This window comes from Microbulbifer variabilis ATCC 700307 (genome assembly GCF_000380565.1).
In the GTDB taxonomy this organism is placed as follows: Bacteria; Pseudomonadota; Gammaproteobacteria; order Pseudomonadales; family Cellvibrionaceae; genus Microbulbifer; species Microbulbifer variabilis.
The window spans coordinates 57,672-115,342 of the sequence record NZ_AQYJ01000023.1; the positions used below are offsets into that span (position 1 = coordinate 57,672).

Below are 57,671 nucleotides of genomic sequence, written 5' to 3' on the forward strand. Positions count from 1 at the left end.
TTTACCAATTGCGCCTGTACGGCAAGGGTGCTGTTCTTGGGAATATAAAATTGGGCTTCGGAAGTTTTTGCGCTGCCGTGCTCATCGGAACCTTTCCAGCGAGCGACACCATTTTCCAGGGAAAATTCTTCGCTGACTGGAGCACCAAATGGGCTGATCCCTTCAATGGATAATTGCTCGGGCATTGCCGCCTCACCGATAGTGAAGCTCTCCTTGAGGTTTAGGCGGCGGTTATTCCAGCCGAGCTTTAATTCACCAGATACCTTTGTTCCATCCTGGTGAATAATTTCTGAGCCCGCAATGCCCTCTTTATCGTAAAAAATATACTCGATTGATTTTGCATAAGCGCTATTGGCTGCGGCTAGAACTGTGGCTGCGATAAGCGTTGTCAGTGTTTTTTTTCTCATGAACTGTCCCTTTTCTTGTTGTAATACCGGTGATGGACTTTGGCTTCTTTTCGGTGAGGGGGCAAGCAGCTTAGGGGCGCAAGCGGCGAGAGGAAAAGCGGGAGCGGTAGGGCGTTCTTTAATGTTTTAACTTTCGGAGTAAGGTAAAGGTATTGCGAGAGCGCTTACTTGTAAGCACTCTCACAGTATTGCTTTAGTCTATGAACTAAGGGGTGCGAGAAAGGTTCTCGTTACCGGATGCGTGTACAACAATATTGTCTTCAATACGCACGCCGCCGTAGGGGCGGAAGCTGTCGACCTTATCCCAGTTAACCTCGGCAGCGAGGTCTGAGTCTTTCAGCTCTCCCAATAAGCTGTCGATAAAGTAGAGTCCCGGCTCGATGGTAAATACCTGGTTCTCCTCGATAGTTCGGCTGGTACGCAGGAATGGGTATTCGGCCGGTGGGGGTGTCGTGCCTCCATCGGGGCCGGTCTGGTGACCGCCGACATCGTGTACCTGGAGGCCGAGGAAGTGACCCAGACCGTGTGGCAGGAATGGGCGAGTTAAGCCGGATTCCACAGCACTCTCGGCAGAGGTTTTGATAATGCCAAATTGGGCCAACAGCTCCCCCACGCTTAAGTGGCACTGGCGATGCAGTTCCGGGTAGGGCAGGCCAGGTTTGAGGCCGTCCACCAGCTGCAACTGTTTTTCATCCATAGCCGTTACCAGCTCTGCGAACTCGTTATCGGCATAAGCATAAGTGCGGGTGATATCGGAGCAGTAGCCATTGCAGTCGGCACCCGCATCGATCAGGAAGCTTTTCAATTGCGACTCAGGCAGGCGTTCAGTAGACAGGTGGGTGTAGTGCAGGATTGCAGCGTGTTCATTCAGGGCAACAATATTGCCGTAGGGCATACGGTTCTCGCCCTGGCCAGCAGCGCCCAGGTAGGCCTGGTTGATTTCAAATTCACTGGCGCCACTGCGGAAAGCCTGCTCGGCGGCGCGGTGCCCATTGACCGCAATACGGTTCGCCTCACGCAGGCAGGCGACCTCATAAGGCGTTTTATAAGCGCGGGCCCAGTGCAAGCGGTTGATCAGAAGCTCCGGATTTTCCTCCCCCAGTGACCAGCCTTGCAGCTTTTCGCTCTTACCGATAAAAGCAGCATTCTCTGGGCTCAGGAACGCCTGGGCATCGGCCGGCTTGCTCAGTAGCTCGATATCGTAGAAATCGCTCCAGAAGGTCTGGGGTGCCGGCGGTACATAGTGCCAAAAGTCTACTGGACGGTAGAACAAAAGCTTTGGCTTTTGTCCGCGCTGATAGATAACCCAGCTGTGGGGGTTGTCGGTAATGGGAACCAGTGCCTTAAAGTGGGGATTCACCTTAAACGGGTAATAGTTATCGTCCAGGAACTGTACCTTGGGAGCGCCACTGAATACGTTGAGGGTATCAAACCCGCTCTGCTCGAGGATTTCGTCGTAGCGGCGGCACAGGGTGGCCATATGATCGGCGTAAAGGTTTTTATCCATGTTCTCCCCAAAATGGATCGCTGAATCGTAAAGTCGGCATAGTGTATAGTCTGGACTCTGGATATTTGGCCTGAAATTTGACCATGGAAAAGAAGATACTGCTGACTGACTGCCCTGATGATAAGGGGCTGATCGCGAAGATTACCAACATTTGCTACAAGCACCAGCTCAATATCATCAAGAATGACGAGTTTGTAGACCGGGAACAGGGGCGCTTCTTTATGCGTACCGCCCTTGAAGGGATCTTCAATGATGCAACTTTCCTGGAAGATCTGGATATGGCCCTACCTCAAGGTGCTGAGCGGCGCCTGGTTTCGACAGAGCGTAAGAAACGCCTGGTGCTGATGGTTACCCGTGAGCCTCACTGCTTGGGGGATATACTGATGAAATGCTATTCAGGTGCTTTGGATGTGGAAATCACAGCAGTGATCGGTAACCACCCTGATCTGGCGAGCCTGGTACAAAAGTTTGATATTCCCTTCCATTGCGTGCCTGCGGAAGGGATGGATCGTGTGGCACATGAGCTACAGGTTGCTGCGTTGGTAGATGAGTACAACCCGGATTACCTGGTACTGGCCAAATATATGCGTGTACTCACTTCTGATTTTGTAGCCCGCTATAGCGGTCGCATCATCAATATTCACCACTCCTTCCTACCTGCCTTTATTGGAGCAAAGCCCTACCAGCAGGCCTATGAACGTGGTGTGAAGATCATTGGAGCCACAGCGCATTTTGTTACTGATGACCTGGATGAAGGGCCGATTATTGAGCAGGATGTCATTCATGTAGACCATGCTTACTCCGCAGAATCTATGGCAGATGCCGGTAGAGATGTTGAAAAGCTAGTACTTTCCCGGGCCCTGCAATTGGTGTTGCAGGAGCGGGTATTTATCCATGGGAATAAAACCGTAGTGTTTAAATAAGAGATGAAAAAGGGGGCTGAGAGGCCTTTTAGCTGAAATGGTGTATAAATTCAGAGGACAGAATGGGAATGAATAGTACCCGGATTGACAAATTTCCACTCAGACAGAGAACAATAACAGGTCTATTATTTTTTTTGTTGCTTTCAGCTTGTTCTAACCATGGGCCTATTCCCGGGATGGTGGAGTCTTTTCAAACTGAGATCGCCCCCAATGGCGCCAAGCGTTTTACATTCAGCATAAATCGAGAGCGACGTGATATACCTGCGCCTGTTGTGGCGAATACCAGCCCTCAGCGGCGAACGCAAAATGAGTCAGTGAGAAAAGTGGGTTCGACTCGTCGAGTTGAAAGTTACTTTGATTGGGCCCTTGAACAAAAGATGTTGGAAACAGGTTTTTGTACGCAAGGGTATTTTGAGATTGAACGTACTATTTCAGAGTATGGTGGTGAAGTGCGTGGGGAGTGTAGAGAAGGAGCGTTTTAGTGCTTTTTCTGACTTTCGTTCTCCAGATTAGGTTTATTGTTTAAAGAGGGCTTTTTAGTCAGTAGTAAAGCATGGGTTTCGGTTAGTACTAAAAATGTAGATAAGAATAATGAAGTACGAATCAATTTTAGAGCAAGTCTCTACTCAGCAGATCATTGCAGTATTTGATCTTATATCAGATATTATTTTTTGGGTAAAAGATGAATCCGGCTATGTGGTTCATTGTAACCGGGAGTTTATTGAGCATGTCGGATGCAGATCCTTGCATCAGGTAGTAGGCCGCTCAGATATGGACTTCTCCCCTTCTTATCTCGCTAAAAACTATATGCGTGATGATAAAAGGGTGATGGCAGGAGAGACGATTACAGATCGGCTGGAATTGAATATTGGTAAAACAGGCGAGTTAGTTTGGTTTACGACATCAAAACGCCCCTTAAAGAGTGCCAGTGGAGAAATCATAGGTACCTATGGCGTAGCTCGAGATCTTAAAGAGACAGTTAAGACTCTCTCTAGAATGGACAAACTTAAAAGGCCAGTTGAATACATAAAAAATAACTATAGCCAGCCAATTGCAGTGGAAGATTTGGCAGAGGCCGCGAGTTTATCGGTGAGTGCATTAGAGCGGCGTTTCAAAAAATATCTGGATAAAACACCTATGCAATTTGTTCGGGAAGTCAGATTAGAGAACTCTCGCCGTATGTTAGTGGAAACGCAAAGCCCAATATCTGAAATTGCTTATCGAGTGGGATTTACGTCGCATAGTTACTTCAGTAGACACTTCAAAGGCATGTTTGGACAGCTTCCAGCAAATTATCGTGATGAAGTTCAGTCCAATATATAAAGATCAATTAAGCTGAGTACCCTCAGCGACTCTGGAGAGAATACTGCGTTATCCTCTCCTGATGAGTTGATAGCCGCCCATTTCATTCATTTCCGGAAATTCTATACCTAAGTTTGACATAGGTTTTTACCTCTAAAAACAGGTAGTTAGCTGGTTGATATTTGGCTTTCTATGACTGCTTATTTTTCTCTTAAAATCCAAAACGCCGATTTCGTTTCATTAGTGTCCCAGTATTGATTACCTCTTCATCAGGGTTTTTTTTTAGGGTTTTAGAGCTCAACAAATGAACTGTCTTTTTGGGGTTTAGGGTCCCCTGACAGTTTTATGCCAGCCCTCCAGTGGGGCTGGCGATTTTGAACCAGTGAGAGAAAAAAAAGAAAGTTGGGATGCTATGAAAATATTGAAAAAGAATAGCCGAAAAATGGTTAATACTTGGAGCAGGGGCTTCACGCGGAAGTCTATGGTTGCTGCTATCTCGCTGGTCGTTAGTAGCATGGCGATCGCGGAAGATACTTCCGATTCTGATGAGAGATTAGAAGAAGTTGAAGTAATTGGAATCCTTGAGAGTGCTATCAGGAACCTTGAAATAAAAAGAGATTCCCTTGCTGTAGTAGATGCCATTACTGCAGAGGATATTGGTAAGTTCCCAGATAAGAATGTTGCAGATTCTCTTCAGCGTGTGCCAGGTATAACTATTGACCGCAGTGGTGGTGAAGGTAGTACGGTTAGTATTCGGGGAACCAGTCCTGAGTGGACGCTTACTCAGTTGAATGGAAACTATATTGCCACTTCCGGTAGCGAAGCTCCTTCCCGAAATTTTAACTATTTATTACTTCCTGCCAGCATGATTAGTCGGGCAGAGGTTTATAAAAGCCCCGAGGCTAGAATTGATGAAGGTGGAGTGGGTGGTACCGTTATCCTCCATAGCCACAAACCTCTTGATTTAGATGCTGGGCAAGGGGTAATCGGCACAGAGGCAACTTACTCAGATACCACTGAAGAGTGGGAACCACAATATAACGCTTTCTACTCCTGGAAAAATGAAAGCGAGACATTTGGTATTTTAGTGGGGTATACCAGCCAGGATCGCACTGTAACTGGAATTAATAACTATGCTGATTACTGGCGTTTGCACTCAGATACTAATGAAGATGCAGAAATGCCGCCCCTTGTTGACCAGACCACCGGTGAAGTTTACAACGATGTATGGGCGCCCCGAGCGCTACATATTACCAACTCGACTCAAGACCGAACCCGTGATGGATACCAACTTGCTATTCAGTGGCGACCGACTGAGCGTTTGGAGCTTGGTTTTAATTATTTTGGTTCCAAGTTTGGTTATGACAGCAATACCCAAAGACTAACATTTGCGGAGTGGAATCAGTTTGATGATGCTTACTATGGTATAGAGGTGGATGGGGATACGGTTGTCTCCTATGGGTTTAATGATAATGGTAATCTTAATGAAAATAACTGGGGGGATGGGGATGTAAATGGTGGTGTAGATGTATACCGTGGTTTGTTGTCTCCCCAGCTGACTGGTTATAAAACCAGGGGTGCATCAGAATCCAATACTTATGATTTTGAAGTCATCTATGAGGGTGACTTTTATACTGCAACTATAAATTTAGGGCATACAGAGGCAGAGGGAGGAACTTCTGAATCCACATACGCCAATATGGATGCTCGCTACGGCTCAGTAGATAGCTGGCTTTGGTCAATTGCAGACGGTAAGCCCAGTTATGAAGTTTCCACAGATCTCACTATAGATACTGAAGCTTATCCCTATTATGACTGGTTTGGTTCAGATGCTATAGAAAATAGCGACGAAGAGAGTTACTACCAGTTAGATTTAGCATTTGATACTAACTGGGGAATTGTTAATAAGTTTTATGTGGGCACAAAGTATAGGGATCATGAGGCTAGATCCTATAGAAATATTTTTGTATGGGATGACGGTATTGCAGATAATGGTGGTTATCGAGGCTGGCTATCCGGTTCTCAGTGGTTCCACAATCCTGATTTCCACCCAGATACTTCTACTCTACTTAGTAATAAAGTTGTAGATAATAGTGCAGGTAATACTGGTGCTATTGATTTCCTGGCATTTGATATTGATGCCTTGATGGACTATGTAAGTGGAAACTTCGATCTCGCTGTTGTACCTGTGCTATCTGGCACATATACGATCGATGAAGAAATATTCTCAACCTATGCGCAAGCAGATTTTGCATGGCGAGACTTCCGCGGTAATTTTGGGGTTCGCTATGTCAGCACAAAATTATCTACGGAAACGTATGACGATATTTCCGGAATGGAATCAGATGAAGTTATTGGTAATTCACGTAGTAATACCACAGATGAGTTTCTGCCAAGTTTGAATATTGCTTGGGATCTAACTGATAATCTGGTAGCACGATTTACAGCCTCTAGAGCCATGTCAAGGGTGAGTTACGCTTTTCTGGGGCAGGCAGAAACTTATGGTCCACCAGTTAATATTATTTCTAAGGATGAATGGACTGGTCGAGGAAGTGGAACAGCTGCAAATACCGACTTAGAACCCATGATATCCACGCAGTTTGATTCGGGACTGGAGTGGTATTATGCCGAAGGCTCTGCATTGGGTATAACTTTATTTGATAAAGATATCGTCAATCTTCCAATTGCAGTGAATGAAGTCGTTGAGCGTGAGCACGATTGTTGTAATGGCCCTATTGAAGTGGATATGAGCACTCAGATAGGGGGAGGACATTCAACGTCGAGAGGGGTGGAGTTGTTTGCACAACATGCTTTCGAAAGCGGCTTCGGTCTTATGGCCAACTACACATTCACTGATACCGGCACTTCCACAATTATTCGCAATGGTAAGTCAATGGACTCTGAGATACCTGGTACCGCAAGGCACCAATATAATGTATCTGCATTCTATGAAAACGAAAAGTTTGGTGTTCGTGCCTCTTATAATTGGGTGGATGACAGGGTTGTAAGTATACATAAGGATTACCCTATCTATGACAAAGATTATGGTCAATTAGACCTGAACGCAACCTATACCTTCACTGATAACTTTAATATTACTGCCTCTATTATTAACTTGACAGAGGAAGTTGTGGAGCAGTACTGGAAGCAGGAAAATCGGCTGGCTTACAATGGCTACTCTGGGCGTCGTTTATATGTTGGTGCTAATTATAAGTTTTAATCTCTCTTGATCGTAGTTTTGGGCGTGGAATATAAATTCCACGCTCCTTTTTTATTTATAAGTTTGTAAATTATAAAAGGCTATTATTTTAATAATTTTGTGCGTTTGGAATTTTGGTATTTAAATAAATGAATCATAGGTAAGGCCTGTACTATCAGGTAAGTATGATTCGATTGTGATCGCTATAACCTCCCTATTTAAATAGTTTATTTGTGTCAGGTTATTGGTTATATTTCAGTTTGGTGGCTGATGATTTTTGAGGTCGCCTATCTATAAAAATTGATAATAAAAATAGGTTTTTAAAATGAAGCAACAAAGTCTAAGGGCAATTCAAATTGCTTGCGCCATAGCACTCTTTCATGCCAGTGCACATGCGGATGTTGAAGTGGTTAACTCAGAGGTTTGTCCATCTGATATGATAGCGGTGAGTTACTCCGAGGCTCTTAATTATCCTGATGAGTTTTGCGCTTTGCTCGATAATGGTGATCTGGTGGGTTTATCAAATGGTGCTTCAATTGAAAATGTTGGAGCAAATTGTCAGCTCTCAGGGAGTGACGGTCGCCAACTAACTAAAGCTCTTTGTAAATCACAACCTTCAGCACCACATGTTGTGAGTGGAAGCAGTTGTTCATCCGATGCAGACCCGGTTACCTATCTTGAGGCGCAAATTTATAAAGATGAGCTGTGTTCGGTTCTGGGGGACTGGGAAATTGCAAACCTTGCCGATAATGCCTCCATGGATGGCAGTGGATATGGGTGTGGTTCACGCAAGAATGAAATACGTGAGCTGGGCTCAACACTGTGTAAATCTGATACTCCCCAGGAAAGTGGATCTGCTCCGAAAGTTGCCTACATAGAGGTTAACAGTAATAACCTGGGCAATGCGGGCTGCTTTACAGAGAGCGATGGTAGTCAGTTGTTCGATATAGCTGTTATCTTCGCGGCAAATATTAATTACGATGGACAGAAAGCTGTTTTGCATTTCAATGATCAAGTGTCAGACCTGCTCAATAACAATTTGAGTACAGTGCAAGATTTACAAAACAAGGGTACGAAGGTGGTACTCAGCGTTCTCGGAAATCACCAAAATGCAGGTTGGTCCTGTTTTGCCGATGAGCAGTCCGCTGATGACTTCGCGCAGCAGCTCAAAGATGCCGTGGATCAATATGGGTTGGATGGTATTGATATTGATGATGAGTACTCGCAGTGCAGCCAAACCTATTCTGACTCCTTGGTAAAAGTGACTAGTGCATTACGAGAGAAGATGCCTAACAAAATTATTTCTAAAGCACTTTGGAGTGATACCGATGCTTTTCAGGCTGAATGGAATGGGAAGAAACTGGGCGACCAATTAACTTATGGTTGGGAGATGAGCTATTGGTTGGGCTCAAGCTGTACTTCACGAATTCAGAATTACTTAAATTTGGGGGTCGATAGATCCAAGTTGGGTGTTGGCGCTTCTACTGTGTTGAATACTGCTTCTGCAGCGAGCGCTTTAGCATCGTGTAATGAGAATAATAATCTTGGTGGCGGCACTATGATTTTTAATGTGACTAAAGATTCTAGCAGCTATCTTTCTACAGTATGGCCAGGTACTTCAGAGATCCCTAATTGCCTTAAGTGATTATATAAACCCTGGCTGAGAGCCCCGTGGGAATTGGCATTAGTCGATGAAGCGGGGTAGGTCTTAAAAAAAATGGAGATTGAAAAGTAGTTCAAGGGAGTGAAAAAGGTGTACTCAATTATTGACTCTGGTATTTATTCTAAAATTACTATGTTGGGTCAATTTTCATTTCTTTGAGTCAAGCGGGGGTAGCCTGATATCTTTTTACGTTGGTAACAGCAGTGCTTCCCCTACTCAGTACTTAGAAACAACTTTACGAAGCCATTACTACCTTGCCTCCCTCACAGATGGCCCCATTGTTTGGCCGATCATACCAAAACTTAATTGGTATTCGAGCAGCATGAGCAGCTAGAACTACACTTTGAATTTGTTTAATGGACTCGTGAGTTACGCCTTGGGAGTTCCCTACTTCAATATAAATACGTTTGCCACTTCCATCTGTACATGCGGAATTAAAAGCTTGCGGAAAATTAATTTCCAGCCTCCCATCGGGTAGAACACCAACAGTTTCTGGAATCTGGTAGCTGGGCATAGCTACGCTTGCTAATGATGGACTTGATATAGCCAGGAAGGATAGACCGATCACAGTTTTCTTCACTTCGACTCCTTTTCGTGTAGCTTTATAGATTAGTAATTTTTGATTGTGCTTAATGATATAGAAAAGCGGGCATATAGCCCGCTTTTAAATCCACCTGTGAGAGTGTTGGATTTTACTCGGCGTAGCTCTCGATCGGAGGGCAGGAGCAGATCAGGTTGCGGTCGCCGTATACGTTGTCGATACGGTTAGCAGCCGGCCACACCTTGTGTTCTTTTAACCACGCTGCCGGCCGCGCAGCGATATCGCGGGAGTAGCTGTGGGTCCACTCTTCGCTCATCACGTCCTCAAGGGTGTGAGGGGCGTTGTGCAGCGGGTTGTCCTCAGAAGAATATTTACCGCTGGTTACATCTTCCACTTCCTGGCGAATTGTTGCCATCGCTTCGATAAAGCGATCCAGCTCACCCTTGGATTCGCTTTCGGTAGGCTCGATCATCAGGGTGCCGGCTACCGGGAAGGACATGGTGGGGGAGTGGAAGCCAAAGTCCATCAGGCGCTTGGCGATATCCTCTTCAGTGATACCGCTGGCCTCCTTGAGGGGGCGCAGGTCAACCAAGCACTCGTGGGCAACAAAGCCATTGGTGCCGGTGTAGAGCAGTGAGTAGTGCTCACCCAGCTTCTTGGCTACGTAGTTGGCGTTCAGGATTGCCATCTCGGTAGCCTGCTTCATACCCTGCTTACCCATCATGCGGATATACATCCAGCTGATCGGCAGGATACTGGCGGAGCCCCAGGGAGCAGCGGAGATGGTGCCGTTATCCAGGTTGGTTTCCGGTACTTCAGTCACCGGGTGGGCTGCCAGGTAGGGCTTCAGATGTTCGCCAACAGCGATCGGACCCATACCGGGGCCGCCACCACCGTGAGGGATACAGAAAGTTTTGTGCAAGTTCAGATGGGATACGTCACCACCGAACTGGCCCGGAGCCGCTACGCCGATCAAGGCGTTCATGTTGGCGCCGTCGATATAAACCTGGCCGCCAGCCTGGTGTACCAGGTCGCAAACTTCACGGATACCTTCCTCAAATACCCCGTGGGTAGATGGGTAGGTGACCATTAGTGCGGCAACGCGGTCGCCATGCTCTTCGATTTTGGCTTTCAGGTCTTCGATATCCACATTGCCTTTATCATCACAGGTAACCACAACCACTTTCATGCTCACCATCATGGCGGAAGCCGGGTTGGTGCCGTGGGCAGAGGCGGGAATCAGGCAGATGTCGCGCTGGGTTTCGCCCTTCGCTTCGAAGTACTTCTTGATAGCAACCAGGCCAGCGTATTCGCCCTGGGAACCGGCGTTGGGCTGCAGGCTCACCGCATCGTAACCGGTACAGGCGGACAGCATCTGCTGGAGCTGGCGGAACATTTCCGCGTAGCCTTCCGCTTGATCTACGGGTGCGAAGGGGTGCAGCTTGCCGAACTCGGGCCAGGTGACCGGGATCATCTCGGCTGTGGCATTCAATTTCATGGTGCAGGAGCCCAGGGGAATCATGGAGTGATTCAGGGCGATATCCTTGGCTTCCAGAGACTTGAGGTAGCGCAGCATCTCGGTCTCGGAGTGGTAGGTGTTGAACACTGGGTGAGTTAGGAATTCGGTATCGCGCGCCAGGGCGGCGGGTACACCCAGAGAGCCCTTGCTGGCAATTTCGCTGTCCAGAGTATGCAGATCGATGCTGTGTTCGGTGCCGATAAAGGCATTGATCAGGTCGGACACATCCTGCAGGGTGGCGGTCTCACTCAGGCTCACACCCAGGGCGTCTTCACCAATTTTACGCAGGTTGATCTCAGCGGCCAGGGCACGCTGGTAAATCTCTTCCTGCTTGGCGCCAACGGTGACATTCAGGGTATCGAACCAACTGTCGTGGGCCAGATTGAAGCCTTCCTGCTGTAGGGCGGAAGCGAGAATATCTGCCAGGCGCTGGATGCGGGCAGCGATGGTTTTCAGGCCTTCAGGGCCGTGGTAAATCGCATAGAAAGCGCTCATTACCGCCAACAGCACCTGGGAAGTACAGATGTTGGAGTTGGCTTTCTCGCGGCGAATATGCTGTTCGCGGGTTTGCATGGCCATGCGCAGGGCACGCTTGCCTTTGCTGTCGACGGAAACGCCGATAATACGACCCGGTGCGGAGCGCTTGTAAGCTTCGCGGAAGGCGAAGAAACCAGCGTGGGGACCACCGTAGCCCATGGGGATGCCGAAGCGTTGGTTACAGCCAACAACTACGTCTGCACCCATATCACCCGGCGCTCTCAGGGCTACCAGGCTCATCAGATCTGCGGCCACGGTTACCAGGGCGTTGGCTTCGTGCACCTTGGTGATGATATCGGTCAGGTCGCGCACGCGACCGGTGCTGCCGGGGTATTGCAGCAGGGCGCCGAACAGCTCGGCGGGGATATCTTTCTCCACATCGCCTACAACGACCTCGAAGCCGAAGTGCTCGGCGCGGGTTTTAACGACGGCGATGGTCTGCGGGTGGCAGTCCTGGTCCACAAAGTAGACGTTGGATTTGTTGCGTTTGACCTGGCGCTTACACATGGCCATGGCTTCAGCTGCTGCGGTACCTTCATCCAGCATGGAGGCGTTGGCCAGTTCCATACCGGTGAGGTCCATAATCATCTGCTGGAAGTTCAGCAGGCCTTCCAGGCGGCCCTGGGCAATTTCCGGCTGGTAAGGGGTATAGGCGGTGTACCAACCCGGGTTCTCCAGCACATTGCGCAGGATCACATTGGGGGTAATGGTATCGTGGTAACCCATACCTATAAAGGTACGGTAGATCTTGTTGCGCGCCGCAATATCTTTTAGCTCTGCGAGGGCCTCCACTTCATTGATCGCATCGGCCAGATCCAGCTCATCGGTCTTGCGAATGGCTTCGGGCACGGTTTTCTCGATCAGCTCTTCGAGGCTGGCAACTCCGAGGGTTTCCAGCATGGCCTCTACCTGTTTGGCATCGGGGCCAATATGGCGATGGATAAAGGCGTCGTGTTGTTCCAACTGCTGCAGCGATGGTTGGGTCATAAACTTCGTTCCTGTAGTCGCAGGGAGTCGTCGCGGTGCGCTCGCGGTTAAAAATAGCACCTGGCCTCGGTACCGCTTTTCCTGTGGAAAGCCTCGGGCCTCCGCATTGCGGATAGGCGAGGGTAACGCTTGGGAGAATCGGTTTGCTGGCAGCCCCAGTGTTGCAATACGGAACCAGAGGGGAAGCCGGGCCATAGCGGCAGGCGCGCATCTTAGCAATCGGCGCGAGTAGGGGCAATCTGCGGGTTTTGGGCGGGGAAACTGCTAAATTTTGGCACAAAAAGTGGGTTAAATCCTGTGAAATGGGGGCTGGGGAGATTTTGTTCTACATATGGCTGAGCAGATTTGAAGTCTGCCTATTTCACTATTAGGCCGCTCAATGCTAATGGAATGCTGAATGCCGTGCTTCTTCCCTACGTTTTTTCTTTTTTTCTCAATAAGCACACCATCTCAGCTCCTTCTACAGATTAGCCAACACCTTATTGAGAGCGACGTATCAGCCACCAAGAATTGCGATATGGGTGTAGTCAAAGCGACCATGGATGCCGCTTATGGAATGAGGCTTATATTAGATGTCGTTTAGCCCGGGTGCTGAATCTTTAAATCCACGAATGACCGGTTATCTGGGGTGAGATAGAGGAATGTTCAAAATAGAAAGAAGTTTTGACGATATAACCACCCTAAGGAATTCAATCGCTTTCCTGCAAGTAGGTAATCCCCCCGAAGGGGGATGAGACTGGACGCTAACCTTGCTCTATCATTCGCCTGTCTTTGGCTATTACTTTGGGGTTAAATTCCGGGCTCAAAAATATACAACTGCCACACAGCCCCATGGCTGCTAGCAATAACCAAGTATTGTTCAATCCCATTACGGCTGCGCCAAAACCACAAACCAGTGAACCAATAACACCGCCAAAGCGAGTTGTTAATGAAAAGATGGAATCAACAGTTGACCTGACTTCGTCCTCCACTGCTTCATGTTGTAACTGGGCAGAGGCAGAAAGCCCCAGACCGATACTAAAATTAAACAATAAGAATAAACTTACAAACAGTAACAAATCTCCAGACAGCGCCAGTAACATCACTAAAGATAATTTTATCAGGCTGGCTATCAAAAGTACTTTCCCCAATTGATGGTTCAAAAATTGAGTCATCCAGGTAGTAATTCTCGCTGACAGACTGCCTAATAGCATGATCATTGCCATTAATAATCCGTACAGCCAGCCCACGGACATATCGCCTGATAAGGCCTCTAAGCGTACCGGCCAATATTTTTCGATAGCACTGGCTATTGGAGTCAGTAATATAACAGTCAACAACAAGCGCCATAGTGATGGCGAGTAACAGGCTTTAATACCTAAACTGAGCTGGCTGGGTATTTGACTGATATTTGAAAGTCGAAAACGATCAAATACACGATTCTCTCTGATCTTTGTCTTGGTGAAGGCGAACAAGAGTAAACTACTTAGCAACGCCAAAAATATAAGTCCCCGATATAGATCCAGATCATGATGTCCGAAATATTCCCCACTTCCTACGACCAAGGCGCAGCATAGTGCACCTAGGGCTCCGATGAGTCCGGCACGAGTCGCGATACGCGCAAAACCCTCCTGTAGGCTCATTGTACCTTCAGCTTGGTTAAAGCATTCTACAAACCAGGCATTTAAAGATCCTGAAAATAATGCCTGGCTAGCTCCCCATAAAAACATCGCCACCAAGGCTCCATAGAAACTTTGCCAAACCAATAGCACCACGTAACAAGTCATAGCCATTGTCAAAGAGACTAAGTATACCTTTTTCCGACCGATCTGATCCGCCAAGCTACCAGTAGGTAATTCAAAAAGCATCACTGACAACCCCATGACTGCCAGTATCATCCCCAGCTGCGGCATAGACATACCCATAGCTAAAAACAAAGGCGTTAATATAGGCAATATTAAATAGGTGGAGAAAAAACCCCATCCCATTTGAAATCCGTATAAACGGATTAATTCTATTCGCTTCATAAACCCATCCTAAGGAGCCCCTGAAAAACTCTGTAATACCCCTGAAAGCCCCGGCGGATATCAGTTGTAGGGCAATCATACTTAATGAAACATATTCAAGTATTAGAGAGATGTTGGAAATAATTTAGAGATTGACTGAATTTAAACATAATTTTAAGGCTATACCAGAATCATAATTTCCTGTTTAGGGGAATTCGTACTCTGTAAAAGACGAATCCCTCCCCTGGAAAAATCAGGTTTACATTTCTGTAGTTTGAGCTTCTGGTGCTAGATACGTTTGTTGTCCAGCAGATAATTTACGGTTAATTGCCATGGCTATAGTATTCAGCGTCTCATCTTCGATCATGACCCGCTCGTGTTTGGCTTTAATAGAAATATAATCGCAATTTAATAACAGATCTTCGAACCCATTTTTTGGTGTTGAGAAGCCCTTTTTAAATACGCCTTGAATGTCAATATAGTCATTGATCAAAGCAAGGGTTTGTGTCGGGGTTGCTTCATCAGAGACACTGCTACCTTCAAAGAAAATCGCAGGTCCGCCATAGGGTTGGAGTGATTTAACATATTCGGCATAAAATAGAAATGTATCAACCATTTCCGCTTCAAAACGGCCACATTCGAGTAATCTGGAATCTTGTTTTATAGTATCAATCATAGTTTGTTCTATGGTGATTACTACAGGATCAATTAAAAACAACATTTCAACTTGCTCCCCTAAAGCTTCCAGCTTTTGAGCAATACCGAGAGAAACCATGGCTCCTTCGCAGTAGCCCCCCAGAAAATATGGTCCACCCGGCTGCTTTTTACGTATCACGGCTAAATAGTAATCAATCAAATGGTTCAATCTAATTTGTCGACCGCTGTACACCTGTATGTTTTCCAATAATTGGACCGGACGATCGATATCAAGCTTTTCCACCAGTGGGATAAAAGTTTCTGGCCCTGCTGCCGCAGGAATCAAAAATAAACCAGTTTTATTACTATCACCATTGAAAGTCATAAATTTTCTAAACTCATTATAATCTTTCAAAAAGTCAACAATTTCATTTTCTGTGCAGGATGAAAAGTTAGGTATAGATTGTGATTTTATCTTTTCTGCCAAGCCCCTAATGGTTGGTTGTTCATTAAGTAATTTAGGCGAAACTCGGATATTACTGCGACTACAGTGATGATAAACTTTAAGTAGCAATATTGAGTCTCCGCCTAAATCAAAGAAATTGTCAAGTACACCTATGGTCTCTACACCTAATAGCTTCTCCCAAATTAAGCACAACTCGCGCTCTAATTCATTTTCTGGTTCAACATATTCTGCTACGGTGGTAAAATTGGGAAGTGGCAGTGCGTTTCGATTTAGTTTTCCGCTAATTGTCAACGGCAAAACGTCAAGCAAAGTAAAGGTTGTTGGTATCATATAGGCAGGTAAGTGAACCGAAACAAAAGCTTTTAACTCATCAATAGTTGATTCTTGTTTTTCACTTAGAACCACATAAGCAGCAAGGTACTTATTCTCTTCTTGGCACCTGTCTATTACTGCCACCTGCTGCACCCTGGGATGTTGTGCAAGAACAGCTTCAATTTCACCTAATTCAATGCGATAACCCCGGATCTTCACTTGAGAATCATTTCGCCCTAAATACTCCAGCTCGCCATTAGGTAACCAACGGACTAAATCACCAGTTTTATAAAGTCGAGTATTAACCTCGTCCTCTGGTGAAATAAATGGATTTTTAATAAATTTTTCAGCTGTGAGCTCCGCCCTATTGAGGTACTCCCTGGCCAATCCTGCTCCCCCTATATGTAATTCACCCGGGGCACCGATAGGTAAAGGTTTTAATCTACTATTGAGAACATATGCCTTCATATGTTTTAAGGGCCGCCCAATGTTGGAACGGCTGGTATCTTCATCGACTGTCAGCTCTTTGTAAGTTGCAGTCACGGTTGTCTCTGTGAGGCCATACATATTTACCAGCCTAATTGACTTACTACCATTGGTATTCCACCACTCTTTAAGTTGTTCAATATTTAATTTCTCCCCACCCAAAATCACCAAGCGAAGTAATACAAGAGGTTCACCAGTGAACCTCAATGTATCAACCAGGGCATAAAATGCAGCCGGCGTTTGGTTTAACACCGTCACTTGCTCTTGCTGACACAGGCGGACGAATCCGGGAAGGTCCGTCTTGATTTCGGTTGTCGGTACTACCAGCTTTCCGCCTGTGGTCAGGGCTCCCCAAAGTTCCCAAACACTGAAGTCAAAGGTATAGGAGTGATATAAGACCCAGGTATCGTTATCATCGAAGCTCAAATCTGCCCGGGTGCTTTCTAACAGCCGCATCACATTTTCATGAGTTTGTAGCACTCCCTTAGGTTTGCCTGTCGTACCTGAGGTATAAATTACGTAAGCCAAATCTTGAGGCTCAATATCGCTGACAGGTATGAGGCTGACGTCATCAGCTAAGGGTACAGAAGCATCTGCAAATACTAATACGGGTGTTAGCTCAAGTTCGCCAGAGAGTGCCGTAAAGGTACCAGTGTATTTATTGTCGGTGATGACTATGGGTACTTCAGTATCCTGGAGGATATACAAGGTTCTGCTTGATGGGTAATTGGGAGAGATGGGTACGTATGCGCAACCCGTTTTAAGAATTGCAATAATACTAATCACCATTTCCATGCTATGATCGAGGAAAATACCGATCAGCGTGCCGGATTTAAGGTGCTCTCCATATGCTGATTGATAATCAGCCTGGAGCTTTAAAGCGAGTTGGTTAGCTCTATTATTTAATTGGTCATAACTTAACGTTTGCTGCTTAAAAGTTAACGCGGGTTTATCGGCAAATGACCTAGCCTGGATTTCAAACAATTGGTGAAGACATAAATTTTGTGGGGAGCATGGTGTGGTTTTGACCCAGTCAACCAACAAGGTTTTCCTCTCCTGTTCACAAATCAAGTCCATATCGGCAATAGGTTGCTGTACATCAGCAACTATCTCCGCCAGTATCCTTTGATATAAAGTGGAGAATCTAGTAATTGTCTGCAGGTCAAATAAACTAGTAGAAAAATTAATAAAACCGTCAAGTTCAACCTGCCCGTCATTAATATGTAAACTTAAATCAAATTTAGCAGGGGAATACTCTTGATTATACTGCATGCCCTCTTGTGATTCGTCATCTGAAAGTCCTTGGTTAAGCTCACTTAAGGACTGCTGAGTAAATGGAAGGTTTTTATCTTCTTCGCGGATCTTCGACGAGGTATTCTCTAGGCTGAATACGACCTGAAACAGAGGATGACGGGAAGGGTCCCGTTCCACATTAAGCAGTTTAACTAAGCGTTCAAAAGGTAGCTCCTGGTGAACTTTGGCCCCTAGAACAAGCTGATGAACTTTATATATCCATTGTGCAATTGTGAAGCTCTCATCTATTTCTCCCCTTAACGCTAATAGGTTAACAAAAAAACCTATCACGCCCTGAGTTTGTGCATGGTGACGATTTTCTGACGGTGTGCCGATAACTAAGTCTTTCTGGCCGCTTAAAGTCGAAAGTAACAGATAAAAACCGCTAAGCATTAGGCTATACAGTGTTGTCTTCTGTTCTCGGGCTAACAGTCTTAATTGGTGTGAAAGCTTTGTATCCAAAGAAAATTTCAAAATCTGCCCACGGTAATCGAGTTGGGGCGGACGTGGTCTATCTGTGAATAAATGAAGTGAGCTGTAACCATTCAGTTGCTCAAGCCAATAATTCTCTAGATTTCGTAATTCTTCTCCTTGTAAAAATGCTCTTTGCCATACGGCATAATCGCTGTACCGAATGTCTATCTGTGCGAGCTGTGGCTCCTGCCCAAGACAGTAAGAAGAATAGGCATGAGATAATTCGGTAAAAAAAATCTGTGCTGACCAGCCGTCAAATGCAATATGGTGCCAGACAAAAAGTACAAAAGCTCCTTGGGGAGAATCAAGTCGAATAACCCTAAACGGTCTTCCTTTGGCCAGGTCAAAGTCCTGCTCTATGGCTTCTTGCAGCCCATTTAACAGAGCAGCATTGTCCTTTTTTGATATACAGCGAATAGTTAAGGGGGTATCAAGGACCTGCTGGTAAGCATCACCATTTTCATGAAGGCGATAAATGGTGTTGAGTATGGGATGGCGCCTAACCATATACTGAATGGCGTCTACTAATGCCGGGTAGTTAATATCATCGGATAGTCGAATCAGGTGCGGGATATGATAGGCATTACTTCCTTGCTGCCACTGATGAATAAATAATAACCTTTCCTGGGCAAAACTAAGTTCAGACTTCTCTTCGGGTGTGGAAAATATTATCCTATTGATAAAGTCGCCTTTACTGTAAATATGATTAAATTTCAATAGGCGAGTTAATGACGATTTTTGCTCTTTGATTAACTCTAATAGATCGCTGTTCGATAAATCTTTTTTGCTGTTGAGGCGCAGTTGTTCTCCATCCAGCCAAATTGCGACTTGATTGGTTTTTATTTTGCTGATTAATTGATTCATTTTATTATCCCTATAAGACCATCTCAAATTCTTGAGTTTCGTCCTGGTTTGATGCTGCGTCTTGCTGTAACGAAGTACTTAATTTTTCAATTGTTTGATTTGCAAATAACATTGCTAGTGGGATGTCTATACCAATTATCTGGCGACTTTTGGCCCCAAGACTGATGGCTTTGATTGAATCTCCTCCGATACTAAAGTAGTTATCGCGGATACCAACCTGGTCCAATCCCAAGACTTGTTGCCAAACCTCGCATAACTGGCGTTCGAGTTGCGTACGTGGTGCCAGATAATCAGTCTGGGAAACAAGTTTGGGAGTTGGCAAGGATTTTTTATCCAGTTTACCGCTTAAATTGACAGGTACTTTATCAATCCAGTTAAAGCTTGTCGGAATCATATAGTCGGGCAATACCGATGTTAATGTAGCTTTTAATAGATCAAGATCTTTGGATTCCTCGGAATCTGGTACTAAATAGGCTGCCAAGTATTTTTGATTTTGATATTCATGATCCGTTACTACCGCTTGCTTAACTCCTTCCAGGTCATTTAAAGCCGCTTCGACTTCACCTAACTCAATACGGAAACCTCTAATTTTGACTTGTAAGTCATTGCGACCGATATAATCTAGCTCACCGCTGGGTAACCATCTGACCAGATCGCCAGTTTTGTAAAGTCTGGTATAACCTCTGGCTTTATCTTCCTCGCTGGCAAAGGGGTTTTTTATAAAACGCTCTGCTGTCAGTTGAGGTTGGTTCAAATAGCCCCGGGCAAGGCCGGCTCCGCCTATGTGCAACTCACCAACGGCCCCTATTCCTAATAACTGACCTGATTTATCGAGGACATAACTTTTGTTATTGGCGATGGCCCTGCCTATGGGGATCTGGTTGTCTTCTGATTGAGGTGGACAATGATATTGATGGCTGCTGATAGTCGCTTCTGTAGGTCCGTAGACATTAATGAGTTTATCCCCCAAATCACTGGCCAGCTTGGTTGAGGTCACTTCGCCACCCGAGATGACTCGCTTCAAGCCATGCTTTTCCCCAAGCTCCAATGCCAGTAGGAGACTGGATGGTGCATCCAGGTGAGTAATGGACTCTTGCTCAATCAACTGCTCAAGATGACTAAAAGACTGGATATCGGCTTGACTGGTAATTACTAGCCGCGAACTACTAAGCAATGCGATAAATATTTGCTCTATTGAGGCATCAAAAGTGTAGTTAGCCAGTAATAACAGAGACTCATCAGAAGAAATCTCATACGCTTGTATATTATGCTGCATCAAATTTACGCAACTACGATGCTCAATCATCACACCTTTAGGCATGCCAGTGGTACCGGATGTATAAATCACATAAGCCAGGTCGGATGGTGATGTCAGCGCAGGTAAATTTTCTCCACTTATTGCTTCATTCAGAAGTAACTCTTGGGTTACACAGAATATGAATTCTTGACGTTCAAGACCGATGATTTTTCGGAGTTTATCCTCAATACTCTCTCCTGTCAGGATCATCGGGCATTGACTGTCAGATATGATATAACGCAGGCGCTGCTCGGGGTAATCTGGAGAAAGCGGCAAATAAGCTCCACCGGCTTTTAGTACTGCTAAAATAGCAATGACCATATCGATACCGCGTTCGAAATATAGTGAAATAAGGGTATCTGGAATTATCGATTGCCCGTAGGCTGATTGATATTGTTTTGATAGGATGCGGGCCAGGCGGTTGGCCCTTTCATTAAGTTGACGATAAGTAATCCGCTGCTGTTCAAAGATCAGTGAAATGTTATTTGGCGTTTGCAGGGCTTGCTGTTCAAATAAACCATGTAAGGTTTGTCCCTCAGGGAAGTCAATTCTAGTATTATTCCACTGACCCAGGATTAGTTGACGTTCAGTTTCACTAACTCGGTCAATCTGATCTATACATAACTTCGGTGTTGCCAACAAGCTTGTGAGTAGGTGTTGATACAGGTTGGCAATGCGAATGATGGTATTTTCATCAAAAAGGCTGATCGCATAATTAAAAGTTGCAGTAATTTCCTCACTACCATCATTTAAAAATAGACTTAAATCGAAAATTGCCGGTGAATAAAGAGAAGTTTCTCCATCAAGTTCAGAGGGTAAAAAAGGAAAATTTTCATTAACATTTTCTTTCTGAACAAAGCTCTGTACGCCGAACATGACTTGGAAAAGTGGGTGGCGCGAGGCATCACGTTCAACATCAAGTGCCTCGAGCAGGCGTTCAAAAGGCAGTTCCTGATGCACTTTAGCCTGAGTAACGGTCTGATGCACCTGGGCTATCAAATCCTTTACAGTCATTTTAGTATCAAGAATAGCTCTCAATACTAGAGTGTTCACGAAAAATCCAATCAAGTCTTGAGTTTGGGCATGGTGACGATTATCTGAGGGTGTGCCTACAAGAATATCTTCCTGCCCGGATAAGGTTGCGAGGCAAAGATAAAACCCAGTTAGTAATAGAGTATATAAGGTAGTACCTTCAGCTCTTGCAAAAGCGCGTAACTGCGCTGACATATTTCTGTCTAGGATAAAGTGATAGTGCTTACCTCTTTGATCAGCCTTTGGCGGCCGTGGATGATCTAGTGGCAGTGCCAAGGGTTCATAACCGGACAACGTTTTTTGCCAGTAATTCAGCAGATTTTCCAGTGTCTCACCTTTGAGATGGGCTCGTTGCCAAACAGCATAATCATGATATTGAATTTCCAGCGACGGTAATGATGCTTGCTGCCCCTCACAAATAGCATGATAGATTTGTGAAAATTCTTTAATGAAAATGCCAGTAGACCAGCCATCAAAAGCAATATGATGCCAAAGAATCAACAAGTATCGTTGTTTTCCTAACTGGTACATATGTAAGCGGACGGCACCCTCATGGTTTAGATCAAAAGGGTGATTATTTTCCCTTAGCAGGGCAGTCTTCAATTGAGCTTCATCATTAAGCTGGTGCTTGTTTATTTTTATCTCCCTGGGCTGAACTTCTTGTAGGCTGACACCATGTTTGTCAGTGTAATAGATACTGTTGAGTACAGTATGACGTCGTACTACCTCACATATTGCCCGTTCAATATTATTCAGCGATGCCTGCGGCTTGAGCCTGACTAAGTAGGGAATATGATATGTACTTGCCCCGGAGTCGAATTTCTCGATAAAGAATAAACGTTCCTGTGAAAAAGACAGGGGATAAGGGCCGACTTTTACCGAAGGAATTCTTAGTAGAGGCTTCTCCTCAAGCCCTTTGGAGAGGGCAGCAATATTTTTTTTCTCAAACAGAGTTGCTAGGGGAAGTTCAATACCTAATTCCCTGCGAATGGTAGCTATGAGTTGTACCGCATTGATCGAATGTCCACCGATTCGAAAAAAGTCATCCGCAATACCTACACGATCAAGTCCCAATATCTGCTGCCAGATCAGGCAGAGATTTTGTTCAAGATTGGTGCGGGGAGGGAGATAGTTATCATTTATGATCAATTGTGGATTTGGTAACGCACGATAATCCAGTTTTCCATTAGGGGTTAATGGCAACTTTTCTAGAAAAATATAGCTTTCAGGGACCATGTATCCCGGTAAATTAGTGGATAGAGTTTGCTTTATGGTTTCCGGTGAAGTTTTCTCTCTTGACTTAAGTACTATATAAGCAACTAATATTGTATTTTCTTCATGGTGAAAAGTAGTCACTAGTGCCTGTTTTACTACGTCAATTTCATGTAGGGCTGACTCGATTTCTCCTAATTCGATCCGGTAGCCCCGTATCTTAACCTGCTTACCAATGCGCCCAAGGTACTCTAAATTTCCGTCTGGTAACCAGCGAACCAAATCCCCGGTTTTATATAGCCGGTCATGTCCCCTTTCTCTATCTTCATCACTGGCATAAGGATTATTAATAAAGCTCTTAGCTGTCAGCTCTTTCTGATTAAGGTAGCCGTGAGCAATACCTGCACCGCCAATATATAGTTCCCCGGAAGTCCCGACAGGCGACAGCTGGCCACTTTTATCTAAAACATACAATTTCTTATTATACAGTGGACTGCCAATAGGCAGTTTTCTCATCTTGGTATTCAAGTGACAAGCAGTAGCAAAAACAACCGTTTCAGTAGGGCCATAAACATGTGTGAACGAAATTTCAGGGTGGTCGTTAACTAGCTGGTGAAAAGTTCCTGCATTGGCCTTTTCTCCACCAAACAAAATATTTTTTACCTTCAACCCGTTTAACAGATTCTCTTTGGTCAAGACACTCAGTAATGCTGTTGTGATAAAAAATGAATCAATATGATGGCTATTTAGATAATTTATTAAGTGTATAGGAGATTGGATTACGTCCTGCGTAGCGAGATGCATACTACAGCCATTAAGAACACTGTAAAATAAGTCAAATATAAAACCATCAAAAGCATAGGAGGACAAACTGGCTATATTGGTCACCCTGGAGGCTTCCAAATAACGATTATTACAAGCAAAGGCTGCTACTGCATTATGTGGCACTAAAACGCCTTTAGGCTTACCTGTTGTCCCTGAGGTATAAATCACATAGGCAAGATGATTGCTACCTGATGTTTCTGGTAAATTATCGTAATGATATTCGGCGATTCCCTTATCATCATCAACTACCAGAGTTGATGGGGCCTGGTACTCGCCAGCGTCAGATGCGGGTAGTGCCGATAAGCTCTGCTTATCACTCATTACTAACGAGACTTGGGCATCTTCCAGCATAAATTTGATACGTGCTTGAGGGAGGTCTGGAGCAATTGGCACATAGGCAGCTCCAGCTTTCAGCACAGCCAAAATGGCAACCACCATATCTGCACTACGTTGAAAACATAATCCTACTAGAGTGTTGGGTTGTATTGCCCCTGCGGCGCTGGCCCTATATTTATCTAAAAGCGCACGTGCAAGACGGTTGGACTTTTGATTAAGCTCCCGATAGCTAAATCTGTATTGCTCAAAAACCAGGGCAATACGATCAGGTGTCTGCCTGACCTGTTGTTCAAATAATCCATGTATAGTGTCTCTGTCGGGATAATTAACCTGGGTATCATTCCACTGGTACAACGTTTTCTGCCGATCAGCTGCACTTAGCTTTTCTATTTGTGCTATCGGAAGGTCTGGCCGAGAAAGGAGACCGGAAAGCATTCTTTGGTAAAGGCTGGATATACGCACTATGGATTCTTTATCAAAAAGACTTACCGCATAGTTAAACCCCGCTGTAATTTCATCGCCACAATCATTTAGGGATAAACTTAGGTCAAATTTTGCCGGTACATATAAGTTGCTTTCATCAACTAATTTTTCAGGAATGAAAGGTAATTTTTCGGAATCACTGATTTCCTGCCCATTATTCTGTAGACCAAACATTACCTGGAATAAAGGGTGGCGAGAACTATCTCGCTCTATCTTCAGCTCTTCCACTAGACGCTCGAATGGGAACTCCTGGTGTACTTTGGCCGAAGTTACGATCTGGTGCACTGTAGCGAGTAGTTCTTTTACCGACATTTCGGGCTTGATTACAACACGCAGAGCCAGGGGGTTAACAAAAAAACCGATCAAATTTTGAGTCTGGGCATGATGACGATTATCTGACGGTGTGCCCACTAAAATATCTTCTTGCCCAGACAGGGTTGTCAGGCATAGGTAGAATCCACTAAGAAGTACCGTGTATAGGGAGGTTCCTTGATCTCTTGCTAATGTTCGTAACTGTGCTGAGATTTGACTACCTAGAGTGAACCGATAGTATTTACCTCGGTGATCAGCCACTGTGGGTCTGGGGTAATCAAGTGGTAAAGCCAAAGGTTCATATCCGGACAAACGTTGTTGCCAATACTGTAGCTGCTTCTTTTGCTGCTCTCCTTGCAGATAGTCGTGTTGCCAGGCAGCATAATCACGATATTGAATATCCAGTTCGGGTAGGTGAGCTTCTCGCTTTTGACATATGGCTTGGTAAATTTCTGAAAGCTCTTTAATGAAAATCCCGCTAGACCAGCCATCAAAGGCGATGTGGTGCCAGAGTATCAGTAGATAATCTACTTCCCCTAATTTATATATATGAAGTCGAATTGCCCCTTCCTTTTCAAGGTCAAAAGAACGCATACACTCTTTTCTAATTAAGAGCGTTAATTGTTTTTTATCCGCAGCCTTGTGCATTTGTAAAGTGACAGGAGTAGAGAGCACTTCTTGCCGACTAATCCCCGTGTTATCGGTATAATAGATACTGTTAAGCACAGTATGCCTACGAATCACAGCGTTTAGTGCTTGTTCAAGCTTGTCCAGCGATGTCTTTGGCTTTAGCCGGGTAAAATAAGGTATATGGTAAGCACTGCTTCCGGATTCAAATTGTTCAATAAATAGCAGTCTTTCCTGAGCGAAAGACAGTGGAAATGCGGTTGCGTTTGAGCGTGGGATTGTCAAGAGTTCCTGTCTTTTTAATTCTGAAATCAGAGTGGCTATATTTTTTTGTTCGAACAAATCTTCCAGTGAAACTTCTATAGCCAGTTCTTGGCGAATAGTAGCAATTAGTTTCACTGCATTGATTGAATGGCCACCTATACGGAAAAAATCATCCTTAACGCCTACTTGTTTCAGCCCCAGTACACGTTGCCAGATCTGACACATCTGACTTTCTAGTTCGGTTCGGGGTGCAAGGTAGTTATCCTTAGAAATTAGTTCCGGGGTGGGTAAAGCACGATAGTCTACCTTACCGTTGGTGGTTAGCGGGATCTGATCCAAGTAAGCATAGCTCTCCGGTAACATATACTCAGGTAAGCTAAGAGCCAATGTCTTCCGCAAGGCTTCTGATGAAATATCTTGTGCTAGAAGAGGTACTATATAGGCTATCAGTAAGGTACTACCCTGATGATGATAAGTTGTCACCAGTGCCTGCTTTACCGCTTCTATGTTGGTGAGCGCAGTTTCGATTTCTCCTAACTCAATTCGGTAACCCCGAATTTTAACCTGCTGTCCTATGCGTTCCAGATATTCCAAGTTTCCGCTGGGTAACCAGCGCACCAAATCGCCGGTTTTATATAGGCGATCATACCCCCTGCTTTTATCTTCATTATTGGCAAAAGGGTTATCGATAAAACTCTGTGCTGTCAGTGCTTCCTGGTTGAGATAGCCTCGGGCGACTCCTGCTCCACCGATATATAATTCCCCTGGAGCCCCGATGGGTACCGGATAACCTTTTTTATTAAGTACGTAAGCCTTAACATTATTGATAGGGCGCCCTATACATCGATTATTATTTTGCTGATAAAAGTTCAGGCTTTGAATGGCTGTTACCGTAGCTTCAGTTGGTCCGTATTCATTAATAAGCTTGTCTTTCCAAATATTTACCAACTCCGGTGAACAAGATTCACCGCCAAATACCACTCTTTTTATTTGCTGTTTGTTTTTGATATCACCTAAAGTCAACAAATGAGCAGGAGATGCTACCAAGTGTGTAACCTGATGTTTGGCTAATAAGCCGATGATTTTTTCCGGTTGTTTTAATATTCCTCTTTCGGGTAATATCAACCTCCCACCATTCAACAGAGCCAAATAAAAGGGCTCAACTGAAGCGTCAAAAACATAAGACAACAGCCAAAGTACACGTTCTTGATTGTTAAAATTAAATGCTTCGCTTTGTGCTTTAATTAGATTAACAACGGATTTATGCTCTACCATAACTCCTTTAGGAGTACCGCTTGTGCCTGAGGTATAGATTAGATACGCCAGGTTGTTTCCTTGCGGACCATGACTTAGGTTTTCGATAGAATACGGCGCAGTTTCTACTTGGTTATCTACTGCAAGCAATAAAGGTGGGGTAGGGATTTCCTCGAGTAAAGAGCGGAGTTTATCTAGCTTGAAACTTTGACTTAATACCAGAGCAGAATTACTGTCTTCTAATTGAAATTTCAGACGTTTTTGAGGTGCATCACAGGCAAGAGGCAGGTAAGCTGCGCCGGCTTTTAGCACAGCTAATATCCCTATTACCATTTCCAGGCTTTGCTCAAAATATAGGGCAACGATAGTATCAGGTCTTATCGTATCTCCGTGTTTATTTTGATAGTTATGCTGTATTGCTCTTGCTAACTGATTAGCTTTTTCATTCAACTCTTGGTAAGTTAGTTGTTTTTCTTCAAAACTAACCGCGATTGAATCATGATTTATTAGGGCTTGAGTTTCAAATAGATGTGATAAGCTTAGCTCATTACCACCAGGTGAGCTTGTCTGATTCCAATCAATTAAAACTTTTTGGCGATCCCTATCTGATAAACTATCAAAAGTATTGATAGATCGTGAGGGCTGCTCCAGCATCTGTACCAAAATTTTTTGATAGACTCTACCGATATGAATAATGCTGTCTTCATCAAATAGACTTACGGCATAACTAAATATACCTTTTATCTGGTTCCCACTGTCATCGAGAGTTAGGCGTAAATCCGCTTTTGCAGGCGAATATAATGGATTTTGAGGATCTGTTTCTACCTGGGTAAACGGCAATTCATATAGGTTTGTTAAACCAAAATTTTGTACCGTAAACATTACCTGAAACAATGGATGGCGGGACAAATCCCTTTCCACTTCCAGTGTATCAATGAGAGACTCAAATGGTAGATCTTGGTGAGTTTTAGCCGCAGAGACTACCTGATGTACTTGCCTGATTAATTCATCAGCTGTTATATCTGCATTTAACTTTACTCGTAGCGCCAGTGAGTTGACAAAAAAGCCAATTACGTCTTGGGTCTGGGCATGATGACGATTATCTGACGGAGTACCTATCAGGATATCTTCTTGCCCTGATAGGCTAGACAGTGTTGCAAAAAAAGCACTGAGGAGGACGGTATATAGAGTAGTTTCCCTTGTTTGGGCATAGTGCCGCAATTTCAGGGATAGTCCAGTCTCTAACGTAAAGTAGGTATTTTTTCCTCGGTAATCCATTTTTTTGGGGCGAGGGCGATCTGTTGGTAAAACTAAAAGTTCATAACCGCATAAGGTATTATGCCAGAAAGACTTTAGCTTGGAGAGATTCTCTCCATTTAGGTAATCCCTCTGCCATTGGGCATAATCGCTATATTGGATAGATAGGTCTGGTAAGCGTACTTCCTGACTGTTAAGTAGAGACTGGTAGATGCTAGATAATTCCCGTAAGAAAATATCCATTGACCAGCCATCAAACGCAATATGATGCCACATAATTAGCAAATACAGCTTTTTATTGACCTCATAATATTTCAGGCGCATTGGTGGATCTTGCGACAGATCGAAGGGACGCACTATCTCATCTTTTACCGCCGGTAGTAACTTTTCTTCTGTGCTTAATTGGTTTGTCGAAATTTTAACAGGGTCAGATAATATCTGGCTGATATTCCGGTTATCAGACTCAATATAGACTGAATTGAGCACGGGATGGCGTATTGCCAAATGTGTAAAAGCACTTTGTAGAATATCTAATCGGGCATCTTGGTTCAATTGCACTAAATATGGAATGTGATATGCACAGGTTTCAGGCTGTAAACGTTCAATAAATAATAGTCGCTCCTGAGCAAAAGACAGGCGGTATTGTATGAGTTCCTCAAGCTTGGAAAACTTTTTCTGTGAGTCAATTTTTCTTTTTTGTAAATACTTAACTAACGGAGACTTTTCTGCTTTCAATCGTGTTAGTAGTTCTTGCGGTATTTCATCACCGCTACTTGCCAATTTAAGAATATCTCCACTGACCCATACAGCCAGTTTATTTTTCTTGAGTTCTTTTAATAACGCCAACATCAACTAAATCTCCATTACAAACTGATTATTAGCCGTAGGCTTATCAGCCAGCTTGGGAATGACCATGCTTTGCTGGTTTTTTAATGCAAGTGCTAATCTGGCAATGGTGCTGTGCTCTAATAGTAGGCGTAAGGGAATATCTATCCCGCTTAACTTTCGGCTGACAGCTGTGAGCTTTACTGCATTGATGGAGTTGCCACCGATACGGAAGAAGTTATCCTCAATCCCGACCTTGTCCAGCTTCAAGACTTCTTGCCAAACTGCACACAAATGTCGTTCAAGCTCATTTCTTGGCGCTTCGTAATTATGCTGCGTGACCAGTTCTGGCTCAGGTAACAGATTGGGGTCAAATTTGCCATTGATATTAAGGGGGATGACATCTATTAAATTATATGAATCAGGCACCATATAATTGGGTAGGCTCGATTGTAGAAATGACTTTATTGCGTCGCAATCCAATACTACATCATGTGTTGAAACCAAATAGGCTGCCAAGACTTGATTGCCCTTTAACTCCCGTTTAATAACAACTGCCTGCTTTATTTCAGGGTGAGTGCACAAGGTGTTTTCGATTTCACTTGTTTCTATTCGATAACCACGGATTTTTATTTGGCTGTCGTTTCGGCCAAAATACTCTAGAGAACCGTCAGGTAACCAGCGGACTAAATCACCAGTTCTATATAATCTATCGTAACCTTTATCCAGATCTTCCTGTGTTGCAAAATAGTTGGGAATAAATCGCTGTTGCGTTAAGGTTTCTCTATTTAAATATCCGCGAGCCAGACAAGCTCCACCTATATATAATTCGCCAATAACACCAACAGGTGAATAATGTCCATATTCATTTAATACATAAAGCCTCACATTATCGATTGGTTTTCCTATGTTTATTTGGTCAGGTTTCTCTATTTTTTGCTGTGTCACACATACCGTGGCTTCTGTCGGGCCATATTCATTAAATGTGAACTCGGCAGGTAATACTGCTAATGGACTTAAATTGTCACCACCTGTGTGAACTAATGTTAATGTGGAATTCCTTAGTTCTTCCGCAATTTCATTGAGTATTGCAGTTGGAATAAATGCCTGGTTAATATTATTCTCATTGATATATGAAATTAGCCTTTCACTCTCAACTCTACATTCATCCGAGGCAATATGGAGTTCCGAGCCAGATAAAAGTGCTGGAAATATTTCAAAAACACTGGCATCAAAAACATAGTTGGAGAACTGCAAGATCCGTTTTTCAGTATTCAACTGATGACTTTTGATCATGTATTGAGCAAGATTTACTACACTTTGGTGCTCTATCATCACCCCCTTGGGTTTTCCTGTAGTGCCGGAGGTGTAAATCACATATGCAAGAGCTTTGGAATCTAGCTTAATAGCGGGAGATGCTGACGATTGAGTGAGTAGCAATTCAGGTATGTCAACAGAAATAAGTAATGGAATATTTTTAAATTCTGATAGTTTTTTATCAATCGCAGTAAAGTGGTGCCGTTGCGTTAGAATAATCGGAGCTTGACTGTCTTTAAAAATAAATTGAGTACGTTGCTCTGGGTATTCTGGAGAGATGGGTAAATAGGCTCCGCCAACTTTTAAAACGGCTAACATACTAATAATCATGTCCAGGCTGCGATCTAAATACAGCGCTACTATTGTATCTGGCATTAACTCATGGCCGGTTTGAGCTCGATACTGAGTGAGAATAACCTGGGCAAGTTGATTAGCCTTCTTATTAAGCTCCTGATAGCTGATAACACTATCCTGATACACCAGGGCTGTATTTTTGGGGGCTTTACTTACCTGGGATTCAAATAATTCAACCAAAGTTCTGCTCGCTGAATATTCGGTATCGGTATTATTCCATCTGGCAATCTGTTGATTCAGTTTAGCATCAGATATATCCAAATCTGATATTTTACTGGCATCCCCCTGCAGGATTTGGGTCATTACTGACTTAAATGAGGCCATCATATTCTGAATAAACCAAGGGGCATGTCGTTCCTGATTGAACTCCCATAGTACGGTAACAGGATCGCCACTACCTTCCTGCCCGATCCTGGGTATAACCACAATATTTAAATCGAACTTTGCAGATTTGCTGCCGATGGCTTCGACCAATTGCATCTCTGAGATGCCAGGCAATGTCATTTTGGGTAATGGAGAATCATGAAAACTAAAACAGACCTGAAATAACGGATTTAATTCTTTAATACGCTCAGGATTTACCAAATCAACTACAGTTTCAAATGGAAGTTCCTGATTTTTTTGTATTTCTTGTGTCGTATCAAAACATGTATGAATAAAATCATTGATTTCTTGTTTTGAGTTCTGTTTTATTCTCGCAACATTGGTTGCCACCATCATTCCGATAGTGTTCTCTACTCCTTGATAATTACGGTTCGCAGTGCCAGTGCCGACGCAAATATCGGTATCACCGGAGTACCGAGATAATACTAAGTTGACGGCCGCCAACATAAAGGAAAATGGCGTTACTCCCTGGTTCTGACAATAATTTTGTATCTTATGCCAGAAATTCCGAGGGATCTTCATTTTTTTAGTGTCTCCTCCCTTTAAATCTCCCGTGGCGGTCTGAGGTAAATTGATTTTAGTTGGGGCATCTTTGAGCTTTTCATACCAGAATAGCTTTTGTTTTTCAGCTGCTTCGCTCGTTAGCCAGTTGTTTTGAAAAACAGCAAAGTCGGCGTACTGCCCAACATGATTAAGAGTTATATTTTTTCTGCCCTCGAGTCTTTGCTGATAGCAGGAGAATAAATGCTCAAGAAATATATTCGAGGACCAGCCATCATGGACAAGGTGGTATTCAATATGAATAAGAATATGTTCTTTGTCTGTTAATTTTACTAATCCCCAGCGTACCAAAGGTAGTTGGGTAATGTCGAATACCTGGTTCAGACCTTCTGCTATTAAATAGTCAACCTGCTGTTGAGCCTGGTGATAATTCATGGAGCTAAAATCATATCTAGCTAACTCAACCTGGTAGTTTTCATGGATGTATTGGCAGGGTTCTTCCAAAGAATAGGAGCTTCGGTAAATCTCATGTGCATCGACTACATCCTGGATAGAGTGAGCAAGAATGTCTGGATCGATTTCACCTTTTAGAATCAACTTGCTCTTTGCATGATATGCTCTATTTCCTGGGTTGGATTTTGTCAAAAACCATATGGCTCGCTGCTGAGAGGATAAAGGTGAAATAGTCCGATATTTATTATCCCTGGTATTGATACTGAAACTTTGCTGGCAGCGAGGTAATTCCTGCCAGATATTTTCAGGTGTGCGCTCTGTATAAATTAACTCAACTGGAATATTTACAGATATTTCTCTGGCGAGTTTTGAACATAATCGAATGGCTGAGATTGAGTCGCCACCAGCGGCAAAGAAGTCTTCTTTCCATGCCAAAGGTAACGCTGTGTATTCATTTATCCAGGCTAGAAACGTCGCCTGTTCAGAATTAAGATTCACATCCACCATCGCAGATGTGTCGTGTGTTGCCATCGATAATAAAATCGATTTATCTATTTTTCCATTCTCTGTCAGCGGAAGCTCAGGTAGAATATGAAAATGCTCAGGTACCATGTGAAGTGGCAAATGTGCCTTTAGGTGTGATGCGAGCTGTTGTATATCCAACGAGACTTCTCGCTTGAGTACTGCATATGCATGCAACGATTGTTTGTTTCCTGTATCGCTTACAAGTACACATGCCAAGGCAATGCCATTTAGAGTTTTTAGGCAATTTTCAATTTCCGAAAGCTCTATTCGGTGGCCTCGTATTTTTACTTGCGAGTCATTCCTGCCTATAAACTCAAATTCGTCTCCTTGGAGGCGTCGAACTAAATCTCCTGTTTGGTATATGCGTTTATAACCGTCGCGACTAATTTCCGATGGTAGTAAACTACCGCTGATAAATTTTTCGGCTGTTAATTCTGGTTTTCTCCAGTAGCCACGAGCAATGCCTGTACCGCCAAGATATAGTTCTCCAATATCTCCGATGGCCACCTGCTGTAAATTACTATCTAACACCCAGGCTTCGGTATTCTTTAACACTTTGCCGATATTATTTGCTGAATCCCCATGTGTAAAAAGGTGTGCGGTCGCGCAAACAGTAGTCTCTGTCGGTCCATAGGCATTGAAAATTTTGCTTTGCCTGTTGAGCTTTTGCATCATATCTAGTGCCGGTGCTTCACCAGCAACAACAATACTTTGCAAGGAGTGAAGTTTTTCTTCAGGTAATAACGCTAATAATGATGGTGGTAAAGTGGCAAACTGTATTTGATTGTCTCGGATTAGGATCGCAAGTTTATTGTGATCTTTACGTTCCTCCTCGCTAGCAATATAAATCGTTTGCCCCAAAAATAGACTGGCAAATATCTCAAATACACTGGCATCAAAAACATAAGATGCAAACTGTAATGTCCTTTGATAATTAGCTAGTGAAAACCTTTCAATTTGAGCCGAAGCGAGATGAAGGATATTCTGATGAGTGATCATGACCCCTTTAGGGTTGCCTGTTGTTCCAGAGGTGTAGAGTACATAGGCAAGATCATTAAGGCAGTTCTTTTTAGCTTCACCTATTGAAGGGTCGGGTTCAGTAGTATCTTTAGTGTCGGAAAAGAGTAAAGTTGGCTGGTTATGAGATGAGTTGAGCCAGCTCGTCAGCTGAGCATCATGATGAGTTTGAGTTACAACCACTCTGGTTTTGGTATCCTGAAAAATATATAAAGCTCTCTCTCGTGGATACTCTGTAGAGATTGGAACATAGGCAGCTCCGGCCTTTATTACTGCCAACATGGCTATTATCATGTCCAAGCTTCGATCTAAATACAGTGCAACTAGATTTTCCTCTGAGTTTTCTTCTTTAGCCAGCGTCTGGCTGATTAGAGTCGAAAGTGACTTTGAACGCTTATCAAGTTCTTGATAACTAATACTTATTCCTTGATGTACAAGAGCTGTTTTATTTGGATTTATACTGATTTGCTTTTCGAAACAGCTATAGACCGACTGGGCTTTTGAATTGAAATTCTCGCTGTGAATTTTTGGTGAATTAAATATTTCATTGATTTCCATTATCAGTACTCCATTATTATTTTTTGAATTAAATTTGTATTAATTGTAAATATTGAGAGGTTTAAGCTCGGGTGCTTTATCCGGTTTGTACTCTTTTTTAATGACTTTCAAATATTATAAATATGGCAGTTTTATGACTTTCTATATGGCGTATATGATCGATCAGGTCTGATAAGCCCCATGGATCTATAATTGCTTATTGCCTAATAGGCTAAGATTTCCATCTCTTGATGGACGGGGCGGTAGATACTTTGGGTGGGGCTAAGTAAATTAATATCGAATATGAGAGGCGTGCGCCAACAAAAGATAGTTTTTCAAATAATTTAAAATAAATAATTTGAAGCGAAAGTCGTTGTTTAATTTGAGGCTGCTTATCTCTTGTTTGTTTAAAGTGAGATAAGAGTGAAGTAATAAATAGAGCTAGGCGTTGATGGTAATATACATTTTTCATAGTGCCGACTTCCATGTTTATCTGTCACTACAATCCTGCGCCAGGACGTTATCAGAAATAATTCTGCGTATCAACGGCAAAATACATTGAATGAATTTATGTCGAATTTATTAATGATTATTTGTTTGTTGGTACATTTATGAATAGCGGTACAAATCGTACTTTTTGTATGGTTATGACTTCATGCGTTATAAGTTGTAGAGGGTTGTATCATTATCAGGTGACATGAAATGTTTCATCTGGCGGTTTTAAATATGTATATATCCTTTTTACCCATATAGATGTGGGTTTGATAATACTATTTAATGGGTGATTCATTGCGCATTCACTGTGTAGGCTTGCTTAAATCTTTTCAGTTTAGTGATAGTGGATCATTTTCGATGAACAATCTGTGCTAACTATTGCTAGAAAGGTATTGAATATCGTATTCTGAAAAATTTTTCCCCTTAAGTCCTTGTTGATTGTTGGTACCTATTTTTTAGGTTGGTCTTTTTCGACTTTATCGAATTGAGCAATTTGGATAAGTAGAAGGCTTTCTCGAATTCTTCGATAGTGATAATGCAATGTCTCAATAACGGATGATGTGGGCTTTCCTGCATAGTCACACTAAATGAGACTGAATAGCCTAATTTTTAGATAGATCTGGTCGTAGTGAAAAGTCCAAAGGCAAAGATGTTTATTTGTTTACTTAGATGAATTTAAAAATGAAAACAGCTTCTGAATTGTGCCGCTTAAAAGTACATGGAAATTTTAAAGTTGAGCTTGAGAAGAAGTGGGTGCATACCCGGCTCTGTCGGGACATTTTTTGACTAAGAAAAAATTGTCTTTGGTATTTGCATTAAATATTACTAAGGGTATCCCTATTTTCAGGGTTTATTAATTTATAGTTCGGAAAAATACCTGATCTCATGAAATCGTGTGGTGTAAGGGAGTATTGCTGGGTCTATTGTTTTGCCTAGGCAAAGGACCTTTTAATGCTTTTGCAGTTATTCTGCATTAAATTAAAAGGTTCCTTAATATTAAGACATCGTAGATTAGTGTAGTTTAGCCCGGCACCTAGGGCCCTTACGTGCACTATTAAAGCCATCACGCAGGCGCTCAATCATTGCTGTACGGGCGGCATCATGATTGATTCCCATAACCACATTAACTTCCAGCCCTTCACCGCTTTCAGTAATTGTGGTTTTACCCACGGTAGGGTCGAAGGTGATGGGGTCGTAGGGAGTCATACTGTCGGCCAGGCCGGCATTTAGCTGGTCTACTTCGATAAACCCAGGTACCAGGTCCATCTCCAGAGTTTCAGGCTCCAGCAGTACCAGTGCGGCGATAATATCCCACAGGCGGATGACGGCATCCATAGCGAAGTCACCATTACCTTGGAAATCTCCACCTTCAAATTCACGAATAGAGCTGAGAAGTTGAGACGTGTAGCAAGCTTCCGGCGTTGCGCGGCGTTTAGCCAGGGCTTCGATGGTGCTGCCCTGTACCTTGGCCATATCGGTAGAGTTGGTGGGTACCAGATAAGTTTCAATATTACTTTCGCTCAGGGCGTCAAAGGCCCACTGTGCACTCAAGGGGTCGAGCAGAATATTGAATTCCTGGTGGGTACTGAAGTCGCTGTCACAGCCGAAGCTTGGGTGGGAGAAAATATTGCCACCCAGGTTGCGAGATTTGTCGCCAAAGCAGGCCGCCTCGTGATCTGCAGTAAATGGCTCGTAATTTTCAAAGCCGCCACCCATCATAATAACGCGATCAATTTTATCCAGCTGCTCTTCGTTGGCTTTGCCAAGTACCCGGGCCAGGGTGGTGAGTTTGCCGGTGTTGAAAACTACTGGGGGCTTCTCCAGGTTATCCAGGGTGTCAAGAATAATATCCTCTGCTAGCTCGAAATTAAAGGAAACACCATTGTTGCCCTGATAGCGATAGTGCGCCTGCTTTGCGCGTGGGATTAGATGATCGGTGCCATACAGGGTGGAGCCGTTGTCGCGCCAGGGGCCGGGCACATACTGGCCGTAAAGGTTAATCCCCATGGCGTTGCGGCGTTCCAGGTTCCAGGTGCCGGTGGTGAAATCCGAGGAGTTAGGCAGCTGATAATCATCGCGGCCTGCTACAGCTTTGTCGTCATTTACCGGAGTGATGGAAGCCTTGCCATTAGCTCCGTAGGCGACCTCTTCAGTGGCAAAGTAGGCACCGCGAATTACTTTGGTATCGTTGTTGCCCAGCCACTCAAGTATGTTGTAAACCGTATTGGCTCCATGCGCTACAGTATTGAAGGAGTCTTCGACGACTGCCAGTTCCAGGGTATAGCGGGGGTCTTTGGCAATCAGCATCAGTGCCACGGCATCGTCAAAGTTATTGAAATCGCCAATCCAAATAATGGATTGGGCATCTTCGTTTTTGCTGGCCTGATACAGCTTATTACCGTGGTGGCCACTGTCTGCGTTGCAAGAAGCGAGTGTGGCAAGACTGCCCAGTAGCAAAGCCCCTGCGGAAAACCAGTGTTTTAATTTCATCAATTCTTCCCTAATTTTCGAATGGTTTAATCCTGGAACCCAATAGGTCTTCCATGATCTATTCGGTTGCCACTTTTGTAATACTCGTGGTTTATGTATTGAGATATTGCAAAAGAGATGCCGATTTTAATCGGCAGCGATACATCCCTGTTGAACCAATTGAAAACTGCCTACATCAATTTCCAATAAATGGCTTTAAATTTCGAGCCAGCTGTTGCTGTAATGGTTCCTTGCCTTGAATGCCTAAGTCTGTAAGGCGTGATTTATCCAGTTGGCAATTGTATGGGCGCGGTACAGAAAAATTGGGTTCACTATCTGCACTGATATGATCGGCCCTTAATTCGCAGGCTTCGGCAATAATGTGAGCGAGCTCATAGCGGGTGCAGGCGGTATCGCCGCTCCATTGATAAATGCCTTCAAACTTGGTGTTACAGCAAATTTTTAACAGACATTGCTCCAATACTTCTGCTACTTCCTCCACACTGGTGGGAAAGCGAACTGCCCAGTGGTCCAGTGTGACTGGTTTTTGTTCTCTCAGTGTATCCAGAAGGGCAGTAATACCGGATTCCTCCAGACAGGCGACGGGTCCAAACAGCCAGGGCAGTCTTAATACCCAATGGTTAGCGTTTTTCAGTACCGCTTCCTCTCCGGCTCGCTTGCTGCGGCCATAGAAATTTACAGGATTGGGGATGTCATCGGAACTGTAGGGTGCCGCTGTTCCATCAAAGACATAGTCGGTGCTGATATACACTAACTGTGCATCGATTTCGCTACATTGTTTTGCCAAAAGCTCTGTGCTGCTGACATTCAGTTGCCAGGCAGTATCTGGGTTTTCGGCACAGCGGTCTGGCCAGCGCTCGGCGGCACAGTGGATTACGACATCGGGCTTAATTTCTTGCAAGCAAGTTTTTACTGCGTCGCTATCAGATAAGTCCAGGTGAATGAGGTTTTCATCTACGCGGGAAAAAGCGGTACCAGCTACGGTAAAAGCCGGGTTGCTGTAAAGTTGTTTAAATACACTGCGGCCTAATAGGCCGGAGGCGCCGGTAATCAGGATTTTCACGGGTTACTTTCCTTTAATCAGGCCAGTGGGAGAAATGTGACCCTAATAGAGCAATTGATGATGCAGGATGGGTGGGCAGGAAAGGGAGAAAGCTTACCTGCTCGAGCTGCCCGGCTCGCCAACCTGCATATTTGCTGGAGGTGTGGCCGGGCAGGAGCCAATTACATTTGCTCCATCACTTCAATGCCGAGTAAACCGAGGCCAGTAGCAATAGTGCTGGCGACGAGGTTACACAGTTGAAGGCGGCTGTGCTTCTGCTCTGCGCTGACGCCTTTTTTCAGTACCGGGCAGGCTTCGTAGAAACTCATATAGGCACTGGCCAGCTCGTACAAGTAGGTGCAGAGTACGTGCGGAAAGGTATCTTTGGCTACCTGATCGAGTACTTCCCCAAATTGGCTTAGTTTAATGGCCAGGGCGCGCTCTTGAGGGCTTTCCAGGCTGATGTCGCCCTTGAGTTCGCTCGGCTCAATACCGGCCTTGCGGAAAATACTGCGGACACGGGTATAGGCATACTGCAGGTAGGGGGCTGTGTTGCCTTCAAAGCTGAGCATGGATTCCCAGCTGAAGATGTAATCGTTAGTGCGGGTTTTGCTCAGATCGGCATACTTTACTGCGCCGATGCCCACCTTGCGCGCGATTTCCGCACAGGTTTTTTCATCCAGCTCAGGGTTTTTCTCGGCTACCAGTTTCTCTGCCCGCTCCACCGCTTCGTCCAGCAGGGCTGCCAGTTTTACGGTACCACCGGTGCGGGTTTTAAAAGGTTTGCCGTCATCGCCCATCATGGTGCCAAAGGCGCAGTGCTCAAGAGAAACGGATTCCGGCAGGAAGCCAGCTTTGCGTGAGGCGACGAAAGCCTGCTGCAGGTGCAGGGATTGACGGGCATCTACTACGTAGAGGATGCGGTCGGCTTTGAGCTGGTTGGCGCGATAGCGGATGGCTGCCAGGTCGGTGGTAGCATACAGGTAACCACCGCCTTTCTTCTGAATAATCATCGGGCTGGGATTGCCCTCTTTGTCGGCCATCTCTTCCAGGAACACTACGATAGCACCTTGGTCTTCTACGGCGATGCCGTTATCCAGCAGTTCTTTAACCAGCACCGGCAAATCGTCGTTGTACTGGCTCTCGGCGTAAACGTCCTCCTGTTTGAGGGTGACATTCAGCTTGGAGTAGATTTCTTCACAGTGGCTGATAGATATATCGATAAACTGCTTCCAAAGCTTCAGGCACTGCTCGTCGCCGCCTTGCAGCTTTACGACGTATTCACGGGCGCGGTCGGCAAAGCCTTCTTCGTCGTCGAAGCGCACTTTGGCTTCGCGGTAGAATACTTCCAGGTCGGCTAAGGCCACCTCTGCATCACTATCCGCCAGCTTGTCAGACAGGTGAGCCAACAACATACCGAACTGGGTTCCCCAGTCACCCATATGGTTTTGACGGATAACCTTGTGGCCCTGGAACTCCAGCAGACGCGCCAGGGCATCACCGATAATGGTGGTACGCAGGTGGCCCACGTGCATTTCTTTGGCCAGATTGGGGTGGGAGTAGTCGATAACTACGTTCTTCGGCTCTTCAACAGCGGCGATATTCAAACGCTGATCCCCATTCGCGGCCAACAGCTGCTGGCTCAGCCACTGCTCGCTCAGGTGGATATTCATAAAGCCGGGACCGGCGATCTCGACCTTTTCGATCATATCGCCTTTTTCAAGATGTTCCAGGATTTTGCTGGCCAGCTCGCGGGGGTTGGTACCGAGTCGCTTGGCTGCACCCATAGCGCCGTTGGCCTGATAGTCGCCAAATCCGGCTTTTTTCGCAGGTGCCACGATGGGGCCGCATTCTTCGGGGGTACCGGCGGCGAGCATGGCGGCCTGGAATTTATCGGAGAGGAGTTGGCGAATATTCATAGAGGGATATAGCTGTCTTAAATTCGTGGAAACGCCGAATTTTAATGGGCGGTGGCGGCTTTGCAACCAACCTTCGCTATAGAGAGGTTTAAATCTGGATGCAAGTGTCCAGACGGCATGGCGCTCAGTGGTATGATGCCGCCAAATTATGGAGGTACCGTGAGTTCTACCACACTTTATTGGCACGATTATGAAACCTGGGGTACAGACCCGGGGGCTGACAAGCCGGCGCAGTTTGCCGGTATCAGGACTGACGAAGAGCTGAATATCGTCGGCGAGCCGTTGATGATTTACTGCCGCCCCTCAGTGGACTGCCTGCCGCAGCCGATGGCGAGCCTGGTGACTGGAATCAGCCCGCAAAAGGCCCTGGCCAATGGCGTGCCGGAAATAGAATTTATCCAGCGCATCCTCGCCGAGCTGGGTGCGCCCGGCACCTGTGGGGTGGGCTATAACAGTTTGCGTTTTGACGACGAAGTTACCCGCTACACCCTGTATCGCAACCTGTTAGACCCCTATGAGCGCGAGTGGCGCTCCGGCAACAGTCGCTGGGATATTATCGACATGGTGCGACTTACTTACGCCCTGCGTCCTCAGGGCATCCAATGGCCGACCCGAGAAGACGGTGCGCCGTCCTTTCGCCTGGAAGAGTTGACCGCTGCTAATGGTATTGCCCACGAGGGTGCCCACGATGCCCTGTCGGATGTGCACGCCACGATTGATATGGCGAGACTGATCCGTAAGCAGCAGCCGAAATTATACGATTATGTATTCCGCCTGCGTCGCAAGCAGGAAGCTGCCAAGATGATTGATATGCGCGAGCGTCGCCCGCTGTTGCATATCTCCGGCAAAGTGTCTGCAAATCACGGGCATTTGACCTATGTAATGCCTTTGGCCAGCCATCCAGTTAATCGCAATGCGGTCATTGTTGCCAATCTGGCGATGGACCCCGAACCGTTGCTTAATTTGGATGCGGATACCCTGCGCGAGCGCCTTTACACTGCCCGCGACCAGCTTGGTGAGGGCGAACTGCCTGTGGGTCTGAAGTTGGTGCATTTAAACAAGTGCCCGGTTCTGGCCCCGGCAAATATGCTTGATGACAAGCGCGCCACTGAGTTAGGTATCGACCGCGCAACCTGCGAGGCGAATTGGCAGAAGCTCAAAGATGTTGACCTGACTGAAAAGCTACACAGCGTATTCCTGGATCGGGAGTTTCCCAAGAAAGATGTGGAGGCCGATTTATATGGTGGTTTCCTCAGTGATGCCGACCGCGATATCTGCCGTGAGCTCCACCGTGGGCTGGCTGCCCGAGGCCCCGAAGCGCTGGCTGGTGAAGTGCCTTTTAGTGACAAACGCCTGCCTGAGCTGCTGTTCCGCATGCGTGCGCGCAACTTTCCTGAGACCCTGTCTGAAGAGGAACATCAGCGTTGGCAGATCTGGTGTTTCCAGCGTTTAACTGACCCTACCGCTGGGGCTTCTATCACGCTCGAAGATTATTTTCGCCAGTTGTCCGATTTACGGGTACAGCACCCGGAGCGGATCTCGCTGATTACCGAGCTGGAAAACTGGGGCGATAGCCTGCTCGCCTAATGTATCGAATCACGCCGGCGGTTATTCTTCCTCTGGGCTCTACTGCAGTGCCCAAGTAGAATGCCGCTCGCGAACACCTGGCGCCCACAAGGCGCAACCACTGGAGTAACCATGGACTTTATCGGAGCCAATATTCTGTCCGTCAGCCAGTTCGAGCGTGCCGACATAGAGCGCGTGTTCGATGTGGCCGACGCCATGACCCCTTACGCCAAGCGCGAAAAAGTAACGCGCGTGTTGGAGGGGGCGATTCTCGGCAATATGTTTATGGAGCCGAGCACCCGCACTCGACTCAGCTTTGGCGCGGCTTTTAACCTTCTGGGTGGTACCGTGCGTGAAACCGTTGGAATTACCGCCAGTGCCATGGCAAAGGGGGAGTCCCTCTACGATACGGCGAGAGTGCTCTCTGGTTACAGTGATGTGATTTGCATGCGTCACCCACAGGAGGGCTCTGTGGCAGAATTTGCCGCGGCGAGCCGCGTGCCGGTGGTCAATGGTGGTGACGGTGCCAATGAGCACCCCACCCAGGCGCTGCTGGATCTCTATACCATCCGCAAGGAGCTGGCCGCCCACGGTCGCACTTTGGACGATTTCCGTATCGCTATGATTGGCGATCTCAAGCACGGGCGCACCGTACATTCGCTATGCAAGCTGTTGTGTCTGTTTGGCAAGGTGCAGGTGGTTCTGGTATCTCCGCCGGAGCTGGCTATGCCGGAAGGGGTGGTAGAGAAGCTCCGTACCATAGGGCATGATGTGACGGTCACCGATCAGCTGGAAACCTCTATTACCGATGTGGATATTGTCTATTCCACCCGCATCCAAGAGGAGCGTTTCGCCTCCCAGGAAGAGGCCAACCTTTATCGCGGTCGCTTCCGTCTAAATCGTGAAATTTTCACCCGTAACGCCCAACCAAATACGGTGATTATGCATCCGCTGCCCCGGGATTCCCGCGCGGAAGCCAATGAGCTGGATACGGACCTAAATGAGCACCCGAGCCTGGCAATTTTCCGCCAGACAGATAATGGCCTGCTGGTTCGTATGGCATTGTTTGCTCTGTTATTGGGGGTGGAAAACCAAGTGGACAAGTACGCCCGTGAAGTGAACTGGCACAGTCGCCGCAACCCGGTTTAATGCTGATTGGTTCCGTTTTCAGATAGCGCCGCTTTTTTCTGTTAATCTGATTGAGTTAGCCCGGCCAGTATTGATCTATCTGGTCCGGGTGCCTCTGCAATCGCATCAGGGAAAGGTGCATGTTGAATCAGATTTCGCCTGCGGTTTTCTCTCGCAGCGTCGCTTTTCTGGCGCTGTTTTTTTCCGTATTAATTTGTAAAAGTGCCGCGCAAGAAGGCGCTTTTCCCCATGTGGCACTTTTAACTATCGATGGCGCCATTGGCCCGGCTACTACCGATTATTTTAAGCGTGCCACAGAGGAAGCGGGAGAGCGGGGTGCAGAATTAATTATTTTGCACATCGACACCCCCGGCGGCCTTGATGCCGCTTCGCGCGATATTATCCAGCACATCCTTTCTTCCCCAATTCCAATTGCAACTTATGTCTACCCATCTGGCGCCCGTGCGGCCAGCGCCGGTACTTATATCCTCTATGCCAGCCAAATAGCAGCCATGGCTCCAGCTACCACCCTTGGCGCCGCTACACCGGTACAAATAGGGGGTCCGCCAGGAACACCCACTCCGGGAGGTAAGCCCCAAGAGAATGAAAAAAAAGAGGAAAAAGAAAAGGAAGAAGGTGACGAGAAAAGCGAAGAGGAAAAAGAGGAGAAGCCTCTATCCGGTACTGCGATGGAACGTAAGGTGGTTAATGATTCGGTCGCATTTATCCGGGGGCTCGCTCAGCGCCATGGGCGCAATGCGGATTGGGCAGAAAAGGCGGTGCGCGAAGCGGCAACTCTGACGGCTTCGGAAGCACTTGAAATGAATGTGGTGGATATTGTTGCCAAAAATGATCAAGACCTGTTAAAGCAGATTGCAGGGCGCAAGGTCTCCCTTGACTCCGGCGAGATCACTCTATCAACAGAAATTGCGCAACTACCCATAGAAAATTATGAGCCGGATTGGCGCAATGAATTACTGGCGCTGATTACCAATCCGCAGGTCGCCTATATTCTTCTGCTTATTGGCATTTATGGCTTGATATTTGAAGGCTATAGCCCCGGAGCCTTTGTACCCGGAATTGTCGGAGTTATCTGTTTATTATTGGCATTTTACGCATTACAGGTCTTGCCAATTAATTATGCAGGCCTGGCCCTTATTATTGTTGGCGCACTGCTGATTGTTGCGGAAGTATTTATGCCCAGCTTTGGCGCTTTGGGTATTGGCGGGATTATTGCGTTGGTGATTGGCTCGGTAATGTTGATTGATACCGATGTTCCCGGCATGCAGGTCTCGAGAAAGCTGATTGGCGCAATTGCCGGAGTAAGCGGGCTCTTTTTGTTGACATTTTTCCTGGCTATCGGCCGAAGCTTGCGTACGCCGCGGGTGCCAGCTGACCAAGCCCTTGTAGGGCGCTCCGCGGTAGTTAGTGATGTCACAGAAACGGAGGTGCTGGTGCACCTCGATGGAGAGATCTGGAAGGCCCAATGTGAGACACCATTGGAGCCGGGGCAACGTGTACGGGTAATCGCACAGCACGGTTTACTTTTATATGTAGAGCCTGGTTAATTGTTTTGAATTTATCAACCTGTGAGCGTACTTGCATGCTTGCAGATTTCAGGTGGTGAGAACAGGGAGAGAGGAAAATGGTCAGTTATTTTATTGGTCTACTAGTGCTCGCGGTAGTGCTGCTGCTGATGTATGCCATCCGCATCCTACGAGAATATGAGCGCGCGGTGGTATTTTTTCTCGGGCGTTTCCAAACAGTTAAAGGCCCAGGCCTGATCATTATTATCCCCATCATCCAGACTATGGAGCGTGTGGATTTACGCACCGTGGTAATGGATGTACCCACGCAGGATGTTATCAGCCGGGATAATGTCTCAGTGAAAGTTAATGCAGTGGTTTATTACCGCGTAATCAACCCACAGTCTGCAATTATCAATGTAGAGTTTTACCACGAGGCAGTAAGCCAGTTATCCCAGACTACTCTTCGCTCTGTGCTAGGTAAACACGAATTGGATGAGATGCTTTCTGAACGCGATAAGCTTAATGTGGATATACAAAATATTTTGGATGAGCAAACGGATGCCTGGGGGGTAAAGGTAACCAATGTTGAAATTAAGCATATCGATCTCGATGAGAGTATGGTTCGAGCTATAGCTCAGCAGGCCGAAGCTGAGCGGGCGCGGCGCGCCAAAGTTATTCACGCAGAGGGTGAAGCTCAGGCGGCTTTGAAGCTCACTGAGGCGGCTGATCAACTTTCCAAAAATGCAAATGCAATTACCTTGCGTTATATGCAAACTATGATTGATATTGCCGGAGCCAATAACAGCTCAACATTGGTATTTCCGCTGCCGCTTGATTTGATTGAGCCGCTTCTTAAGCGAGGTTCACAGGCTGGTGGTTCCTAAATCTGGGGCCGCTTGCTTTTAGGTGTGTTATTATTTTTATAAGAACAGGTGTGAGAGGAATAAGGAAATTAACTGTGTAAAATCTAAGATAAATTAAAAAGGCCGCATTATAACCGCGGCCTTTTTAGTTGAGTAATACCTTTCTGCCCTAGGATTTTCTACAGTAGTTTTTCCATCAGAATACGGGTGGAACTATCCCAATCTTCCGGTACTTCGCTATCGGCCGCCTTATGAATTTTTGAACTCAGCTGTTTGCCAAGTTCCACACCCCATTGATCGAACGGATTGATACTGAGCAAGCAGCCGCCCACATAAACTTTATGTTCGTACAGCGCCAGCAGAGCCCCTAAGTGATGAGGGTCCAGCCTATCAAGGATCAAGGTATTACTTGGGCGGTTACCTGGGATTACTTTATGTGGGGCCAGTGCATGGGCTTCGCGATGGGTATAGCCGGCCTCTTCAAGTTCCTGGCGCGCTTCATGCAGGGATTTACCACGCAACAAAGCCTGGCTCTGGCTGATGCAACATGCCAGTAGCCAACGGTGCTGTTCATGTAATTTAGAAGTTGGCTCTTTCACCGCAATAAAATCCGCGGGGATCAGGTCGGTACCTTGATGTAGCAGCTGGTGAAAAGAGTGTTGGCCATTAGTGCCTTCGGTACCCCAGATTACACTGCCGCTCGGATAGTCCAGCGCTTGACCATTTTTATTTACGCTTTTACCCAGGCTTTCCATGTCTAACTGCTGCAACCAGGCTGGGAATTTTGCCAAACGTTGAGCGTAGGGCAGAACAACCTGGCTGCTGGTATTCCAGCACTGCCGATACCAGAATTGAATAAGGGCCATTATCACTGGCAGGTTATCCTGCAGAGAGGTATTGGCGAAATGCTGGTCCATAGAGTGAGCGCCTTGCAGCAGCTGCTCGTAAACTTCATAACCGCAGGCTAGAACGATCGGCAGGCCAATGGCGGACCACAGGGAATAGCGGCCACCCACCCAGTTCCACATTGGGAATATATTCTCAGGGGCGATGCCGAAGTCCTGTGCCGCAACAATATTGCTGCTTACGGCAACGAAATGTTGAGCAAGTTTCTCTTCATCACAGCCAGCAGCTACTATCCAGCGGCGCGCAGAGAGAGCGTTCTCGCGGGTTTCCAAGGTGGAAAAAGATTTGGAGGCGACGATAAACAGGGTTTCCTCAGGGTTAAGACCCCGAAGGGTATCACTGAGATCAGCACCATCCACATTCGCTACAAAGTGAATCTGGAAATCTTCCTTGTACCATGGGCTAAGTGCCTCCACTACCATGCGTGGACCAAGGTCAGACCCACCAATACCGATATTAACAATATGGCGAATTGGCTTTCCGCTGAATCCTCGCCAACTTTGGTTGTGGATATTTTTGGCAAATTGCCTCATCTGTGTGCGGCAGTCAGCCACTGCGCGTTCGTGATCATTTTGTGGTTCACCCTGGAAGCGCAGGGCAGTATGTAGGGCCGGGCGGTGTTCAGTATTATTGACATTGGCGCCGCTAAGGAGTGCTGAGATCTGATTGCCTAGATTCTGCTCTTCGGCGTAATCGAGTAGTAACTGGAAGGTATCCTTGCGTAGGTGATTCTTACTAAAATCCAGGTAAATACCTGCGGCTTCACAGCTAAAGTTTTTTGTACGTTGCGTATCGGTAGCGAACAGCTCACGCAGGGACCATTTATGTTGTTTAAAATGAGACTGCAATTGTTGAATTGCTGCGGCTCGGCTGAATGCCAAAGTTTCACTTGTCATGGTGATTGCTGATTAACTCTCTTGTGAGCGGTTTCTTATTGCGAATATCACACAAGCTTATGGTGCATGATTGAAAAAAGCGGGTAATGCTAACGCATTCCAGTCTGTTGGCTGGCGCCCGAAGCGTTACAGTGTATTACAGTGGATAGTTTCCGGTAAGAATGAACTGCTCAAAAGACAAATGCCGCTCGTAAAAGCGGCATTTGGTGGTGATTCATACTAAATAAAGCTTTTCAGAGTAGGTGTCTGTCAGCTCCGATTTGGTCAAAACCTCATTTAGTATGAATCACCACGCTGGTTCTGCTTGAAAGTGATTTTACTTCACCACTTTCATGCAGCGTACTCTATCCGAAGCCATCCAGCAGTCAGCATCTGCGGGGCAGGCCATTGAAAGAGGAATTTGTTCAGCGCCAGGAGGGCAGTAAGCTGGAGGTGCCGGAGGGCTACAGCAACCTGCTAGAACCAGTGCACTGATAATTCCGATTAAGTACTTGGCTGGAGTGAAATTCATCCCCTAACTCCTTTCCGTTGATGTAGACATTAGCATAGCCAATAAAACGTCACCTGTTGGTCAGCTTTGTAAAATGCTCTCTACAAAGATACCGCCTAGTTGAGTGTAATAGGCGCAGGGATTAAATAGCTGCCAAGATTAAAGTCTGGAAAAAAGTCGTGCCAATTTATTGTGTTTTGTGCTTTAAAAAGCGAGTTTTTTGCCAGTTTAGGGCGTGTTTAAATTAACGGGGTGTATTTATTTTTTTTGCTTCTTCCAAGTTGGAAAACTTGCTCAAAAGAGAGATTAATTTTAGATGGTTTTTTAATTTTATTTTGAGGGTTTGGGGAAAAGTGGCGGGAAATAAATGATGAAAGGGTGGTTGTTAAAGGAGGATGAAGCAGTGGGAATTGCTGGAAATTTACAACAAGTCTTCAGAGTGAGTCACTCTGTTAGAGGTTGGGAAGAGCTTTTTATTGGTTCATTTAGTGAATTGGTTGAGATATGGCAGCTTTAAAATTATAAAACCGCCGTATTTGAATCAATGAGTGGGTTTGGGCCCATGAAGAAAATTACCAAAGGTCTGAGCAAGGGTTTCTTCACGTGCAGGGTCACGTAATGCGATTAGCAGGGAGTTTCGTATCTGGGGAATGAACATTAAGTCCGATAGTAACAGGTTAAATGTGCTTTGATCTCCAGTGTGCGCCAAGTTGGTGAGCCAGAGCTTGGCCAGTTCTGGGTTCTCCAGATCAAGTGCGCAGCGACTGCCAATTGCTGCGAGTACTTCTTTGTTCCTAGCCGCGTTAGAGGATTGCAGCAGTTTTTGTAGGAACGACTGGCGCAGCCCTTTAGCTGGCGAGTTTGAGATACCGCGTGCGGCGGCGCAAACCACATTAAAGTCAGGCGTACTATCGGCGAGTAATGTATTGGCTCGAGTGATGATGGCTTCTGCCAGTTGATGGTCGATAGTTTCGTTTTCCAGGCAGTGGCACAAGCTGACAAATACTGGCGCAGCTATCTTTGAAATTTGGCACATAAGGAGCGCCTTTTCACTTTCCCAGTGAGCGGCAAGGTCAGCAATGCCCTGCAGTGCCAGGTTGTCCCAGCGGGACTCCTGCGGGTTGCGGAAGTAACTGAGTACCGTTTCAAAATGAGCGCTGGGCTTGTGTTTCAACAGCAACCCGGTATGGGCATGAAATGCAGCTTGTCGCTCGGTAGAAGGGGTATAGAGAAGGCCGCTCTGTTGTAGCAATTGATCCAGCTGCGCTGCGGATTCAGCGGCAGGCCCCCTTAATTCCTGTGCCAGCGCACGCAGTAGACCATCGCGAGCCTGTAACTGTAATTTACCCTGCTCATCGAGAGGAAAACGCAGGAACCATACCGCTGGCTCGCCGCCTTCGGCGGGTTGCAGTAAAAGCCCGGTCCAAGCCTGGCGCAAGTAGGGGGAAGGCCAGGGCTTTTGACCCGCTTCAAAGGCTTCGGCTGTGGATTTGGATATAGACTGCAGGCGCCGGCCCAGGTCGAACCAGCGCAATTTAAAGTTAGCCTCTTCGATAAGGCTGCTCAGGGTACCGCTTTCACTCATGGGTGACTTATCTACTTCCTTAGGACGCAGTGGCTGCAATAGAGATGGGTTTTTGCTTAAAGTGCAACCAGCCGTATGCAATTGCCAGCAGCGGGCAGATGATATTGAACAGGGCGTAGGGCAAATAATTCCAGGTTCCAATACCGAGAGTTGCGGCCATAAAAGCGCCACAGGTATTCCACGGAATCAATACGGAAGTGATGGTGCCTGAATCCTCTAAGGTGCGTGACAGGTTTAGCCCGTGTAACCCCTTTTCCTTGAAAGCTTCGCGGAACATACGGCCAGGAATAATAATCGCCATATATTGATCGCCAGCAGCTAAGTTCATGCCAAAACAGGTGAGTACGGTGGAGGTTACTAGGCCGCCGACAGTTTTAACGAGTGATAAGACGCCAGTGACAATCACTTGCAGGAAGCCTGCGCGCTCCATGGCTCCACCGAAAGCCATGGCGGAGGTGATCAACCACACGGTATTAAGCATGCTACTCATACCGCCCTTCGATAGCAGTGCGGCCACGTTTTCATTACTGGAAGTGGACTTGTAGCCGTCGAACAAGCTGTACCAGGCGCCTTTAAGGGCTGCCAGGGTACCCTCTCCACCGCCCAGGCGGCGTGCGGCTTCAGGTTCAAAAATCAGGGCAATCGCACAGCCAACCAGGGAGCCGATGATCAGGGTAGGGAAGGCTGGGACTTTGCGCCAGGCCATGGCCAACAGCAATACGAGGGGTAATAAGCTGATAAGCGAGATCTTAAATTCGCTTTTTAGTGCGGCTAACAACGATTCGATATCACTGGCGGAGGCACTGCTGGCTTCAGAGGTGAAGCCGAGGAAAGCAAAAGCGATCAGGGCGATTGCGAAAGCCGGGATAGCGGTGGACATCATGTGGCGGATATGCTGAAACAGGTCATTTGACGTTACCGCTGCGGCCACATTGGTGGTGTCGGAGAGGGGGGACATCTTGTCGCCAAAATAGGCGCCTGAAATCACTGCGCCAGCGGTAACTTCCAGGGACAGGCCGAGGGCGCCAGCGATCCCCATCAGAGCTACGCCCAGGGTGCCGGCGGTAGTCCAGCTGGAGCCAATACTGAGGCCTACGACGGCACAGATAATACAACTGGCGGCATAGAACCATTGGGGGGAGAGAATCTGTACGCCGTAAAAGATCATAGAGGGTACAGTGCCGGCCAGTATCCAGCTGCCGATCAGGGCGCCCACTGCCAGTAGAATTAGAATAGCGCCAAAGACCAGGCCGATGCCGTGCAGCATGCCGCCTTCCATATCGTTCCAGCTGTGACCATTCTTCATACCCATCAGGGCGACCACACAGGCGCATAACAGCAACGCAATCTGGTTCGGGCCGTAGGAGGAATCGGCACCGTAGAAATAAACAGACAGGGATAACAGGGCGATCAGGATCCCTAGTGGGATCAGCGCATCCAGCAGGCTGGGCTTGCGCGGTTCATTATTGGGGCTGGCTTGAGACAAGGTGAACTCCTGCTTGACTGCGTGGCTAGTGCCGTTTTCGTTATCGTTGTTTTTGCCGTCGGCGACGGTTGATCCTCCTATTCTCTCGGCTTGGGGCGGTGAAGTCTACTTTGAATAGAGAACCGAACAGGAGGACCTTTTCACTGACTGACCCGTCTAAGCATGCTTTCATCACTCTCATCAGGTATCTGGTTGGGAGAGGTGCTAGCAGTTCGGCGAGGCTTCCGGTATGTTCTGCGCCGATTTCTTATCCCGGCTAGCCTTAGCCGCACAATAAAATGAGCCAGGGCCACTTGAAGTTAGCAGGTCCGGCAGGTAGTGATTTCATGAGAGCAAGTGAGTTAGACCCCGCTCAATTCGAGGATATGCGCCCCTATCGCGATGATGAGGTGCGCACAGTACTGGACCGGTTGATTGCCGATCCAGAAATGTCCCATGCCGTAGCGCATTTCCTGATTCCTAAGTTGGCGCGCCTTGAAGGTCCGCTGGCTTGGTTGGTACGTCAATTTCTACGCTTTGAATTCCGCAATGTACACGATGTGCGCGGCGTGCAAGCGATTGTGGATAAATACATTGACAAGGTGGTGAGCCGTACCACCTCTGGCTTGACTATCTCTGGGTTGGATACTCTGCCCAGGGATCGCGCCTGCCTATTTGTGAGCAATCACCGGGATATTGCCATGGACCCTGCCTTTGCGATTGTGTCCATGTATAAGGAAGGGCATGAGACCTCTCGAATCGCTATTGGCGATAACCTGCTCAGCAAGCAGTTTGCCAGTGACATTATGAAGCTCAATAAGTGCTTTACGGTCAAGCGCAGTTCCGGCAGCCGTCGCGAGAAGCTGGCAGCGGCGAGCCAGCTATCCAATTACATTTATTACTCTATCGTCAACGAAAACGAGCATGTGTGGATTGCACAGCGCTCGGGCCGTGCCAAGGATGGGTTGGATCGCACCAATCCGGCCCTCGCAGCCATGTTTGCAATGACCAAGGATCGGGATACGCCTTTTGCCGAGTTCTGGAAGAAGCTGCACATTGTGCCGTTGTCCATCTCTTACGAATGGGATCCCTGTGATGGTCAGAAGGCCAAAGAACTTTACGTCACTGAGCACAAGGAAGAGTATAAAAAGGCCAAGAATGAAGACCTTGCCTCCATCGGTAAGGGGGTTATTGGCCAGAAGGGGCGTGTTCATACCGCTTTTGGCACCCCGATCGAAGGAGACTTCGACGATGTAAACAGCCTGGCTGAAGAGATTGACCGCCAGATTGTGGGCAACTATGTCCTGCACCCCACCAATTTAATCGCCTATGAGATGCTTTATGGTGATGTATGTGGCTTGCCGGTAGGTTACCCATCAAAGCCATGGGATCCCAGGGATTACGAGGAAACCCGAGAGAAGTTCAAGGCGCGTATGGCCAAAGTTGATAAGCGCTGGCGCGACAAAGCTATCCAGGCCTATGCCAATCCGGTGGTATCCCGTCTGGCATTTGAATGATCACTGGTTGGGTGGAGTGGTGGCGAGAGTGTGCTTAGTGGATAATAGCGCCCCTTGCGCCACTCACTAGCGAATAGATTCCACTTCCTGTGCTCAACGACAAACACAAAACCGCCATCCAGGCTGCCTATAGCCAATTCCTGTCCAGCCGTGGGCTTAAGGCCCGTTACGGGCAGAAGCTAATGGTGGCGGCCATCGCCCGTACGCTTGGGGCTATAAGCCAGAATGCCAGCGGCGAACGCGATGTGGAAAAGAGCGATGGTGAGCATATTTGTGTGGTTGAGGCTGGTACAGGTACGGGCAAGACAGTGTCCTATCTCCTCTCAGCTATCCCTCTGGCTCAGGCCCAGGAAAAGACCCTGGTGATTTCTACTGCCACTGTGGCTCTGCAAGAGCAGATTATCTACAAGGATCTGCCTGAAGTTGCTCGCCATAGTGGTCTGAAGTTTGAATACAGTCTGGCAAAGGGGCGAGGTCGTTACCTATGCCTGTCTAAGCTGGACCAACTACTTTCCAGTTTCTCCGCAAGTGGCACCGGTATTTCCCTCGGCCTCTATGAAGACGAGTTACCCCAAGTGGAAGCGGAGAGCATTGCCCTCTACCAGAAGATGACCGACAGCCTGGCAGCCGGCAGCTGGGATGGTGATCGTGATAACTGGGCAGATGCGATTGAAGCCGATGACTGGAGCCGGGTGACTACAGACCACCGTCAGTGCAGTGGCCGTCGATGCCCTCATGTAACTAACTGCAGCTTCTTTCGCGCTCGAGAGAATTTGGGCAAGACCCAGGTAATCGTGGCCAATCATGACTTGTTGTTGGCAGACCTGGCTCTGGGGGGGGGCGCTATATTGCCGCCGCCGGAAGAGACAATTTATGTACTCGATGAGGCCCACCACTTACCAGATAAAGCACTAAATCATTTTTCCCACCACAGCCGGGTTGGTGCCTCCACTGGTTGGCTGGACCAGGTCAATAAAGTACTGGGGCAAATGCTGGGGGAAATTGGTGATGGTGCGGAATTGGATCGCTGCGGTGAACAGCTGCCAGCGGTACTGACCTCGGCCAAACAGGGCCTTGAGCAGATGTGGCCCTTGATTGAGGAGTTGTGCGAATTTGAGGATGAACGCGGTAACACCACCCGCCACCGTTTTGAGGGCGGTGTGGTGCCGGAGACCATGGCACAGCTTGCAGAAAAATTGCGCGAGGATTTCGACGAGCTGGAGAGCTTGTTCAATAAAATGCTGCAAACAGCCCAGAGAATGCTGGAAGATGCACATTCACCTGTGCCGATTGTGGACTTGGAGCGCTGGTATCCACAATTGGGCAGCTGGTATGGCCGTGCCGAAGCCAACCTGCAGCTCTGGGCCAATTATGCCCGCCCCGATACTGGCGGTGCCTTGCCGCAGGCGCGGTGGGTAACCCTGGTGGACTGGGGTGGCTCTACTGATTTTGAGGTGTGCAGCTCACCGATACTCGCGGGTAAAGCTCTGGAGTACAGCCTGTGGCGACGTTGTTACGGTGCGGTGCTTACCTCAGCCACGCTGACCGCATTGGGTAAGTTTGACCGTTTGCGCATGCGAGCAGGTACCCCGGACAATGCCAGTTACCAAGTGGTACCTAGTCCCTTTGATTTCTCTCGGGCTACTTTGCAGGTTCCTGCCAGCGCAGTGGATGCAGGCAATGCAGACCGCCATACAGATGCGGTGATTGATGCCTTGCCGGAACTACTCAATGGCAGTGGTGGTTCTCTGGTGCTGTTTTCCTCTCGCAGGCAGATGGAAACTGTTTACGAGTCGCTGCCAGGCACCTGGCGCAATCGCATACTGATGCAGGGGCAGAAGTCCCGCCAACAGTTGCTGGATAGCCACCGAGAAATAATCGATGGAGGAGGCAACAGCGTTCTGTTCGGGCTCGCCAGTTTTGCCGAGGGGGTTGACCTTCCCGGTGACTACTGTCGCCATGTAGTGATTGCCAAGTTGCCTTTTGCCGTGCCGGATGACCCAATTGAGGCTGCACTGGCAGAATGGATTGAGGCCAAGGGTGGTAACCCCTTTATGCAGATTACTGTGCCCGATGCGGCCTTGAAGCTGGTTCAGGCCTGTGGTCGCCTACTGCGGGCTGAGGGGGATAGCGGTACTGTCACTCTGCTGGATCGGAGAGTAGTTACCCGGCGCTACGGTCAGGCAATACTTAACTCACTACCGCCCTTCAGTCGCCGAATCGAGTAATCTCTTATAAGTACTCCGACTTTCTCTGTCAGTGTGTGCGGGGTGCGTGAATCTTATTGCTGCGCAAATTGAGCAGCTCTGGTATTGGATGATATGCAAGCTATTTATTCTGAAGTTGCCGATCAATTATTGATTCTTGAGGCGGAGCTGCGCCGCATGGAGTTGTGGCAAAGTGAGCCGCCGCCGGCGGAGGCACTGGCCAGTTCGGAGCCATTTTGTGTTGATACCCTGACTCTGCCCCAGTGGTTGCAATTTATCTTCTTACCGCGCATGCGGGTGATGATTGAGCAGGAAATGCCGCTTCCCCGGGAGTGCAGTATTGCCCCCATTGCGGAGGAGTTTTTCAAGACCCGCAGTGGTGCCGAAGAGCTGATAGTAATCCTTGAGCAGATAGACCAGCGCTTACGGCTTGGCTGATACAAGTAGGAGCGATACCCATCTCTGCCTGCCGGGTGTCGCCACTTCCATTCCTCCATGTCTTTCTGATGCTGACTGTCTGTTGTCCCTATTTGGATTGCAAAGATCTGGCGCATGTCACATTGTGGCGCTTGCATAGCCCGGCTGGATGGAGATCCCTGTTCACTTGGCTCTGTCATAGGCTAATATCGACTTTTTGCTTGGCGTGGGGAGGAATTTCCCCACGTTTTACCGTGAACGCTGCTGAGACGGTATGGTCGGATTGAAATGCTAATGGGGCTAGAGGTAATCGTTAGGATGCAGAAATTTTCCCTTCTGTGGTTATTGGTGGCGGTCCAGCTTTTGGCGGGCTGCCAATCTGTATTGTATCCCGGTAAGGAGCGCACTCAACCGGCGTCAGTGGGAACACAGCAGACAGAGCCGCAGGGTGAATTGGTACAGTGCCCTGAGCCCGTGGAAGTGATTTGTGCCGAACCGGAAGTCAGGGTTGTTGAGAAGGTTATCGAACGAAGCGTTGAAAAAGTAGTCGAAGTGCCCGTTGCCAAGGACAAATTGGTGCTCGGAGCAGTGGAACAAGTCTCCGTTGAGCCCTCTGGCCTGGTAATAGAATCCATTGTCGATACAGGTTCACCGACCTCCACTTTGCGCGCCCAGGCGCTGACCCGCTTCGAGCGAGACGGCGAAGACTGGATCAGAATCCAGCTGACCAGGGCCGATGGTGATGGCAAGGCCAGGCCCGTGTCTGTGGAATTGCCGGTCAAGCGGCATATCCGCGCTACACGGCTCGGTTTTCCCAGCCAGCGGCGTCCGGTGGTGGAAATGAACCTCACCGTGGGGAGTATCACCCATATGGTTGAGGTCAGCCTGACAGACGAGGGCGGCACTGATGTTTTGATGCTGCTGGGACGCAATTTCCTCAAAGACGCCGCAGTTGTCGATGTGAGCCGTCGCAATGTTCAGGGCCCACCCCAAATATCCGGGGGCAAATAGGCCGAGTTGAAAGTTAGGTTCCGATTGGAACCGTAGATTTACGGGGAAGGGCGAATGTCGCCGCGTGTCCAAGTTTATGTCATTGCGGCATTGCTCGCATTGATCGGAGCGGGTCTTACCGCATACAAACACTTCGAATTAGGTTTTCCACTACTGCCGGGCGAATACCGCACCGTTTGGACCATTGAGGCCAAAGTGGGCTTTGATGCGGAGGGTGGGCCTGTCAAGGCAGCCCTTACACTGCCCCGTGAGCAGCGCAATATGGAAATTCTTGGGGAGACATTCAGCTCTTCAGGTTTTGGCTTTTACATTGCCCGTGAAAACGATGAGTACCGGGCAATCTGGACACGCCGCTCGGCAGAAGGGGCCCAGTCCCTATTTTACCAGTTGGATGTTTATCAGACTCCCGGCGCTGCCCTTGAACAGCCCCTGAATCTCAGTACCGAAGTGCAGAAACCCTTCCTCGGTGCGCGAGAGCAAGAGGCCGTGCGCCTGGCTATCAATTCTTTGGTACAGCAGGCCCGTGAGCGCTCCTCCGATGTGGAATCTTTTACCACCCAGCTGCTGTTTGAGCTGAATGATGACGGCAACCAGGATCGCAACCTGGTCTTTCGTCATTATGCTGATAGCTCCCTGGTAGATGTAGCTCTATTGATGCTGGCTACTGCTGATATTCCCGCCCATCGAATTCGCGGTCTCTATCTTGAAGATGACCGGCGCCGGCTGACACCCGAGGACCTTCTAGAAGTCTACGATGGCAGGCGTTGGATCGTGTTTGAGCCCAACAGTGGCATGCCCGGTGTGCCGGAAAACTTTTTTATTTGGCAGCGTGGCGGCAAGAGCCTGCTGGACCTGGAGGGTGGGCGTAACTCTCAAGTGACTTTTTCGGTGATTGCCAATGATGTACCCGCACGAGATGTTTCCATGCGCAGTACCAGCCAGGATAAAGAGGCCCTGGTTGATTTCTCTATCTACAGCCTGCCCATTGAACAACAGAGTATTTTTAAACTGATTCTGCTGGTACCCGTAGGAGCCTTGGTAGTGGTGCTACTGCGAGTATTTGTAGGGTTGCGCACCTCCGGTACCTTTATGCCGGTGCTGCTGGCGATTGCCTTTATCGAGACCCAGCTGATTACCGGACTCTCCATCTTTGTGCTTATCCTGGTGCTGGGGTTATGGGTGCGTTTCTATTTAAGCCGGCTCAACTTGTTATTGGTGTCGAGGATCGCCGCCGTAGTGGTAACGGTGGTGCTCATAATGGGAATGATCAGTGTGGTTAGTTTCAAGCTCGGTATCGAGCAGGCGCTGACAGTCACTTTCTTCCCAATGATTATTCTGGCCTGGACCATCGAGCGTATGTCAATCGTGTGGGAGGAAGACGGCCCCTATGAGGTGATTGTCCAGGCCGGTGGTAGCCTGCTGGTGGCAGTGCTGGCCTGGTGGGTGATGACCAATCGATATGTTGAGCACTGGACATTCAACTTCCCTGAACTGTTATTGGTGCTGTTGGGCTTTATTCTGGTGATAGGTAATTACACCGGTTATCGTCTCAGCGAACTGATGCGCTTTCGGCCTCTGGTCAGGTAGGAGGTTGTTATGCTTCACTTTTCGTTCAAGCATATGATCAATAAGGTACGCGGTGGTGTAGTTTCACCGCTGACCTTGAACGATATCGGTGTGCTCGGTATGAATGCGCGTAATATTAATTACATCGCGCGTTACAACGACCGTAAAAAATATCCCATCGTTGATGACAAACTGAATACCAAGCACGCCGCAAAAAAGGCGGGAATCCCTGTGCCTGAACTGATTGAGGCCTTTGAGACTCCTGCCAGTCGCAAGCGTGTTATGGAAGTGATTGACCCCCTTTGGCAGTTTGTGATTAAGCCGGCACGTGGATCGGGGGGTAAAGGCATCCTGGTGATTGCGGGGCGCAATGGTGATAAATACAAGAAAATTTCCGGCTCGGAAATCGAAGCATTGGATATTTTGCGCCACGTTAATAATATCCACAGCGGCCTATACAGTCTCGGAGGCAAGCCCGACCGGGTAATGGTGGAGTCTCTGGTGGATTTCGATCCGGTCTTCCAAAGCTACTCCTTTGAAGGCGTGCCGGATATCCGTGTGATTGTTTTCCGTGGGTTTCCGGTGATGGCGATGCTGCGTTGCTCCACTCACGACTCCGATGGTAAGGCCAATTTGCACCAGGGGGCTGTTGGAGTTGGCATCGAC

Annotated in this window: 32 protein-coding genes (2 of these 32 cut by a window edge); 17 read left to right on the plus strand and 15 right to left on the minus strand. The window is 46.9% G+C overall.

Going from position 1 to position 57,671, the window contains the following annotated elements; genetic code table 11:
* Positions 1-407, minus strand: partial view of an amidohydrolase family protein gene (locus G367_RS0105580; protein ID WP_020412124.1) — the 5' portion only. Its footprint begins 1,645 nt before the window's first position; the window shows 407 of its 2,052 coding nt (coding positions 1-407); it begins with the start codon at positions 405-407; the stop codon falls past the left edge of the window.
* Positions 408-612: 205 nt separating this feature from the next.
* Positions 613-1,914, minus strand: coding sequence for a Xaa-Pro dipeptidase (gene pepQ, locus G367_RS0105585; protein ID WP_020412125.1), 1,302 nt, complete (start codon positions 1,912-1,914; stop codon positions 613-615).
* 83 nt (positions 1,915-1,997) lie between these two features.
* On the opposite strand from pepQ, the gene purU reads away from it, so the two are divergent.
* The 5 genes from purU to G367_RS24925 all read left to right on the plus strand — a co-directional run bounded on the left by purU (position 1,998) and on the right by G367_RS24925 (position 8,983).
* Positions 1,998-2,837, plus strand: coding sequence for a formyltetrahydrofolate deformylase (gene purU, locus G367_RS0105590; protein WP_020412126.1), 840 nt, complete (start codon positions 1,998-2,000; stop codon positions 2,835-2,837).
* A 68-nt stretch (positions 2,838-2,905) separates the two neighbouring features.
* Positions 2,906-3,319: a hypothetical protein gene (locus G367_RS0105595; protein ID WP_157533366.1), complete on the plus strand. Its 414-nt coding sequence runs from the start codon at positions 2,906-2,908 to the stop codon at positions 3,317-3,319.
* A 109-nt stretch (positions 3,320-3,428) separates the two neighbouring features.
* Positions 3,429-4,160 carry an AraC family transcriptional regulator gene (locus G367_RS0105600; protein ID WP_020412128.1) on the plus strand — a complete coding sequence of 244 codons (732 nt, stop codon included), beginning with the start codon at positions 3,429-3,431 and terminating at the stop codon, positions 4,158-4,160.
* Positions 4,161-4,521: 361 nt separating this feature from the next.
* Complete coding sequence (locus tag G367_RS0105605; protein WP_020412129.1) at positions 4,522-7,359, plus strand: TonB-dependent receptor; 2,838 nt, start codon at positions 4,522-4,524, stop codon at positions 7,357-7,359.
* 304 nt (positions 7,360-7,663) lie between these two features.
* Positions 7,664-8,983, plus strand: a complete 1,320-nt coding sequence (locus G367_RS24925; protein WP_083922680.1) for a glycosyl hydrolase family 18 protein — start codon at positions 7,664-7,666, stop codon at positions 8,981-8,983.
* A 253-nt stretch (positions 8,984-9,236) separates the two neighbouring features.
* Here the strand turns inward: G367_RS24925 and G367_RS0105615 are convergent, their stop codons facing one another.
* The 9 genes from G367_RS0105615 to argS all read right to left on the minus strand — a co-directional run bounded on the left by G367_RS0105615 (position 9,237) and on the right by argS (position 39,859).
* Positions 9,237-9,581, minus strand: coding sequence for a hypothetical protein (locus tag G367_RS0105615; protein WP_157533367.1), 345 nt, complete (start codon positions 9,579-9,581; stop codon positions 9,237-9,239).
* A 112-nt stretch (positions 9,582-9,693) separates the two neighbouring features.
* Positions 9,694-12,585, minus strand: a complete 2,892-nt coding sequence (gene gcvP, locus G367_RS0105620; protein WP_020412132.1) for an aminomethyl-transferring glycine dehydrogenase — start codon at positions 12,583-12,585, stop codon at positions 9,694-9,696.
* A 743-nt stretch (positions 12,586-13,328) separates the two neighbouring features.
* Entirely contained in the window at positions 13,329-14,591 is a 1,263-nt protein-coding gene (locus tag G367_RS23190; RefSeq protein ID WP_083922681.1) for an MFS transporter, read from the minus strand.
* Between the two features lie 238 nt (positions 14,592-14,829).
* Positions 14,830-19,101 (minus strand): non-ribosomal peptide synthetase, encoded by a 4,272-nt coding sequence (locus tag G367_RS23195; RefSeq protein WP_020412136.1) that lies wholly within the window; start codon positions 19,099-19,101, stop codon positions 14,830-14,832.
* Positions 19,102-19,111: 10 nt separating this feature from the next.
* The gene (locus G367_RS23200) at positions 19,112-28,849 is read right to left on the minus strand and encodes a non-ribosomal peptide synthetase (RefSeq protein ID WP_020412137.1); all 9,738 of its coding nucleotides are present in this window, start codon (positions 28,847-28,849) and stop codon (positions 19,112-19,114) included.
* Positions 28,850-28,852: 3 nt separating this feature from the next.
* On the minus strand, positions 28,853-33,934 hold the full coding sequence (locus G367_RS23205; protein ID WP_020412138.1) for a non-ribosomal peptide synthetase: 5,082 nt from the start codon (positions 33,932-33,934) through the stop codon (positions 28,853-28,855).
* A gap of 1,485 nt (positions 33,935-35,419) precedes the next feature.
* The gene (locus tag G367_RS0105650; protein ID WP_020412139.1) at positions 35,420-36,898 is read right to left on the minus strand and encodes a nucleoside hydrolase; all 1,479 of its coding nucleotides are present in this window, start codon (positions 36,896-36,898) and stop codon (positions 35,420-35,422) included.
* Positions 36,899-37,073: 175 nt separating this feature from the next.
* Positions 37,074-37,961, minus strand: coding sequence for a dTDP-4-dehydrorhamnose reductase family protein (locus tag G367_RS0105655; RefSeq protein WP_020412140.1), 888 nt, complete (start codon positions 37,959-37,961; stop codon positions 37,074-37,076).
* Between the two features lie 161 nt (positions 37,962-38,122).
* Positions 38,123-39,859, minus strand: coding sequence for an arginine--tRNA ligase (gene argS, locus G367_RS0105660; protein WP_020412141.1), 1,737 nt, complete (start codon positions 39,857-39,859; stop codon positions 38,123-38,125).
* A gap of 117 nt (positions 39,860-39,976) precedes the next feature.
* Here argS and sbcB point away from each other — a divergent pair, with 117 nt between their 5' ends.
* From sbcB to G367_RS0105680, 4 genes are all read left to right on the plus strand, one after another.
* On the plus strand, positions 39,977-41,446 hold the full coding sequence (gene sbcB / locus G367_RS0105665) for an exodeoxyribonuclease I (RefSeq protein ID WP_020412142.1): 1,470 nt from the start codon (positions 39,977-39,979) through the stop codon (positions 41,444-41,446).
* A gap of 111 nt (positions 41,447-41,557) precedes the next feature.
* A complete protein-coding gene (locus G367_RS0105670) occupies positions 41,558-42,574 on the plus strand; it encodes an aspartate carbamoyltransferase (protein WP_026304938.1) in 1,017 nt (338 codons plus the stop codon).
* Between the two features lie 119 nt (positions 42,575-42,693).
* A complete protein-coding gene (locus G367_RS0105675; RefSeq protein ID WP_020412144.1) occupies positions 42,694-44,121 on the plus strand; it encodes an NfeD family protein in 1,428 nt (475 codons plus the stop codon).
* Between the two features lie 77 nt (positions 44,122-44,198).
* Positions 44,199-44,966 carry a slipin family protein gene (locus G367_RS0105680; RefSeq protein ID WP_020412145.1) on the plus strand — a complete coding sequence of 256 codons (768 nt, stop codon included), beginning with the start codon at positions 44,199-44,201 and terminating at the stop codon, positions 44,964-44,966.
* Between the two features lie 158 nt (positions 44,967-45,124).
* Here G367_RS0105680 and pgi read toward each other — a convergent pair whose 3' ends face one another.
* Positions 45,125-46,747 (minus strand): glucose-6-phosphate isomerase, encoded by a 1,623-nt coding sequence (gene pgi, locus G367_RS0105685; protein ID WP_020412146.1) that lies wholly within the window; start codon positions 46,745-46,747, stop codon positions 45,125-45,127.
* 70 nt (positions 46,748-46,817) lie between these two features.
* On the opposite strand from pgi, the gene G367_RS26020 reads away from it, so the two are divergent.
* On the plus strand, positions 46,818-46,970 hold the full coding sequence (locus tag G367_RS26020) for a hypothetical protein (protein WP_157533368.1): 153 nt from the start codon (positions 46,818-46,820) through the stop codon (positions 46,968-46,970).
* 93 nt (positions 46,971-47,063) lie between these two features.
* Here the strand turns inward: G367_RS26020 and G367_RS26025 are convergent, their stop codons facing one another.
* The gene (locus G367_RS26025) at positions 47,064-47,258 is read right to left on the minus strand and encodes a hypothetical protein (protein WP_157533369.1); all 195 of its coding nucleotides are present in this window, start codon (positions 47,256-47,258) and stop codon (positions 47,064-47,066) included.
* A gap of 346 nt (positions 47,259-47,604) precedes the next feature.
* On the opposite strand from G367_RS26025, the gene G367_RS26030 reads away from it, so the two are divergent.
* Positions 47,605-47,754, plus strand: coding sequence for a hypothetical protein (locus G367_RS26030; RefSeq protein WP_020412147.1), 150 nt, complete (start codon positions 47,605-47,607; stop codon positions 47,752-47,754).
* 24 nt (positions 47,755-47,778) lie between these two features.
* On the opposite strand, the gene G367_RS0105700 is transcribed toward G367_RS26030, so the two are convergent.
* Together G367_RS0105700 and nhaC are read right to left on the minus strand one after the other, a co-directional pair.
* A complete protein-coding gene (locus G367_RS0105700) occupies positions 47,779-48,822 on the minus strand; it encodes a DUF3549 family protein (protein WP_020412148.1) in 1,044 nt (347 codons plus the stop codon).
* A gap of 19 nt (positions 48,823-48,841) precedes the next feature.
* Complete coding sequence (gene nhaC, locus G367_RS0105705; protein ID WP_020412149.1) at positions 48,842-50,308, minus strand: Na+/H+ antiporter NhaC; 1,467 nt, start codon at positions 50,306-50,308, stop codon at positions 48,842-48,844.
* Positions 50,309-50,634: 326 nt separating this feature from the next.
* Here nhaC and G367_RS0105710 point away from each other — a divergent pair, with 326 nt between their 5' ends.
* The 6 genes from G367_RS0105710 to G367_RS0105735 all read left to right on the plus strand — a co-directional run.
* Positions 50,635-51,804: a 1-acyl-sn-glycerol-3-phosphate acyltransferase gene (locus G367_RS0105710; RefSeq protein ID WP_026304940.1), complete on the plus strand. Its 1,170-nt coding sequence runs from the start codon at positions 50,635-50,637 to the stop codon at positions 51,802-51,804.
* 89 nt (positions 51,805-51,893) lie between these two features.
* Positions 51,894-54,032, plus strand: a complete 2,139-nt coding sequence (gene dinG, locus G367_RS0105715; RefSeq protein ID WP_020412151.1) for an ATP-dependent DNA helicase DinG — start codon at positions 51,894-51,896, stop codon at positions 54,030-54,032.
* A gap of 93 nt (positions 54,033-54,125) precedes the next feature.
* Positions 54,126-54,449, plus strand: coding sequence for a YqcC family protein (locus tag G367_RS0105720; protein ID WP_026304941.1), 324 nt, complete (start codon positions 54,126-54,128; stop codon positions 54,447-54,449).
* Positions 54,450-54,746: 297 nt separating this feature from the next.
* Positions 54,747-55,439, plus strand: coding sequence for an ATP-dependent zinc protease family protein (locus G367_RS24935; RefSeq protein WP_020412153.1), 693 nt, complete (start codon positions 54,747-54,749; stop codon positions 55,437-55,439).
* A 54-nt stretch (positions 55,440-55,493) separates the two neighbouring features.
* On the plus strand, positions 55,494-57,026 hold the full coding sequence (locus tag G367_RS0105730; protein ID WP_020412154.1) for an inactive transglutaminase family protein: 1,533 nt from the start codon (positions 55,494-55,496) through the stop codon (positions 57,024-57,026).
* A 9-nt stretch (positions 57,027-57,035) separates the two neighbouring features.
* Positions 57,036-57,671, plus strand: partial view of an alpha-L-glutamate ligase-like protein gene (locus G367_RS0105735; RefSeq protein ID WP_020412155.1) — the 5' portion only. The gene runs 369 nt beyond the window's last position; 636 of the gene's 1,005 nt are visible here — the first part of the coding sequence; its start codon is at positions 57,036-57,038; its stop codon lies beyond the right edge, outside the window.

What these genes read in the sequence shown, in the direction of transcription:
- G367_RS23195 (WP_020412136.1), bottom strand. Translation starts at nt 19,101, where the DNA reads ATGAATCAATTAATCAGCAAAATAAAAACCAATCAAGTCGCAATTTGG.
- G367_RS0105720 (WP_026304941.1), top strand. Translation starts at nt 54,126, where the DNA reads ATGCAAGCTATTTATTCTGAAGTTGCCGATCAATTATTGATTCTTGAG.
- G367_RS24935 (WP_020412153.1), top strand. Translation starts at nt 54,747, where the DNA reads ATGCAGAAATTTTCCCTTCTGTGGTTATTGGTGGCGGTCCAGCTTTTG.
- sbcB (WP_020412142.1), top strand. Translation starts at nt 39,977, where the DNA reads ATGGCGCTCAGTGGTATGATGCCGCCAAATTATGGAGGTACCGTGAGT.
- G367_RS0105650 (WP_020412139.1), bottom strand. Translation starts at nt 36,898, where the DNA reads ATGAAATTAAAACACTGGTTTTCCGCAGGGGCTTTGCTACTGGGCAGT.
- purU (WP_020412126.1), top strand. Translation starts at nt 1,998, where the DNA reads ATGGAAAAGAAGATACTGCTGACTGACTGCCCTGATGATAAGGGGCTG.
- G367_RS0105675 (WP_020412144.1), top strand. Translation starts at nt 42,694, where the DNA reads ATGTTGAATCAGATTTCGCCTGCGGTTTTCTCTCGCAGCGTCGCTTTT.
- G367_RS26030 (WP_020412147.1), top strand. Translation starts at nt 47,605, where the DNA reads ATGATGAAAGGGTGGTTGTTAAAGGAGGATGAAGCAGTGGGAATTGCT.
- G367_RS23200 (WP_020412137.1), bottom strand. Translation starts at nt 28,849, where the DNA reads ATGTTGGCGTTATTAAAAGAACTCAAGAAAAATAAACTGGCTGTATGG.
- G367_RS23205 (WP_020412138.1), bottom strand. Translation starts at nt 33,934, where the DNA reads ATGGAAATCAATGAAATATTTAATTCACCAAAAATTCACAGCGAGAAT.
- gcvP (WP_020412132.1), bottom strand. Translation starts at nt 12,585, where the DNA reads ATGACCCAACCATCGCTGCAGCAGTTGGAACAACACGACGCCTTTATC.
- G367_RS0105680 (WP_020412145.1), top strand. Translation starts at nt 44,199, where the DNA reads ATGGTCAGTTATTTTATTGGTCTACTAGTGCTCGCGGTAGTGCTGCTG.
- G367_RS0105730 (WP_020412154.1), top strand. Translation starts at nt 55,494, where the DNA reads ATGTCGCCGCGTGTCCAAGTTTATGTCATTGCGGCATTGCTCGCATTG.
- G367_RS24925 (WP_083922680.1), top strand. Translation starts at nt 7,664, where the DNA reads ATGAAGCAACAAAGTCTAAGGGCAATTCAAATTGCTTGCGCCATAGCA.
- G367_RS0105595 (WP_157533366.1), top strand. Translation starts at nt 2,906, where the DNA reads ATGAATAGTACCCGGATTGACAAATTTCCACTCAGACAGAGAACAATA.
- G367_RS0105600 (WP_020412128.1), top strand. Translation starts at nt 3,429, where the DNA reads ATGAAGTACGAATCAATTTTAGAGCAAGTCTCTACTCAGCAGATCATT.
- pgi (WP_020412146.1), bottom strand. Translation starts at nt 46,747, where the DNA reads ATGACAAGTGAAACTTTGGCATTCAGCCGAGCCGCAGCAATTCAACAA.
- G367_RS0105670 (WP_026304938.1), top strand. Translation starts at nt 41,558, where the DNA reads ATGGACTTTATCGGAGCCAATATTCTGTCCGTCAGCCAGTTCGAGCGT.
- G367_RS26025 (WP_157533369.1), bottom strand. Translation starts at nt 47,258, where the DNA reads ATGAATTTCACTCCAGCCAAGTACTTAATCGGAATTATCAGTGCACTG.
- G367_RS0105700 (WP_020412148.1), bottom strand. Translation starts at nt 48,822, where the DNA reads ATGAGTGAAAGCGGTACCCTGAGCAGCCTTATCGAAGAGGCTAACTTT.
- G367_RS0105710 (WP_026304940.1), top strand. Translation starts at nt 50,635, where the DNA reads ATGAGAGCAAGTGAGTTAGACCCCGCTCAATTCGAGGATATGCGCCCC.
- G367_RS23190 (WP_083922681.1), bottom strand. Translation starts at nt 14,591, where the DNA reads ATGAAGCGAATAGAATTAATCCGTTTATACGGATTTCAAATGGGATGG.
- argS (WP_020412141.1), bottom strand. Translation starts at nt 39,859, where the DNA reads ATGAATATTCGCCAACTCCTCTCCGATAAATTCCAGGCCGCCATGCTC.
- pepQ (WP_020412125.1), bottom strand. Translation starts at nt 1,914, where the DNA reads ATGGATAAAAACCTTTACGCCGATCATATGGCCACCCTGTGCCGCCGC.